The organism is uncultured Merdimonas sp. (genome assembly GCF_963929015.1).
In the GTDB taxonomy this organism is placed as follows: Bacteria; Bacillota; Clostridia; order Lachnospirales; family Lachnospiraceae; genus Merdimonas.
The window spans coordinates 260001-317671 of sequence record NZ_CAWVHE010000003.1; the positions used below are offsets into that span (position 1 = coordinate 260001).

Genomic DNA, 57671 nt, shown 5'->3' on the forward strand with positions numbered 1-57671 from the left:
CAGAGAGGGTGAAAGCCCCGTAAGCGAAAGGGAAGTTGACAAGGCGGGATCCAGAGTACCACGAGACACGTGGAACCTTGTGGGAAAGAGCGGGGACCACCCCGTAAGGCTAAATACTCCTTAGTGACCGATAGAGCATAGTACTGTGAAGGAAAGGTGAAAAGGACCCCGGGAGGGGAGTGAAAAAGAACCTGAAACCATATGTTTACAAGCTGTGGAACATCTTTATATGATGAACCGCGTACTTTTTGTAGAACGGTCCGGCGAGTTGCGCTTTCTGGCGAGGTTAAGGACTTAAGGTCCGGAGCCGAAGGGAAACCAAGTCTTAACAGGGCGAGTGAGTCAGAGGGAGCAGACCCGAAACCGGGTGACCTACCCATGTCCAGGTTGAAGTTGCCGTAAAAGGCAATGGAGGACCGAACCCACATCCGTTGAAAAGGGTGGGGATGAGGTGTGGGTAGGGGAGAAATTCCAATCGAACCCGGAGATAGCTGGTTCTCCTCGAAATAGCTTTAGGGCTAGCCTCATACAAGTCTTGCGGAGGTAGAGCACTGAATTTCCTAGGGGGCGTCAAAGCTTACCGAAGAATATCAAACTCCGAATGCCGCGTAGATGGTGTATGGGAGTCAGACTGCACGAGATAAGTTGGGCAGTCGAGAGGGAAAGAGCCCAGACCTGCAGCTAAGGCCCCAAAATGTGTGTTAAGTGGAAAAGGATGTGGGATTTCGAAGACAACTAGGATGTTGGCTTAGAAGCAGCCACACATTCAAAGAGTGCGTAATAGCTCACTAGTCGAGAGGTCCTGCGCCGAAAATGTCCGGGGCTGAAACACACTGCCGAAGCTCAGGAATGTAGCAATACATTGGTAGAGGAGCATTGTTAAAGGGACGAAGCGGTACCGATAAGGAGCCGTGGACTTTTAAGAAGAGAGAATGCCGGAATGAGTAGCGAGAGGAAGGTGGGAATCCTTCCGGCCGAATATCCAAGGTTTCCAGAGTAAAGCTGATCTGCTCTGGGTAAGTCGGGGCCTAAGGCGAGGCCGAGAGGCGTAGTCGATGGACAACAGGTGGAGATTCCTGTACCACAACATAACAGAACTGTGGGGACACGTGTGGAGAGCATGAGCCGGGAATGGGAAGACCGGTGCAAGCGAAGTAGGAGTGTGATTGGCAAATCCGTCACATGATCCAAAGGCGTGATGCGGACCGAACAAAGAGTAGGGAAGCATGTGAGCCATGCGTCAAGAAAAGCCGCTATCGTTTATGTTGTGCCCGTACCGTAAACCGACACAGGTGGATGAGGAGAGAATCCTAAGGCCGACGGGAGAAGCATTGTTAAGGAACTCGGCAAAATGACTCCGTAACTTCGGGAGAAGGAGTGCCGGTGAGAGCCGGCCGCAGAGAATTGGCCCAAGCAACTGTTTAGCAAAAACACAGGTCTGTGCAAAACCGAAAGGTGAGGTATACGGGCTGACGCCTGCCCGGTGCTGGAAGGTTAAGGGGAGAGGTTAGCTTAAGGCGAAGCTTTGAACTTAAGCCCCAGTAAACGGCGGCCGTAACTATAACGGTCCTAAGGTAGCGAAATTCCTTGTCGGGTAAGTTCCGACCCGCACGAAAGGCGTAATGATTTGGGCACTGTCTCAACAATGCACCCGGTGAAATTGAAGTACCAGTGAAGATGCTGGTTACCTGCGCCAGGACGGAAAGACCCCATGGAGCTTTACTCCAGCTTGATACTGGGATTCGGTATTGCATGTACAGGATAGGTGGGAGGCATTGAAGTGGTGACGCCAGTTGCCATGGAGCCGCTGTTGGGATACCACCCTTGCAGTACTGGGTTTCTAACCAGCAGCCGTGAACCGGCTGGGGGACAATGTCAGGTGGGGAGTTTGACTGGGGCGGTCGCCTCCGAAAGGGTATCGGAGGCGCTCAAAGGTTCCCTCAGAATGGTTGGAAACCATTCGAAGAGTGCAAAGGCAGAAGGGAGCTTGACTGCGACACCGACGGGTGGAGCAGGTACGAAAGTAGGACTTAGTGATCCGGTGGTATAAAGTGGGATTGCCATCGCTCAACGGATAAAAGCTACCCTGGGGATAACAGGCTTATCACTCCCAAGAGTTCACATCGACGGAGTGGTTTGGCACCTCGATGTCGGCTCATCGCATCCTGGGGCTGAAGTAGGTCCCAAGGGTTGGGCTGTTCGCCCATTAAAGCGGTACGCGAGCTGGGTTCAGAACGTCGTGAGACAGTTCGGTCCCTATCCGGCGCGGGCGTAGGATATTTGAGAGGAGCTGTCCTTAGTACGAGAGGACCGGGATGGACTGGCCGCTGGTGTATCTGTTGACCACCAAGGTCATGGCAGAGTAGCCAAGCCGGGAGGGGATAAACGCTGAAGGCATCTAAGCGTGAAGCCCCCCTCAAGATGAGATATCCCTAACGCAAGTTAGTAAGACCCCTTGAAGACGACGAGGTAGATAGGGCAGAGGTGGAAGTACAGTAATGTATGGAGCTGACTGCTACTAATCGGTCGAGGGCATGACCAAAGAAGGTCGGTAGGCAGGATGAACAAGTTTCTTATATGCAGTTTTGAAGGTATATGTAAGATGAGGTCAGGGACAAAAGTCCCTGATTTTTTTTATAGCAGAAAGAAGGTGAAGTGTAATGGCAAAAGTACTGGCTATCGACTTGGGTTCATCCAGCGGACGGGCGGTCAAGGGAGAATATCAGGATGGATCATTGACATATCAGGAAATTTACCGGTTTGAAAATGTACCGGTTCAGAAAGGACGATATTTATGTTGGGACTTTGATCTTCTTCTTGGGGAAGTAAAACATGCGATTGAGATGGCAGAAGATATTGACAGTATCGGGATTGATACCTGGGGAGCTGATTTTGGCATTTTAGATCAGAAGGGACAGCTTTTGATGCCGCCGGTTCATTACCGGGACCGCCGTACGGAAGGGATGACAGGGAAGGCACAGGAGAAATTTTCGACAAAAGAATTATTTCAGATGTGTGGAAATCAGACGTATGCCACTAATTCGCTGTATCAGATCCTTGCTCTTAAGGAGACTGAACCGGAATTATGGAAGCAGACGGCTAAGATTTTACATATGCCTGATCTGATCAATTATTTCCTTTGTGGAAATGCGGTCTGTGAGCGGACGATCGCCTGTACGACGCAGATGCTGGAACCGGTGAGCCGAAGCTGGAATCAGCGGGTTCTGCAGGCATATCAGATTCCGGAGACTTTGTTTGCACCTTTGACGGACAGCGGCACTGTGATTGGAGAATATACAGGTAAGGGGACAAAACCGGTCAAAGTGATCGCCGTTGCCGGTCATGATACACAGAGCGCCGGGGCAGCTATGACAGAAGATACGGACTCAACGGCGTTCCTAAATATCGGCACCTGGAGCCTTCTGGGAGTGGAGCGGAAACAGCCGATTCTGACGGATCTTGGATTTGAGCTTGGAATATCAAATGAGCAGGGCCCTTACCTGGATATTCAGTGTATTATGAATATTGTTGGAACGTGGCTTTTACAGGAGTGCAGACGGGAATGGACGGCGGAAGGTAGAATGGCTTCCTATAATGAACTGGAACGGCAGGCGGCATTGTGCGATCCATTTCAGTGCTTTATTGCTCCGAATTCGCCGGATTTTGCCCTTCCCGGGCATATGCCGGAGAAGATACAGGCTTTCTGCCGTAAGACGGGCCAGAGGGCGCCAGAAAGCGCTGGAGAGGTTGTCAGATGCATCTACGAAAGTCTGGCGCTCAAATATCGAAGAGAGCTGGAAAAACTAGAGCAGGGCATGGCAGAAGAGGAGGAGAAGAGGCTGCATGCTCAAAAGAGCGCAGGAAGGATTGAGAAGCTGCAGATCCTTGGCGGCGGCGCACAATCAGAGATGCTGTGTCAGATGACAGCCGATATTTGCAGGAAACAGGTGATCGCCGGGCCGGTAGAAGCAACAGCCCTGGGAAATCTTGTAATCCAGCTGAAAGCATTGGGAGAGATTGCGGATGAAGGGGCGGCCAGAGAGACGATCCGCCGGGCAGAAACAACGATTATCTATACTCCAAACGATGAAGTAGAAGAAAGACAGGCAATAGAAAACGCCTATCAGAAATTTAAGGAGATTGACAACTAAAAAGTGACGGGGGACGGGGGATTTCTGAAAATCCCCCGTCCCCCGTCACTTTTTTATTTCGTTGCCAGCAGCTTTTCGATGCTGACTAGTTTTACGCTTAATACAAAGATCTCGGTGGCAAGTTTCAGTTCTTCTACTGTCGGATAGGACGGCGCGATACGGATGTTGCTGTCATGGGGATCTTTTCCATACGGGAAAGTGGCCCCGGCAGGCGTCATGATCAGGCCGGCTTCTTTTGCTTTTGCCACGATGGCTTTTGCACAGCCGTCCATGGAATCAAAGGAGATGAAGTATCCGCCGCGTGGAGCGAGCCAGGAGCCGATACCCAGTCCGGCAAGCTCTTTCTCAAAGGTGTTCAGCACGATGTCGAATTTGGGACGCATGATGTCTGCGTGCTTTTTCATGTGCTCTACCATGCCGTGGATGTTTTTAAAGTATCTTGCGTGGCGGAGCTGGTTGAGTTTGTCGTGGCCGATGGTCTGGATCTTCATCATCTTCCGGATGTCTGCCAGGTTTGCATCAGATGCGGCGATCGCAGCGATGCCGGAGCCCGGGAAACTGATCTTGGAAGTAGAAGAGAACTTGTAGACCATATCCGGATTGCCTTCTTTTTTACATTCCATCAGGATTTCAATGAGATAATCCTGTTTATCTTCATATAAATGGTGGATGCCGTATGCGTTATCCCAGTAAATGCGGAAATCTTCCGCTGCTGGTTTCAGTTTTGCAAAACGGTGGACCGTTACGTCAGAATAGGTGATGCCCTGCGGGTTGGAGTATTTCGGTACGCACCAGATACCTTTGATGGCCGGGTCGGAGCTTACCAGCTCTTCTACCATATCCATATCCGGTCCTTCCGGTGTCATGGGTACATTGATCATCTCAATGCCGAAATATTCGGTGATGGCAAAATGTCTGTCATATCCCGGTACCGGGCACAGGAATTTTACTTTATCGAGTTTGCACCAGGGAGTGCTGCCCATTACGCCGTGGGTCATGCTGCGCGCAACGGTATCGAACATCACATTTAAGCTGGAGTTTCCAAAAATGACGATATTGTCCTTTGGTACTTCCATCATATCTGCAAGAAGCTGTTTTGCCTCGGCGATTCCGTCCAGGACGCCGTAGTTGCGGCAGTCTACGCCTTCGGTACATTTCAGGTCAGAATCGCTGGTCAGTACGTCCATCATGCCCATGGAGAGGTTCAGCTGTGCGGTAGACGGCTTGCCTCTGGACATATCCAGGTTCAGATTCTGTGCCTTTACTTCTTCAAATTCAGCTTCCAGTTTGCTTTTTAATTCTAATAATTCTTCTTTTGATAATTCTTCGTATGCTGTCACTTTTCCATCCTCCACTCTTTTTTGCATCCTTCAATTTCAACATTTTAACGGCAATTTGACGTTCCGTCAATAGATTCTTGCAAAAAATATGGCAAAATATACGATTAAAGGCAAAAACAGAATGGAAATTGAAATATCCGTGTTTTTAAAATGCAAAATCGTTAAAAAAGAGACGAGGAATTATCATAAAGTCAGACTACTTTGACGAAATCTGTTTTCGCCTTGCAAGGATCTCGTCCAGGAGGCAGAAGGCGGCGTCATCTTTGCTCATCCGTTCCAGTTCCCGCACGGAATCCGGGGTGATGATGGTGATCACATTGGTGGTAGCTTCAAATCCTGCGCCCGGAACTTTCAGGTTATTGGCCGCGATCATGTCCAGATGTTTCTTTTCCAGCTTCTTCTTTGAATTTTCCAGCATATGCTCTGTCTCCATAGAAAAGCCGCACAGGAACTGGCCGGGACCCTTGTGTTCTCCCAGATACCGGAGGATGTCGTCGGTCCTCTCCAGCGGAAGGGAGGCATTGTCGTCTGATTTTTTCACCTTTTCCTCGGAAACTTTTGCCGGACGGTAATCCGCTACAGCCGCGGCCTTGATGATGATATCCATATCCGGGCTGTGGCTGGTGACGGCTTCAAACATGTCTCTTGCAGAAATGACCGGGATCACATCTACAGCAATGGGAGACTTCAGAGAGGTCGGACCAGTTACCAGGGTTACGTCCGCGCCTCTTAACATACAGGCTTTTGCGATGCTGTATCCCATACGCCCGGAGGAGTGATTGGTCAGGAAACGGACCGGGTCCACGGCTTCCTGCGTGGGGCCGGCGGTAACCAGGACTTTTAGTCCCTTCATATCCTTTTTGCAGGCACAGGCCTTTAGGATGTATTCATATAAAAGCTCCGGCTCCGGCATTTTCCCTTTCCCTTCATCTCCGCAGGCCAGATGTCCGGTGGCAGGTTCGATCACTTCCATGCCGTATTTCTGCAGGAGCAAAAGATTGTCCTGGGTGACCGGATTTTCATACATGCCGGTATTCATGGCAGGTGCGATCAGCTTGGGCGCGCTGCTTGCCAGGATTGTGGTGGTCAGCATGTCGTCCGCCAGGCCGTGGGCCAGCTTGGCGATCACATTTGCGGTGGCAGGAGCCACCATGATCACATCGGCTTCTTTTGCCAGGGAAATGTGTTCCACCTGAAATTCAAAATTCCGGTCAAAGGTGTCAGTGACACATTTGTGTCCGGTCAGTGTTTCAAAAGTAATGGGATTTATAAAATTTGTGGCATGTTCTGTCATGATCACCCGTACATTTGCGCCGGATTTTACCAGCATACTGGCAAGAGAAGCGCTTTTGTAGGCGGCGATGCCTCCGGTGACGCCAAGAAGAACGGTTTTTCCTTTTAACATATAGATAACCAGCCTTTCTGAATCAATGCATCTTAGGGATCAGTGTTCCAATCAAATCGGATGATTGGATCATGGGATTATTGTACCATGGGGAAAGGAAGAGAGGCAAGGACAGGCTTTGATTTCAGGTCAGAAAACTCTTGTATGATCTTGTTCGGTGGTGCTATAATGTTTCAGGAATTGTATTGTATCCCGCACAGGACGGGAATGATAACAAGGAGGAATTGAATATGAAGACGAAGAAACACGACACCCGATGGATGGTCAGTGTTGCACTTATGGCAGCAATCGTCATTGTCCTGGCGAATACACCGCTTGGCATGATCCAGCTTCCGGTGATTAAGGCGACAACTGTACATATTCCGGTGATCATCGGCGCGATTCTGCTGGGACCGTCTGCAGGCGCGATCCTGGGCGGGGTATTTGGAATCTGTTCGCTGATCAGCAACACAATGGCCCCTACATTACTATCCTTTGCGTTTTCGCCGTTTATGAGTACAACGGGAATTCCAGGCGCATTGAAAGCAATCTGGATCTCCGTAGGCTGCAGGATCCTGATCGGTCTGATCTCAGGCTGGCTGTGGATGCTTCTTATGAAGCTTAAGATGAGTCAGCTGATCGCACTTCCGGTTGTGGGATTTGTAGGATCCATGGTAAATACAGTGACAGTCATGGGAAGTATTTACCTGATGTTTGCAAGAGAGTATGCCCAGGCAAGAGAAGTAGGAGTCAGCGCAGTATGGGGACTGATCATGGGAACCATCACAGCGTCCGGTATCCCGGAGGCGATTGCGGCGGCAGTGCTGGTGCTGGCGCTTGGAAAAGTCCTGGTAGGGGTGTTCCGGAAAATGAACCTCCGCACATCCACAGGTTCCATGCGTGTGTTTTGAGATAGATTAAGTGTTTTTGCTGCGCCATTCCTGCGGCGAGATCCCGAAGGAGGCTTTGAAACACTTGGAAAAGTAAGCCGGATTCTGAAAGCCGGTATCAGAGGCGATCTCAGAGATCCTGATCCCGGGATCTTTCAGCAGCTGCAGGGCGTGCTGTAATCGAAGATTGCTTAAATAAGCATTAAAATTAATCCCCATTTCTTTTTTAAAACTGCGGGACAGGTATTCCGGATTTACATGAAGCTCATCCGCGATACTGACCAGAGAAATGGGATCCATATACCGTTCTTCCATGATAGAAGCCGCGCGGGAGATCCGGGGAGAGAGATTGACCAGACTTCCCGCGGGGCGGCGGTATAAAAGAGACAGATCACAAAGAAGAGCATTTTTCAGGTCTTCCCATGATTTCGATTCCGAAATCCGGGAAGATATTTTTTGCATATTGCGGGAATATGCCGTCAGGTCTGAAGCATAACCGTTCAGATAAAGGGTTTCGTAAATGTTGGAACACATAAGCTTCAGGTCTTCAATGTCAGGATATAGAATGTTTTTTGCCAGATTGAGAAATTGTTCTATCTGTGCAAGCGTCGACTGGGAAGCCAATGTATATAATGTTTTGCGGATGGCCAGATAGTGCTCTTTTAGCTGCGAACGCTGGTCTTTTTGTGTGCCGGGCGCTTTCAGGGCTGTAATCCCGTAGAAATCAAGATCTCTGTAGCGGCAGAGATTTTCTGCTTCTGCAAACAGACTGACAGCAGGAGTCAGGATGTCTGTGTACAAAAGAAGGGAAAGTTCATTATATTTCTTCAGCTGTCTTAAGTACACGGACTGTAGCTGCAGCTGTGTCAGAAGGCTGGGATGACTGGCAAGACTTAGACATCCCAGGAATACGTTTTTATCCAGCGCGGCAGAAAACTGAAAAGTAGTTTCATTTACAGAAGGGTAAAAGGGCTTTTGGATCTCATCCTGGGAGTCATACTTTAACAAGACGCAGAAACAGGTGCCAGGAAGAGAAAAATCTGCATAAGAAGAAAGAAGAGTCAGGAACTCTTCGTTGCTTCCGGTTCCGGTAAGCAGCATAGACTGCAGTTTTTTCTCGTACTGTTCATTGTCCTTTGCGGCATGTTTTTTCTGGATGAAATTATCGATCGAATCCAGCAGACTTTCACTGTCAATCTCTGTTTTTAGCAGATAGTCTACGGCGTCGTATTTAAAAGTGCTTCTGACATAACTATAGTCATCGTAGCTGCTAAGTACGATGGTTCCGGTGCCCGGATAGTTTACCGATATATTTTTTAATAGTTCTACACCATCCATGTGAGGCATACGGATATCAGTTACCACCAGGTCATAAGGACTCTGACGCATTTTAGCGAGAGCTTCCTGCCCGTTTGCCGCGCTGTCCACATGGTAATCCGGACGGTTTGACCGGATCAGATATACCAGCCATTCGCGGATCGGATGCTCATCATCTACAATTAATATCTTAAAATCCATGTTATTTTCCTCCATGTTTTGGCAAAAGAATACAGATAATCGTATGAAAGTGATCGTCACAGGATACATGAAGCCCGTAAGATGAGCCGTAAAGCAGCTGGAGCCGTTCCTGGATATTGCGTAAACCGATGTGAGAGGTTCCGGAAGCGGAGGCAGCTTCTTTTTGCTGCAGGATCTGTGTCAGCTCCTGCTGGGTAAATCCGATGCCTGTGTCGCAGATTTCGATCCGCAGATCCGATCCCTGTTCCAGGAAGCGGATCTCCAGCTCAATGTTATTCTCGACGGGAGATATGGCGTGGAGAAAAACATTTTCTACCAGGGGCTGCAGAAGAAAACGGGGAATATATAACAAGGACAGATCTTCTGGCAGCAGGATCTTCAGCCGGACCTGATTGTTGTATCTTAGATTCTGCAGCCTTACATATTGCTTCAGAGACATGACTTCGTCCAGCAGGGAATTTTCCGTTTCATTGGAACTGACCGAAGATTTCAGGATGGAAATCAGGATGGTCAGCATCTCACATGCGCGGTCCGGATCATTCATCAGGATCATACACTTGATTGAAAAAAGTGTGTTGTATAAAAAATGCGGATTGATCTGTGCTTTCAAAAAGTTAAACTGCGCGTCATTTATTTTTTTCTCCGATATCCGGATATCCTCCAGTAAAATAGCAATTTTATCGGACAATTGATTATAGCTGGTCTCAATGCTTTTGATTTCCCGCAGAGAGGACCGGACCTTCAGCTTGGCAAACTGATTTTCAATGGATTCCTGCATATTCTGGCAGATCGTCCGAAGAGGCCTGGAGATGCAGGAAGAAATAAGCGTAATAATAATGAGTGAGATCAGATAGCAGACCAGGCTGATTCCCAGAGCCTTGATCACAGTCTGGTTGATGGGTGCGGTTACGACCTGGAGCGGGATCTGCTCGTAAAGGGTCCACCGTGTTGTAGTGGAATAATACTTGGCGCTGAAGTACTGATTGCCGTCTTCCATGGTATCGATGGAATAATCGTTGTCGCCGCGTACAAACAGATAGTCGTCCAGGTTGGACAGTGTTTGTCCGATCTCATTCTGGTTGCTGGAAGAGATAATGACAGAGTTCTCGTCCAGAAGGAAGAAACGACGGCTGGTATGGGGCGGATAGAGGCTGCTGTAAGAAGAACGCAGATTCTCTTCCGGAATGTATACAATGATCGATCCGGCATAGTCGCCGCTGACACTGTACAGGTTTTTCACAATGGCAAAGGAAGAGGTGACATTTTCGTTGCCGGAATGTGAGATTAAAAAATTGGGCACAGTATAGTCTGTCTCTTTCAGACTTTTTTGTTTGGTAAACCAGGCATAAGACTGCACCTGCTCAAAATCGTTTTCAGAGTGGCTGTCAGTAGAGTAGGTAAATCCGTTCGTGCTAAAACACATGATCTCAAAGGTAAGTCCTGCCTGTAGAAATGCGCTGTGATATTCTGCGTAAAGGCTGTCGATATCTGCCCTGACCTGGGCGGTGCCTCCCATATCAGAAGTACTGCTTAGGAGCGTGCCGATAATGCTTTCATCCTGATATAAAAGTTCTGCGATCGTTCCGGCGCCGGTTGCAAGAGAATCGATCTGTTGTGAGATCAGCTGCAGATTGGCGATGCGGTTATCATTCAGCTGTGAAAGCATGGCCGTACGAAAAAGATGGTAATATCCGATAGAAAAGGAAACAGTCACAAAAGTGATCAAAAGGGCCATTACTAAAAATAGAAGTTTTTTGATATTAAAATCAGATTTAAAGGTTCTAAAAGTGTTCTTTTTCATAGCGTGTCTCTCCCAAATCAGTCTTCAAATATCAGTCTAAATTGTATCATATATTTGTGCTTAATCAAAGAATAATAGTTATAATGGTCAAAATAGTAATAGAATATCAAAAAAAGAAAAGAAAAAATAAAATAAATTATATAATTGGACAAAATATCAAAAAAGGATGTCAATTATTTGATTGTTTGCAAAGTAGAAAAAAGGATAACATGAAATCAAACAAAACGAAACGCAAAGCAAAGGAGGAGATTTGTATGAGAAAAAGAAGAGCCTGTCTGGTTGCGCTGGTAATGACAGCAGTAATGGCCCTGGCCGGATGCGGCGGCGGTTCCGGCGGCGGAACAGACACTACGGACGGTCAGTCTTCCGGAAACGGAGGATCAGATGGAGAGCTTGTCACCATTCGGGTGGCGACTCTGGCCCAGCAGTTAAGTCTTCCCATGTACTACATCAGTGAGCAGGGATGGGATGAGGAGAATGGATTTAAACTGGAAATCACCACATTTTCCCAGGGAACGGGCATCAATGAAGCTCTGGGATCCGGGCTTGTAGACGTCTGCACCATTGGAGCAGCCGGGATCAATTCCTGCAGTGTTTATGATGCCGTATATCTCTTTTCCCATGAAGACAGCGCGGCAGGACAGAACTGCTATGTACGCAAGGACAGCGCGATCGCGAAGGAAACCGGATATCTGGAAGATTACCCGGACGTTCTTGGGTCTCCGGAAACGATCAAAGGCGCGACGATCCTGCTCCCCATGGGAACCGGAAATCAGGCGGAGATTGACACTTATCTGGAACTGCTTGGCCTCACAGAGGAAGATGTCAGCCTGGTGAACATGGATACGGCGCCTGCTTATCAGGCCTTTGTATCCGGTGAAGGCGATATGTGTATGACAGCCTATCCCACGGCGGATGAATTTGACCCGGACGAATATGTGCTGGCTTTCAGCATGAATTCCATAGATTTCCCATATTATGACAACATCATTGTTTCCAGGGAATTCTTCGACAATGAGGCGAATCATGACGCGCTGGTTAATCTGAGTACACAGATCTTAAGAGCCGCGCAGGCATTCCAGGACGATGAGCTCCTGATGGATGTGATGATGGAGTGGTATGAGCTGAACGGACAGAATGTGGACGAGGAATCGGTAGCGCACCAGACGCTGGAGCGGCCGTTCTTTACCTATGAAGATTTTAATTCTGTTGACACTACAGCGTCATTCAGGAATATGGCGGAATTTTACGCTTCCATCGGTAATATTTCTGATGAGGATCTGGAACGTGTATTCGCAAACATGGATGATACGATTATCCAGGAGGCGCTGCAATTATACGAGGAAACCTATCTTCAGACAACAGATGAAAGTTAAGGCAAGGTGAGATTCATGAAGAAAAAAGCAAGTGTACGGTTTCGGCTGATTTCGGTTGCTTCTGTTATCTGTTTCTTTCTCCTGTGGGAGCTGGTTACGGATGTGCTGGAGATTGTACCGTCTACGATGCTTCCTTCCCCCGCCAGGGTCGTTGAGGACCCTGGGGGAGAAGTGGACCCAAAAAAGTCCGGACGGTTCAACGCTTCCGCAGCACATCCTGTCCAGCCTGCAGGTTTCAGGAATGGGATTTTGTCTGGGCATGCTCTTTGGGATCCCGCTGGGAGTTGTCATGGCCTGGTGGAAGCGGGCAGACTATGCGCCTAAGCCCGGTGTTTGATTTCGTCAGGACAATCCCGCCGATCGCATGGATCCCGATCATGATCGTTATGCTTGGCATCGGCCTTCTGGGAAAAGCGTCGATCGTATTCCTGTCGGCCTTTATCCCCTGCGTGATCAATTCTTATACGGGGATCAAAGCGACCAAAAATGTACATATCTGGGTAGCACAGACGTTTGGAGCCTCTCATCTGCAGATTCTTTTTAAGGTGGCGCTGCCGACGGCTCTGCCCTATATTTTTACAGGACTTAAAGTATCTTTGAATTCTGCCTGGGCGTCCCTTGTGGCTGCAGAAATGCTGGGGTCGGCAAGTGGGCTTGGATACATGATCCAGATGGGACGCCTGCTTAGCCGGGCAGACCTGATCGTAGCCGGTATGGTAGTGATCGGCATTATCGGGACAATCCTCTCGGCGGTTCTGGATCTGCTGGAACGTATCATGGTAAAAGGGGAGGTGCGGTAAATGAAGGACAATAAGCTGAAGATGGTGATTTACGGCGCTTCTACATTTCTTATCCTTTTATTGCTGTGGCAGTTTCTGGCTATGCGTTCGGAGTCCCAGATCGGATTTCCCACTCCGGTGGATGTGATCCAGAGATTCCTTTATATCCTGACTCATGAAGTCGGGACATACACTGTGATCGGACATACGCTGCAGAGTCTGCGCCGGGTTGTGGTAGGATATATGCTGGCCTGTGTGATCGGTGTTGTCCTGGGGCTTACCATGGGGTGGTTCCCCTATATCCGTGCGATCTTTAAACCGGTGTTCGATCTGTTAAGACCGATCGCTCCGCTGGCGTGGATCCCGCTTGCAATCCTGTGGTTCGGGATTGATGAAGCTTACAAATATTTTCTGATCTTTATTGCGGCATTTGTACCATTTACGTTAAATGCTTACAGCGGCGCGGTCCGGGTGGACAGACAGCTGATCGGAGCGGCAAAGATGCTGGGAGCTTCCGGAAAACAGGTCTTTTTCAAGATTGTGGTGCCATCGGCGGTTCCCTCTATTTTTTCCGGGGCCCAGGTGGCTTTGTCCAATGCCTGGATGACCATGCTGGCGGCGGAAATGGTCCGGTCATCAGAAGGTGTAGGTTGGCTGATCATTGCGGGACAAAATGTCAATGATATGACGCAGATGATCGCCGGAATGCTGGCAATTGGAATTGTAGGCTTCCTTCTTGCAAAAGGAATGCGGTTTCTGGAGAGGAGGTGCCTAAGATGGAACAATCAGGGAAGGTAAAGATAGCCTGCCGCAATGTGGGGAAGGCATTTCCTACAAAAACAGGGGAGTTTCAGGTTTTGAAAAACCTAAGTTTTGATGTGAAAGAAAATGAGTTTCTGGTTCTTTTCGGGCCGGGGCAATGCGGGAAAACAACACTTCTTTATATGCTGGCCGGACTGGAGACCTGTTCGGAAGGAGAAATCTTACATAACGGAAATCCGGTAAAAGAGCCGGATCCTTCCCGGGCAGTGGTGTATCAGACCATGGCGCTTTTCCCCTGGATGAGCGTCTGGAATAATGTGGGATTTGGCCCGAAGGTGCGGAAAGTAGAGAAAGAAAAATGTGACAGAGAAATCCAGCGTTTTATTGATCTGGTAGGTCTGACCGGATTTGAAAAAAGTTATCCGGTCCAGCTGTCAGGCGGTATGAAGCAGCGGGTGGGGATAGCAAGAGCCTACTGCAGCGATCCGGATGTTCTTTTGATGGATGAGCCTTTCGGACATCTGGACGCCCAGACCCGGTATATGATGCAGGAGGCGCTGGAACAGATCTGGCAAAGCGAGAAGCGAACCGTGGTATTTGTGACGAATAATATTGAAGAAGCCCTGTACCTGGCGGACCGGATCATATTAATGTCGGACTGCCCAAGTCAGATCAAAGAGGAGTATAAGATCAGTCTTCCCAGGCCGCGCAGCCTGGTGGACGAGGAATTCCTGCGTCTTAGGAAAGAGATCACGGAGCGGATGAACAGCAAGGACGGAAAAAGGAGATGAGGCATTTGAATGAGAAAATAAAAGTACAGGTGTCAAATCTGACGAAAAGTTTTGGAGATTTACTGGTTCTTAATAATGTCTCGTTTGATGTATACGAAGGAGAGTTCTTGTGTATTGTCGGGCCGACAGGATGCGGAAAGACGACTTTTTTGAACAGCCTGACACATCTCTATGAGCCGACTGCAGGAGAGATCTTATTTGAGGGAGAACAGGTAAATTTACGCAAACATAATATTACTTATATTTTTCAGGAATATTCCGCCATGGAGTGGCTGACGGTCCGCCAGAACGTGCGGTTTGGGCTGGAAATAAAGAAAAATTACAAGGAGATCGACAAGAAAGTGTCGGACGCGCTGGAACTGGTGGGACTAAGTGATTTTGCAGACTATTATCCCAGACAGCTTTCCGCCAGTATGCTCCAGCGGGTCGTGATCGCCAGAGCATTTGCTACGCAGCCGGAGCTTCTTCTGATGGACGAGCCTTATGGACAGCTGGATATCAACCTGCGGTTCAGGCTGGAAGATGAAGTGGTAAGACTGTGCAAGCAGACCAATACGACGGTGATTTTTATCACGCATAACATTGAAGAAGCCGTATATCTGGGAGACCGGATCCTGGTACTGACCAATAAGCCCACTTCGATCAAGGAGATCGTAACTGATGATCTGCCCAGACCCAGAGATATTGCGGATCCCCGGTTTGTTGCCATGCGAAACCGGATCACAGACCTGATAAAATGGTGGTAGAAAGGGGACGAAAGAATGAAAGAATCCAAAAATGAAAGACCAAATGTATTGCTGGTTGTAACAGATCAGCAGCGTTTTGATACCCTGGGGTGTTATGGGAATCCATATGTAGACACGCCGAATCTGGACCAGTTTGCCAGAGAGGGTGTATTGTTCGAGCGGGCTTACTGCCAGTCCCCGGTCTGCACTCCCAGCAGGGCGTCTTTTCTGACAGGACGTTATCCGCGGACGACCAGGTGCCGGGCAAACGGGCAGTCTATGCCGCCGGAAGAACGGCTCATATCGAAAGTTCTGGCAGAACACGGATACTACTGCAGCCTGGCAGGAAAACTGCATCTGGCGCCCTGCGGCCCGACGGCATGTCCGATCATGGAAAAAAGGATTGATGACGGATTTGTAGAGTTTCACTGGGCCCACAATCCTTCCGGGATTGGCAATGCAGGCCTTCCGGAATCGGGAGGTACATACTGGAGTGGAAATGAATACAGTCACTGGCTGTTTAAAAGGGGTAAAAAGTATCAGTATCCGGATTTTGACGACATGGGTTACGTTAAGATCGGCATGGAGGAAGAGGATCATTTTACAAAATGGTGTATAGACCAGGCGATAGACTGGATCCGCTACGCTGCGGAAGAAAAGAAGGAGATGCCGGATTTCCAGAGTCCGCCATGGTTTTATAATATCAACATCTTTGATCCTCATCATGCTTTTGATCCGCCAAAAAGACTTCTGGATAAATATCTGGAAAGGATCGATCGACTGCCGCTGCCCAAATATATTCCGGATGAACTGGCAAAGAAGACCATTTTCCAGAAGCAGGATCACGAAAGTGCGTACAACAACCGGGAGACGCCGCATCATTTCTCTTTTGATGAGATGAGTGAATATGAGCATAAGCTGATCAAGGCGGCGTATTATGCCATGGTGGAGATGATCGATATCCAGTTCGGACGCCTGATGGATACACTTAGGGAAACCGGAGAAATTGATAATACGATCGTGATATTTACTTCTGACCACGGAGAGATGCTGGGAGATCATGGCATTTATCTGAAAGGGCCGTATTTCTATGAGGGACTCTCCCATGTGCCGCTGATCATTTCCTGGAAGGGGCATTTTATGGAAAATGTAAGATTCCGTACGCTGACTGAGCTGACGGATCTGGTCCCCACGATAGAGGAGCTGTGTCTTGGCACAGTAGAGCCCGGCGTGCAGGGAATCTCTCTTGTGGATATCCTGACCGGTAAAAAGCCGGAGTCTGAGCACAGAGACAGTGTTTACTGTGAGTATTATGAAGCGATGCCCTGGCACAGACAGCCGGAAGCATACGGAACCATGGTATATGACGGAAGGTATAAGCTTTCCAGATATCATACTTCCCGGGAAGGAGAACTGTATGATATGGAGACAGATCCGGATGAATTTGTGAATCTCTGGGACGCGCCGGAATATCAGGAGGTGAAGATCCGTATGCTGGAGCTTCTGGCCGACCGGATGGGAGGAACAGTAGATCCCCTTCCGCTTCCGACCGATAAGTGGTAGTCACGATATACAGGGCAGAAAGAAGGAATGTCGTATGCCGCCAATGAATATTTTGATAAAACCTGCGTCCGGACTGTGCAATCTACAGTGCGACTATTGCTTTTACTGCGATGAGAGCGCAAAAAGAGCACAGGCTTCCTATGGTTTTATGAGCGAAGAAACCTTGCGAAATATCATCAGAAAGACCATAGGGCACGCAGAAGGGAGTATCACCTACGCGTTCCAGGGAGGAGAGCCTACGCTTTGCGGGATCCCTTTTTTTAAAAAGGCTGTGGAACTGCAGAAACAGTACAACCGAAATCACATAGAAGTCCGCAATACTCTGCAGACCAACGGTTATCTGATAGATGAAGCGTGGTGTGAATTTCTAAAAGAAAATCATTTTCTGGTGGGGCTATCTGTGGACGGAGTAGAGGAGACACATGACTGCTTTCGGCATACAAAGGAAGGAAAGCCGACCTATCAAAGGATTGAGCAGGCGGCAGAACAGATGGATGCTTATGGGATCGACTACAATATCCTGACCGTTGTCCATAAAAAAGTGGCGCACAGGATTGAGGAGATTTACAGAGATTACCGGAGACACCGGTGGGAATATCAGCAGTATATCGCCTGTCTGGAGCCTCTTGGAGAAGGGCACGGAAAGACGGCATATGGACTGACGCCCAAGGAATACGGGGAGTTCCTGATCCGTTTGTTTGACCTTTGGTATGAAGACTGGGAAAAAGGGCGGGCGCCCCATATCCGGAGACTGGAAAACTATTTTCAGATACTTACCGGGACGGTTCCGGAATCCTGTGAGCAGATGGGGCACTGTGGATCGCAGATCGTAGCAGAGGCAGACGGCAGCGCCTATCCCTGTGACTTTTACGCATTGGATGCGTATTGTCTGGGAAATTTTAATACGGACAGACTTGGGGATCTTGAGCTGGAAAGGAAAAGAATCGGATTTCAGGAAAGATCCAGAAACATCTCTGATAAATGCAGAGAGTGTAAGTTTTACTTTATCTGCCGCAGCGGCTGTCACCGGAACCGGGAGTATCATGCGGAAGCCGGCGGGTATGAAAATTATTTCTGTGAAGGATATCGGATGTTTTTTGAAAAACGTCTGGAAATTATGGATCGCATGGTCCGGTAAACCAAAGAATTTCTTGTGTTTCAGCAATATTTGGTGTATATTGATAAGGGATCAGGCCCGCCGCTTTGGCGGGCCTGTTTTCGGGGAAATTATGCACGGAGGCAGAAAAATGAGGATTCTTAAAAATATATGGAAGAATGAAACGGTATGCTGCATCGCCTTTGTTCTGGCGGTGGCTTCTGCTTTTCTGGTGACGCCGGATAAGGAGTATTTTGCATACCCGGATTACCGGACCATTGCCCTGTTGTTCTGCCTGATGATTATTGTGGCAGGGTTTCAGTCTAAAGGCGTCTTTGCCCGGATCGGGCATTTCCTCTTGAAGCGGGCGGGGAGCATCCGGGCGTTGTCGGCGGTGATGGTGCTGCTGTGCTTTTTTTGCAGCATGGTCATTACCAATGATGTAACGCTGATCACTTTTGTGCCTTTTACCATGCTGGTGTTCCGTATGATCGGGGAGACAGACCGGCTGGTGAAGCTGGTGGTGCTGGAAACCATTGCAGCTAATCTTGGAAGCATGGCCACGCCTATCGGGAATCCTCAGAATCTGTATCTGTATTCCATCTCCGGACTTGGCATGGGGGAATTTGCTCTGGCAGTCCTGCCTTATGCCGGACTGTCCCTGGTGCTGCTTATGGCAGCAGTAGTAGCGGGAAGGGACGAACCTTTGATGGACCTGGAAATGCGGGAAAAAAAGAAAAAATCAGGAGTAGAAATTGTAAAAGAAATTTTTCCGTTTCTAATCCTGTTGATTTTATGTCTTTTGGTTGTGTTTCATGTGTTGAATTATATTCCGGTGCTGCTGTTGGTAATCGTGGTGATCGGGGTGGTCAATAAACGGCTGTATCTTGAGGTGGATTATTTTCTGCTTCTGACTTTTTTGTTTTTCTTTGTCTTTGTGGGAAATATGAAGAGAATCCCCCTAATCAGCGACCTTTTGATGGATCTGGTGGCGGGCAGGGAACTGCTGACCGGAGTACTGGCAAGCCAGGTGATCAGCAATGTGCCGGCGGCCATTTTGTTATCTGGGTTTTGCGAGGATTTTTCTGCTTTGCTTACCGGAGTGAATCTGGGCGGTCTGGGGACCTTGATCGCATCTCTTGCCAGCCTGATTTCCTATAAGATTTTTACCCGGGAGTACCCAGAGAGCAGGGGGCGCTTTCTGGCAATCTTTACATTTTGGAACTTGTTGTTTTTACTCCTGTTGCTGGGAGCGGCAGCAGGAATAAGAGGGAGGATATTCCCTGGAATAGATTTCTGATTGAAAGGAGGAGCAAAGATATGACAGATCCGAAACTTACACAGATGTACCGGGAGCTGGACCGGGACTGCGCCTGTTTTGCAAGGAGGTTAAGCGGGGAGACACAAGGGGTATTTGTGCCGGATCCGGAAAGTGAAGCACAGATGAGGACTGAGCTTGCCGGACTTCGGAGGCGGCAGCAGGAGCTAAAGGAGCCTGATCGGGTCTATGCACTGGTCAGACATCATATGGGGGATTTCCTGGATGCCCAGGGGTTTGAACTGGAGGAGGCCTGCAATCATCCGGAGAAGCCATATCTTCGCAGCTTTGAAAAGATTGAGGCGATCTCCAGACTAAGCCGGAAGCCGGATGAGGAAAGGGCAAAGGACGCAACGTCCCTGCTGAAAGAGCTGTGTGGGAAAAAAGAGATTTTCCTTAAACTGATCCTGGAACGTCATTCGGAAAAGGGACGAAAGGAAACAGCCTCGGCGCTTCATAAGACCAGGAGCCGTCTGGAAGTACTGGACCGGGAGATCACCGGTTATTTTCCGGAATTTGCAGAAGCACAGCAGGAGATGTTGCAAAATGCGCTGCGACAATTCTGTGAAGCGCTCAAAGAGATGGAAGAAGAACTGGAAAAATCGGTTGGACAAGAATCAGAATCCGAGGCAGAGGAAGACTTTAACAGGACAGTAAAAATGAAAGAGAAAGAATACCGGACCCTTCTCGAAAAACGGCTGGGCGTTTCCTTTGAGGAGCTTCTTGCCTGGCACCGGGAAGAGATCGAAAAAACCCGGGCAGAGGTGTTCGCAATTGCCGGAAGTCTGGACATCTCTGATCCCGCGCCAAAAACCATGGAAGAAGTGGTAGGAATCCTCAATCTGTATGAAGGGGCCTGCAAAAGTCCGGAAGAGATGTACCGGCGGGCAAATACTTACCTGAAACGGACCAGGGCGCTGGCTCACGAATACGTCCGGCTTCCGGAGGACGAAAGCTGTGTCTGCGTGGAAGCGCCGCTGTCCTGTATTGATTCATATCCCTGGGGCGGTTATGAAGGAGGGGATTTTTCCGTCCGCCCACTGCGGGGACAGATGTTTTTGAACCAGTGTAATTATGAAAACATCTCGGATGGCTGGATCCGCCTGAATGCGCTGCATGAGGCTTATCCGGGACATCATGTACAGTATATCCGGGCAGAGGTAGATGAGACGCCGGAAACAGTGAAGATTGGAGCCAAGCTGGTGCCCCTGTTGGAGGGAACCTGTCTTAGAACAGAAAAAGCCTTTGCATTCATTTACGGGGAAGATCCCTTCTTCCCGTTATTTGTAGCTTATCGGAGGCATCATGCATCGGTTCGGATCTATGTGGACCTGCTGCTCTTTTATTATGGCGGAACTATTGGGGATGCCGTAAAGGTATATCAGGAGGAGCTTGGTTTTGAACAGGGAACTGCCCGCAGGCAGGTGGAAGGACATCTGAACGGGCCGGGATATTTTACCTGTTATTATTACGGCATGAAAAAGATCTGCCAGTGGGAAAAGGAATATGGATACACGAAGAAGGATTTTACCGAACTGTTATTTTCGGCAGGCTATCTTAGTATAGAATGTTTCCATGAACTGGCGGCTTTGACAAAAGAGGAACAGGAACGGTATTTCCATGAATTTTCCAGTCTGAAACAGACAGCCCGGTAATTTACCGGGCTGTCTCTATCTCTTCCCAGTCAACGGGGAAGGTTACATGGTACTGCCTGGAACTTAGCTTATGATCGACCACTTCGTAGATCGTCAGGCAGTCCTCTGTTAAGAAAAAGGACTGGCCTGTTTCCGATAAAATGCCGTACAAAGTCGGAGTATCCGCGGTGCTTGCTTCGCCGTAGCTTGTCAGGTATGTTTCCATCTCCAGTTCACTCAGGAACCGGGAGACGGATTCCGGGTCCGCAAGAGGGATCTCCGCTTCCGGATGATCTGTCCCTTCCGGATAAAAGCTGGCTTCTGCAATGTCTGCACTGGTCAGCCCTGTCACTTCCGTCATCTTTCCACGGTCTGTGGAAAGATTTACATTTCCCATTAACAAACTGCTAATTATAATTGTAAGGAAAAGCAGAGGAAGGCCCAACCTCTTTTCTCTGGCAGAAACTGTGGATTTCAGCCGGTAGCAGAGTGTCTTTGCAGAAGCGGAGAGACAGGTGGTGTACCCCCTGCTGTCGCCGGCAATGGAGAGCAGAAGTTCTGCATATTTTTTCCGGGTAGAAGGGTCGGCGTCTTTTAAAACGATCTCGTCGCAGGACAGCTCCAGATCTTCTTCTGCTTTTTTCACTGCCAGCCAGACCAGCGGGTGGAACCAGCCCAGGGCATTGACAAACCCCAGGAAAAATTTGGTGTGGGTGTCGTGCCTCTGGATATGGTGGAGTTCATGGGAAAAAATAAGCTCCATTTCCTCTTCGGAATAATCCCGTTCCGGAAGGTAGGTTATCCAGTTGGAACGGTACATGCCGATGGTCAGGGGCGTGCGGATCATGGAACTGAAGCGAAGTCCCAGAGGGCGGGTCAGATCTCCGATCTCCAGATCACGCTTTACCCGGGCCCAGATAGCGAGAATTTCTAAGTCTTCCACAGGATGGGAATGTGTTTTCAGCATTCTGGAAAAGCGAAGATGGGAGAAAACCTGCCAGGCAAAGAGCAGCGCGAATCCACCAAGCCAGACCAGAAGAAGGGTATAGATAACGGCGCGAGGCACGTAAAAAACAGGTCTGACCGGCAGGGGAAGGTGATCATAGTTGTAAATAACAGTTGGCTGATAAAACAGGAAGACCGGTATCACCCAGAATGTGGCGCAGGTTCTGGCGGTGTATCGGGTCCGTAAAGCAGGCAGCAGAAATAACACCAGGACAAAATAGACGCTGATAAAGAAAAACAGATCTACGCCCAGACTGAAGATGTAGCCCCGGCTTTTCTCCCATCCGAAGAACAGAAGGCACAAGCTAATGTAAAAGACGATGCAAAACGGGAGGACCAGAGGATCCAGAAAGACAACAGTATTGTTGTCGCTTCGAACCCCCCATAGCGGTCCCTTTCGTCCGTGTTCGGCATTCCAGGTGCTTTTGAGAGATCCTGTCAGTGCAAAACCAAGAAATAAGGCCCAGAACAGGCGAAACAGGAAAAAAAGCATGAAGTCGGTCATTTAGAACACCTCCTTTTCCAGCATTTTCCGCAGTTCTTCCAGATCCTCTTTGTCAATTCCGCTGTCGCACAGAGCAGTAGCGAATCCGGTTACCGATCCGCCAAACATCCGGTCCAGGAAGGAGCGGCTTTCTGACGCCAGGTAATCTTTCTGCTCGATCAGAGGGCGGTAGAGATTGGTCCGCCCCTCTTTTTCCAGCGACAGAAATCCTTTCTCACACAGGCGGGTCAGGAGAGTCAGGATGGTCGTGGGGGCAAGAGGATGGATCTTTTCCAGCGCCTGCTCAATGGTCATCCGGGATACGGGCGCAGGTTCTGCCCAGATGATCTGCATGATCTCCAGTTCACTTTCCGGAAGATGAGTCATTTTCTTCATCAGGTGTCGCCTCCCTTCATTTCTATTTGAAAATTAGGTTTGAAAACAAATTCTACATCTGTAGAACTATTATATTCTACAGATGTAGAAAAGTCAATTCGGAAGGATAAGAATTGTTTTGATAAGTTTTAGAATTTGTGATTGACAAATCCTCTCCGGATATGGTATAAATATCTAGTGCAATAAATGCATACAGGGGATTGGTCAAGTGGTATGATAGGGGTCTCCAAAACCTTTGGCGGGAGTTCGATTCTCTCATCCCCTGCTAGAAAATCCCGGGAAGCCGATAAAAAAGGCTTTCCGGGATTTTTTGATTTTGAAAGATAAAGGACATGATTCGATATGAAAAGAGATATTGAGGCAGTTATCACCAGTTATAATCAGGGGACTATGATCCTGGAAGCGGTCCGGTCCGTATGCAGTCAGACCCTGCTTCCTGAAAGAATTATTATCGTTGATGACGGATCAACAGATAAAGAGTCACTTGCTGTGTTGGGAGAGATGAAAAACAGTCCGGATTTTCCTGTCCCGGTTATCATACAATTTCAGGAGAATCAGGGAGTATCGGCTGCAAGAAATACAGGAATCCGCTCAGCCCATTCTTCCATGGTGCTGGTTCTTGATGGAGATGACCGGATTGAAAAAGAATATATAGAAAAGGTGTATCATTTACTTTTGGAACATCCTTCTATGGTAATTGCCTCCTCCTGGATGCATACATTCGGAACGCTGGATGCGATCGTGCGTCCTTCGGGCGGCAATATCGTACCTTTTTTATCCCACAATTGCTGTCCGGCAACCCATATCCTTCGCAAGAAAGCGTTTGAACGGTGCGGAGGGTATGATGAATCCATGCGGTCAGGATTTGAAGACTGGGATTTTTTCCTGAGTATGCTGGAAACCGCACCGGATGCTCATGCGGGGATTGTTGAAAAACCGCTGATCCAATACCGGACGTCACCAGTGTCTGCAAATATAAAAAGCATGGAAAAGCGGCGTGAACTGATGCACTATCTTGTACAAAAGCATTTTGAGAGTTACCGCAGTAATCTTGCGGATGTGCTTCTGGATATGGAGGCAATATCCGGCTTCAGATTGTCCGGCTGGGAAAACGAGATGGTGTATTCAATAGAAAAGGATCAGGAACTAAGCGAATCTGCGAAGGATTTCATGAGGAATCCGTCGTATGGGGACGGGGGAATGGCTGCGGCTGTCCGGATCGCATCTGCCTGGGAACCTATCAGCTTACGGAAAGGGAATCATGAAAAAATGCAGCTTCGGGAATATATTCCGTCTGATGTTGATCAGCTGGCAGAATTGTTCTACCAGACGGTTCACAGTGTCAATGGAAAAGACTACTCCACAGAGCAATTGCATGCATGGGCAAACGGGGAAGTGGACCTGCAGGAGTGGAACCGCTCGTTTCTGGAACATTACACGGTTGTGGCGGTTGAAAATGACAGGATCGTAGGATTTGGGGATATCGACGAATCCGGCTATTTAGACCGGCTGTATGTTCATAAGGACCACCAGAGAGAGGGGATTGCCTCGGCGATCTGTGACAAACTGGAGCGTCAGGCCGGAAAGCAGACCATTACAACCCATGCGTCTATTACGGCCAGACCCTTTTTTGAACACCGGGGCTACCGGGTGATCAGACAGCAAAAAGTTGTAAGAAGCGGGATAGAGTTGACAAATTATGTGATGGAGAAATAAACGGTCCTGGTTGCTATATTCTTCCTGAATGCGAGATCATGTTCTACAAAAATCATGGTTGGAGAGAATTCTTCTATCAGTTTCTCGATCTGCATGCGGGAGTAAATGTCGATATAGTTCAGCGGTTCATCCCAGACATACAGGTGCGCCTGCTCGCAAAGGCTTCTGGCGATCAGCACTTTTTTCTTCTGACCCGCTGAAAAATCCTCCATTTTCTTTTCAAACTGTATGCGTGAAAAATCCATTTTCCGCAAGATCGCCTTAAATAAACTTTCGTCTATCTGGCTGGTTTTTGCAAACTCTGACAGAGAACCGTTCAGCATGGAAGTATCCTGCGGAACATAGGACAGGATCACACCGGAACCGATTGCAACCGTGCCGCGATGTTCGGTATGCTGACCGGTCAGAAGTTTTAGAAGGCTTGTTTTTCCGGAACCATTTTTCCCGTCCAGAGCAATGCGTTCTCCTTGTTTCACGGAAAAGGAAATGGGCAGGCAGACATCTTTGCCGTCAAAAACCGGCACAACATCCGAGAAAGTCACTAAGGTATCTGCATGGTAGAGCAGCGGGACGATCTTCAGATCTTCTGCAGTCTCCAGATTTTTGAGAAGGTGGGATTTTTCCTCAATTGCACGTTGCTGCCGTATCTGGACAGACTTTGAGCGCTTCATCATTTTGGCGGACTTGTGGCCGATATAGCCACGGTCAACCGGGCCGTTTCCATATTTGGAAGCCTCCATCCGGTCTGACCAGGCGGACGTTCTTTGAGCGGATTTTTGCATAGTAGCAATGCTTTTCTTTAGTTTTTTATTTTGAGCGAGTTCAAATCCCTGCTGGCGCTGGAAGTTGGTGAACCAGGTGGAAAAGTTCCCTTTTTGCACTTCTATGTCTGACCGGTTGATGGACAGGATATGGTCAACACAGCCATCTAAAAAACAGCGGTCATGGGAGACCAGGATGAATCCTTTTTTTCGTTTCAAGTATGCGGAAACGGTTTCCCTGGCTTTCATATCCAGATGGTTTGTCGGCTCATCGATCAGTAAAAAGTGGCCACTATTCAGAAACAGTGCGGCAAGCAGCACTTTGGTCTGCTCTCCGTTGGACAGTGTAAAAAATGGCCGCCAAAGTGCATCTTCACGGACTTCCAGATAGGACAGTTCTCTCAAAAGTTCCCATTCTTCTGCTAGCGGGCACACTTCCGAGAGAATGTCTGTGGTGAGTCTGCCCTTGTTGCTGACAGGATATGGAAAATAGTCAAATTGTACAGAAGCCTGTACTTTCCCCTGGTATTCGTATTTTCCAAGCAGGAGATTCAGGAAAGTGGTTTTCCCTCTGCCGTTTCTTCCAATAAACCCAAGTTTCCAATCGGTATCTATCTGAAAACTGACATTTTCAAAAATATTGTCATAGCTGGATGGATAGGCAAAGGTAAGGTTTTCCACCCGGATCATCGACATATTGCATTCCTCCTTCGCTGTATGGATAAAGAAATTAAAAAAGAGTTGCAAGAAAGTCATTTCCTGCAACTCGTCATAGCATAACAGTATCACCTGTATCGAGAGTGATAGAATTACAATATATCGAGAAAATAGATGGTTCACTTTCTTGCAAATGGACGCAATAGCACTGTAAAACACAGCATCCATGTATCATTCAATTATCTGCAAGAAAAGTTAATCATCTTTTCACCCCTATCTTACTGTTTATGTGTGTCAGTGTAGCACAAAGATGGTGGCAAGTCAAGAATGACGGGTTGTACAGAATGACGGGTTGTACAGAATGACGGGTTGTATCGCGAACTATTTACAGAAATGATTCGGCTATATATATGGTGTGGCATCCCTTATCCCAGAAAGAAAATGCAAGAATGGCATCGGAATGGTATAATAGACGAAATAGTTTACCATGCTGTGCTAAACTGCAGGTAAACTACCAGTCGGGGAAAGGAAACCGGCAGTCGGTTGCGTTCCATAAGCAGAGAATGTTAACATGCAGTCATCAAAGCAAAGGAGGAGTGAACACATATGAGACAACAGACATTTGGAACGATGATCACAGCGCTTCGAAAGGAACAGGGAATGACCCAGCTTGAGCTTGCAGAGAAAATGGGAGTTACAGACAAGGCCGTGTCAAAATGGGAGCGGGATCTGTCCTTCCCTGATATAAACAGCCTTCCCAAGCTGGCGGAGATCTTTCATGTCTCGGTAGATGAACTGATGCAGGTGAAAACGGATACAAAGGGAAATGGAGAAGAGAAGCATAAAACCGTTGAGATCGTGGATCTTGCGTTAAAGGGCGTCGCCCTTGCGATGGGAGTTGCGGTTGTGGTTCTTTCTATCCTTAATGAGATTGAAAGTGACAGCGCCGTCCGCATGCTTGGAATTGGGCTGGCCTGTCTGGCGGTCGCGCAGCTGGCGCAGAAGAAAGATGGCAGGGAATAGATTTGTCTATTCTGCCATCTTGTTTTTTAAGAGCTTATCTACTATAATGAACAAACAATCAATGGGAGGGTTCTTCTTCCCGCAAAGGCCGGATTTTCGGCTGTCCATTTTATATTCGGCGGTTTCCGCCATTTTATTCCAGACTTTTTTTGAGCTCACTTAAAGGTTGCAACGGTTTGTTTTGTTTTTTATAATGAAAGGAGAAAATCAATGATGCAACAATTTCATACTCAGGAATATCCTGCTGCGAACCGTAACTACAAGGATCGCCTGTTTCGCTTTGTGTTTAATAACAAGAAGGATCTTCTGGATCTTTATAATGCGATCAACGAGACGAACTATGACAATCCTGAAGAACTGGAAGTCAACACCCTCGAAAATGTTCTGTACCTTTCTATGAAGAACGATTTGTCCTTCCTGATTGATGCAGAGCTGAACCTGTATGAGCACCAGAGTACTTACAATCCCAACATGCCTATGAGGGGGCTTCTGTATTTTGCAGGCGTTTACAACAGACATATTTCCAGCCGTGAGATCAATATTTACAGCAGTTCACCTAAAGTATTTCCTTTTCCCCAGCACATCGTGTTCTACAACGGGACCCAGGAGGAACCGGACCGGAAGATTTTAAAACTGTCAGATCTCTTCCAGCGGCCAACCGGGGAGAAAGAGCCCTGCCTGGAATGTCAGACACTGATGTTGAATATCAATTATGGGCATAACCGGGAATTGATGAAAAAATGCAGACGTCTGGAGGAATACGCCATCTTCGTGGATACCATCCGGAAGAATCAGGCGAAAGGGCAAGATCTGCAGGAAGCAGTGGAAGGGGCGGTGGAAAGCTGTATTGCCGGCGGGGGTCCTGGCGGATATCCTGAGATTGCAGAAAGCAGAGGTGGTACAGATGGTACTGGAAGGATTTGACCAGGAAGCATACGAAAAAGCCATGAAAAAAGAGGGTTATGAGGATGGATATCAAGATGGTAAAAAGGAAGAGCAGGAGCGGGGAATCGGTGGCTTGATCCGTTCTTTGAAGGAATTCGATATTCCGAAGGGGCAGATTTTGCAAAAACTTCAGGACACCTATCAGCTTACGGAAGAGGAAGCAATGGGTTATATAGAGAAAAATTGGTAGATGAGATGTGATGGAGAAACAGACAGATGGATACAGCTACACTTTTGTTTTTTGAACAGCAGCCGGAAGCGCTTCCACTGTATGAAGCATTTGCAGGCGCAGTTATGGATCAATATCCGGACACGAGGATCAAGGTGCAGAAATCACAGATATCCTTTTCAAACCGGTATCTCTTTGCCTGCGTATCTTTTGCCCGGGTAAAAAAGAAGAAAGAGCTGCCAGATCCCTACCTTGTGATCACGCTTGGCATGCCTTATCCGCTGGAATCTCCCCGGGTGGCCGTGAAGACAGAACCTTATCCGGGGCGGTGGACGACGCATATCGTGATCGGATCAGCAGATGAGGTGGATGAAGAACTGCTGGGCTGGGTAGCAGAGGCGTATACCTTTGCGAATGTGAAATAAAAGTTTCCACAGAAAAAGACGGAGTGAGATTTTTGGAAAGCAGCAGAAGAGAAAAAGGAAACAGAACTTTTTACATAGTGGTAGGAATTATTATACTGGTTTTGCTGTCATTATATACGCTATTTATGATGTGGGTAGGCGGCGGGTATCTTGAAGAAGGGATGGCAGGCTATATCACACATATAGTGAAAAGAGTAATTCTTATCATAGTAGCGGGAGGATTGCTGGTTTATTCTTACCGGAGGATAGAAAGCCGGAAAGGTGCTTTGCTGTGGCTTCTTTTTCTCTGTATTTCGCTTTTTTTCTGTTTTATTTTTTTAAGAAATATAATCCTTGACATTCCATATATTTCAAAGCCAGAGTGTACGCGATTGCGGGTTATCTCATGGGATGTTGATACGGAAATGGACTATTATATCCCCTATAAGATAGAAGGGCTGGATGAAGATGGAAAAAAGCGGCGGTTCACAGTGAACAAGAGCACATACAAACGATACAGCGGGGAGGATAGTATAAACACAGCGGGGAGGATAGTATAAACACAGCGGATGTAATGTATCTGCCTCGTACGAGAGTTGTAATGGAACTTGATATGGGGGATGCTGAGACAGAAGAATAAGGTTTCTTTGCTTTTATGGGGATTGACGGCAGAAAGCTGGAAATGCTGTTTCTTGCGCCTGAAGAGCGGGACAGGGGATTAGGAAGAATGTTGCTGGAATATGGCATTACAGAATATGGCGTCAAAGAACTGACTGTCAATGAGCAGAATCCACAGGCAAAAGGATTTTATGAGCATATGGGATTCCGGGTTCGGGAAAGGTCAGAGATTGACGAGCAGGGGAATCCGTACCCCATCTTGTTTATGGAATTACAATAGCCTGGAATTGGCAGTCGCAGATAAAGGATCTGATGGAACATTTTATCACTTCGCAACTATGGGTTGACGCATTTCCAGGCTTAGATGGGGGCTTTGCAACGGGTCTTATTGTTACAATGATACCAAACGAGGAAACATATATGATTGAAGTATTATTTGGAGAAAGCGAAGCAGCCTCCATGAAAGCTGCAAAAACTAAGGTAATATTGGGGCATATAAGTGGACCAACATCGGTATGGAAGTCAGGGGAAAAAACACCGCCAGAGAGACCTTTTACTGGTTGGGTAGAGGGGACGGCGGAAGAAGTGATCTGCCTTGGTTTTATGCTGGACATTGGTAATATCAAAGAGGCTGTAGACAGTCAGTACCGGAAACATCTGATTTATTCCATGTACGCACAAAATCAATATGGTAAGAATCCGGAAATAGATGAAGAACTGAAATTGACAGGGGAAGTTTACGCGAATGAATTATTGCGTTTGAGAAAGTATCTCGAAGATGGAGAGATAATCCGGATATGGTACAGCGATGCGCCCTATTCCAGATGTGGTTTTTATAGTCTGTGTCAGATGCTGAAAAACTATAAGAATGAGATTCATGTTGTAAAACTTCCGGAATACGTAGTAAGAAAAACGAGTGTTATTTCATACAGAAACTGGGGCGAAGTCTCGGCAGAGGAATTTGCGTGGTTCCTTTCCTATGAAAGGATACTGACCAAAGAAGAAGTGGGGATATATGCGCTGTTATGGGCAGAATTAACAGAGGATAACAGCCCGCTCAGAGCTGTGATAAATGGAAGAATTACCGGTGTTCAAGAAGATTTTTATGATTTTTTGATATGGAAAAAACTTACATATAAACCGGTCAAAGAGGCAAGATTGATAGGCGATATTCTTGGGTGTTTTCAGATAGGTATGAGCGACTGGTGGTTTGCAAAGCGAATCGAATATTTTATTTGGCAGGATAAAATTAAGGTATTGGAGGATTCCGAAAATAAATATGCAAGAGTGATTTGTAGAGCAGATGGCAGAGGATAGATTTGTCTATTCTGCCATCTTGTTTTTTGTGAATCTTTCCACTATAATGAACAAATAATCAACGGGAGAATTCTTTCTCCACAAAGGGCCGGATCTTCCGGCTGTCAATTTCTTATCCGGCGTTTTCCGCCATTTTATTCCAGACCTTTCTTGAGCTCACTTAAAGGTTGCAACGGTTTGTTTTGTTTTCTATAATGAAAGGAGAAAATCAATGATGCAACAATTTCATACTCAGGAATATCCTGCCGCGAACCGTAACTACAAGGATCGCCTGTTTCGCTTTGTGTTTAATAACAAGAAGGATCTTCTGGATCTTTATAATGCGATCAACGGGACGGACTATGACAATCCGGAAGAACTGGAGGTCAACACCCTGGAAAATGTTCTGTACCTTTCTATGAAGAACGATTTGTCCTTCCTGATCGATGCAGAGCTGAACCTGTATGAGCACCAGAGCACTTATAATCCCAATATGCCTATGCGGGGGCTTCTGTATTTCGCAGGTGTTTATACCAGACACATTTCCAGTCGTGAGATTAATATCTACAGTAGTTCGCCCAAGGAATTTCCCTTTCCTCAGCACATTGTATTCTACAATGGAACCCAGGAGGAACCGGACCGAAAAATTTTGAAGTTATCAGATCTCTTCCGGCGGCCAAACGGGGAGAAAGAACCCTGCCTGGAATGTCAGACTCTGATGTTAAACATCAATTACGGGCATAACAGGGAATTGATGAAGAAATGCAGGCGTCTGGAGGAATACGCCATATTCGTGGATACCATCCGGAAGAATCAGGCGAAAGGGCAAGATTTGCAGGAAGCAGTGGAAACGGCGGTGGAAAGCTGTATTGCCGGCGGGGTTCTGGCGGATATTCTGAGAGCGCAGAAAGCAGAGGTGGTACAGATGGTACTGGAAGGATTTGATCAGGAAGCATATGAGAAAGCCATGAAAAAAGAGGGTTATGAAGATGGCTATCAGGAGGGAAAAGAAGACGGCTATCAGGAGGGAATCGAACAAGGAATCGAGCGGGGAATCTGTGGATTGATTCGTTCCCTGAAGGAATTCGACATTCCGAAGGAGCAGATTTTGCAAAAACTTCAGGACACCTATGAGCTTACAGAAGAAGAAGCCAGGGGTTGTATAGAGAAATATTGGTAGACTGATAACCTGGAAGCTGAGGAGGAACTTTATGAAACGGGAATTAGGAATTGCCAGATGTGGCCTTGCATGCTGTTTATGCACAGAGAATCCGGAGTGCAATGGATGTGGATCAAACGGCTGCCCGGATAATGATTCTTGTGAGAATAAAAAATGTTCAATTGCAAAAGGGCTGACACATTGTTATGAGTGTGAAGAAGATTGCAGAAAAGGATTATTGAGCAAAATTAAGCCATATACATTTAGTCTGTTTGCCAAAAAGTATGGAGAGGAAAAGCTTCTGGATTGTTTGGAGAGAAATGAGAAAAATGGTGTTGTGTATCATCGAGAGGGTATAAACGGGGATTACGATGACTTTGATGATGTAGAACAGTTAATGAATTTTATCTTAACAGGAGCGCAATAGCCTGATGTTGAAGCTTTTATGAAAAAAACGGATGTGAAAAGAGTTTACATACGATTGATTTAAGGGGGAAGCAAAAATGGCGGTTTCAAATATAAAAGCGCTGATTCCCGTCGAACTTCACACAGTGTGGGATTTTGTTTTGGACATTGAGAATTACGCTGCCTGGAGAAGTGACTTGAGTAAAACAGTAGTTATCAGTGACAGGCAATTTATCGAATATACTAAAGACGGATATCCTACGACCTTTACCGTGACGCTTGTTGAGCCATACAGACGATGGGAATTTGATATGGAAAACAGCAATATGACAGGCCATTGGACTGGCGTTTTTACTGCCAAAGGAAGTGAAACAGAGATAGATTTTACGGAGCAAGTGGAAGCGAAGAAATTATTAATGAAACCCTTTGTAAAGTCTTATTTGAGAAAGCAGCAGACACAGTTTGTTGCGGACATAAGAAAAGCATTGGGCGGCTTATATCCACTATCTCCGGATTTACAGAAAATTTGAAGAAATAGAACAATTAGAGAAGTTGATATGAAAAAAATCAGTTTGTTTATAGCGATGAGCCTTGACGGGTATATCGCAGACAGTAAAGGGAGTGTTGACTGGTTGCCCGGTCAAGGCGATGATGACGATAATGTTGATGCATATTCGAAATTCGTAAAAAACATTGATACTGTGGTAATGGGATGGAATACCTATCATCAAATCGTCACAGAACTTTCACCGGACGAATGGGTTTATCAAGATTTTATAACCTATGTTGTGACACATAATCCAAAGGAATCGTCTGATAAAATTCATTTTGTTAATGAAAGCCCTGTTAATCTGATAAAAAGATTGCGGGAAGAAAATGGAAAAGGTATTTGGATCTGTGGTGGAGCAAACCTGATTCAACAACTGGCCAGAGAAGATATGATTGACTGTTACTATATTACTATTATCCCAATAATCCTGGGTTCAGGCATTCGACTTTTTGGAAACGCTAACCAAGCAATTAAGTTGAGACTGCTCAAAACACAATCGTATAATGGTATGACGGATTTGATCTATATTAGAAGATAAATTGGAATTTGAAACCTCAAATTATGTAGGTGGTTATACCGCCTCATAGGGATTTAATAAAGACCTCCGAAACCGTTGAAAATAAAGGATTTTTCGCACTCTGCTCGCCTTATCCCTTTATACGATTTCACACCGTTTTACCCTTGCTCCGAGAAGTTATAAGGGCAAAAGCAAGGGCAGGAAAAACTGATAACACGATATAACAAGGTGTGGCAATCGGGAAACTGTGATGTATGTGCGAATATATGATTTTGGAGGATTACAAAATGGAACAGTACATCTATAACGAGCAAAACGGTCTTTGGTATGAGCTGCGGGGCGATTATTATATCCCCTGCTTGGAATTACCAGCCGAAAAAGAAGAACGGTCTATCGGCGTATGGGGACAGCGGCATTTGCGGTATATCCGTGAACATAAAAAGGCGCTTTATACCAGCCTTTTGACAAGCGGCAAGCTGCAATCCTATCTTGCCGATGTTGAGGAACAGGCGCAGGAGCTGTTTGACCGTCTTATGAAGCAGCGTGCGGAGCGTGAGGGCATTACCGAAACACTGAAAGCCGACAATCAAATGGAGTGGGTGCAGAGAATGAATGCCCTGCGGTCGGCGGTTATAGAAACCGTCAATGCCGAGGTGATCTTCGTATGAGGAAGAAGAAATACCACCTTTATTTGACGGCAGAAGAAAGGCGGTATGCTTTTAACGCTCTGCTTGTTTACCGCAATAAGCTGCTGGCGCAGGGCAGATACACAGACCTTGTGGACGAGGTAATGATAAAGCTGCAAAAATGAGCCTGTAACGCTTTCAGACGCAAAAACGAGGGGGCAAGGTACAAACACCTTGCCCCTCAAAGTTCAGGCTCAAAAAACGGCTTAAAATCAGGCTTTTTTGGCCTCTAAATGTCCACGCGGCGGAATAGAAGGTTTAACTGGAATTGTTGATAGCGCACCCATTTTTCTGGAGAAAAAGTATTGAAAATCAGCCGGTTTTATGCTATAATAAATATGTATATATAGGGATAAAGAGAGGTCTTGACAATGAATGCAAAAAGGCGGACAATGCTAACAGCCAGCCAGCTAAGCATAACTCTGCCCTTTTTCCTGTCAAGCTCAAACTGCAAATTTTCAAGGCGTATTCTGCCCGTTTAACAATGGGTGGAATGCGCCTTTTTCTATTTTGCGGTAAAAATCTGTAAAAGGAACGGAGCGGAGCAAAGCGATGAAAGCAAAGAAACGATTTTTAAGCCTGTTACTGGTAATGTGCCTTATGATTGGAATACTGCCGGTAGGAGTGCTTGCGGCGGAAAACAGAAAAGCGCTGCAAGCGGGAGCAGGAGCGATCGAGAAGAATGATACCGTATATTACGGCACGGAGCAAAGAGCGTGGCAGGTGCTGTCTGCAAACGGAAATGGCGGCACATATTCAGACGGTGCAAACGCCGTACAGGCAGATTCCGCACTGTTTCTGTTTTTGAGAAGCGGGCTGCGGCAGCTTTGGTTTGATGACGAGAACTCAAACAACTACAAGGCCAGTATACTGCGGGCTTATCTGAATAATGAAAATGTCAATGCAACTCCGTGGGATATGTCCGGCTATGTTTCCGGCTATTTCAGCGAAGCCGAGTGGGCGAATGTACTGGAGACAACAAAAACAGGCGCTGATACCAGCTTGGTCGGTGTATATTATTCCGGCCCCGGACTTGACGGCGACAGGCTGTTTGCGCTTTCTGCAAATGAATTAATGGATTACTTAGGCTATTCCGATAATCCTGCATCGTGTACGGCGGGATTGGGCGGAAAGAACGTCTACTGGCTGCGGTCGGCTGCTGCCTTTGATTCGTCTGCGGCTGGCGCTGTCTACAGCGACGGGCTTCCTAGCTTTCACAATGTAGACCTCCCCGATGTGTGGGTGCGTCCCGCTTTTAATTTAAATCTGAACTCTGTACTCTTCACATCTGCCGCGGTCGGCGGCAAATCTTCCGGCGCCGCAGGCGCCGACGCTTTGACGCCAATTTCGGAGTATACCGGCAGTGAGTGGAAGCTGACGCTGAAAGACAGCAGCCGCAGCAGTTTTTCCATCGGTACGACAGCGGTAAACGGCAATACGCTTACCGTGGCGTATTCGGGAGCAAAGACCGGTACAAACGAGTATATCTCCGCAGTTATCAAAGATGAAAACGGAGAGATAAGCTATTACGGCAGAATCAAGCAGGCTGCCGATTCCGGCGCTGCAAGCGGCACGGTGGAGGTCACGCTCCCTGCGGATTTTGACAGCAGCACGGATACGCTGTATCTTTTCTCCGAGCAGTATAACGGCGACAAAATGACCGATTATGCGGGAGCGCTTCAGGAAGTTTCACTTGCAAAGAACGCTTATACAGTTACATATAACCTGACAAATGTTGCGGCGGATACCTTACCGGCATTTATTACGGGAGACAGTGATTTTACCGCTGCTTTAAGTACATCCGGCGATTACGCCCTGCCGGGGAGCATTGCGGTAACGGTAGGCGGAACGGCTTTGACGGCGGACAGTTCCTATACCTATAACGCCTCTACAGGAAGCCTGACGATTTATTCCTCTGCCATAACCGGCGATATTGTGATTACAGCAGGGGCAGAAGCGGCGCAAATCTCCGCTCCTGATGTTGATGTGCAGTCGGGCGGAAGCGACTATGCTTCCGGCGTTTGGACGGATTCGGATGTTACATTTACCATCTCCGGCTCGTCTGCGCCCAGCGGGATCGCAAAATATCAATATTCCGCAAATAGCGGAGCTTCGTGGAGCGATCTGACGATTAGCGGGGGGAGCGCTTCCCTCACGGTATCGGACAACTCTACAACGGCAGATGGTACATCCTATATCTTCCGGGCAGTATCAAACTCCGGAACAGAAGGAGCTGCCAGCGCACCGATCACAGTCAAAATTGACAAGACCGAGCCGACGATAACCGCTTCCGGCAATACAGGCAACTATCTGCAAAACGATACCGTGACTGTTTCTGTAAATACAGGGTTTTCCGGCGTTGCAAAAGTTGAAGTTTCCGAGGACGGCGGCGAAGCGCAGGATATTACCCAAAGCTATGCCGACGGATACGCTGTGACCGAAAACGGCACATATACCTTTACCGTGACAAACGGCGCAGGCGTTACGGCAACAAGCAGTATCACTTATGATAAATTGGATCAGACAAAGCCTGTGGTATCGCTGGATACCCACGGCTATACCTCTGATGAGTGGACAAACGGCGATGTAACGCTCTCCGTTTCCGATACCTCTGCCGCACTTGGCGATACAAAATTTGTGTACAAGGCCGGCGACGGCGAATGGCAGGAATATACGGATACCATTACCGTTTCCAATGAGACAGACGGCACGGTTTATTCCTTCCGTGCAATCAGCGCCAGCGGCGTGGAGAGTGAAACCGTCTCTGTTACCGTGAAAATCGACAAAACTGCGCCGGACGGAGAAATTGTGCTTGGCACTAACCATTGGAACAGCTTTTTGAATACGATTACTTTTGGTTTGTTCTTTAAGGATACACAGAGCGTAGAGGTTGCTGTTGCAGATGACAGCGTGGTAAAAATTGAGTATCTTGTCCACGAGGGCGATGGGCTGTCAAAGGACAAGCTGGAGACGCAGACCTTTACCGCATATACCGGAAAGTTCAGTATCGAACCGGATAAGAAATTTGTGATCTATGTCCGCCTGACCGACCATGCGGATAATGTGACCTATCTAAGCTCTAACGGTATCGTACTGGACGGCACAGCCGCCACCGCACCCACCGTTACCACAAACGGATATACTTCCGGAAACTGGACGGATGAGGATGTGACGATTACCGTCTCCGGCTCATCGGCGCTAAGCGGCATTGACAAATATCAGGTTTCCACCGATAACGGCACAAGCTGGACGGATATGACAATGACAAACGGCACGGCTTCGCTGACCGTTTCCGACAGTTCAGCGAGTGCAGACGGAACAACCTATATTTTCCGTGCGGTATCCAATTCCGGCGTGAACGGCAATACCAGCGCACCGATAACAGTCAAGATTGATAAGACTGCGCCGACACTTACTCTTTCCGGTAATACGGACGACTATCTGCAAAACGATACCGTGACTGTTTCTGTAAATACAGGGTTTTCCGGCGTTGCAAAAGTTGAAGTTTCCGAGGACGGCGGCGAAGCGCAGGATATTACCCAAAGCTATGCCGACGGATACGCTGTGACCGAAAACGGCACATATACCTTTACCGTGACCAGCGGCGCAGGCGTTACGGCAACAAGCAGTATCACTTATGATAAATTGGATCAGACAAAGCCTGTGGTATCGCTGGATACCCACGGCTATACCTCTGATGAATGGACAAACGGCGATGTAACGCTCTCCGTTTCCGATACCTCTGCCGCACTTGGCGATACAAAACTTGAGTACAAAGTCGGCAACGGCGAATGGCAGGCGTACACGGACGCAGTTACCGTTTCCGAAGATACGAACGGCACGGTTTATTCCTTCCGTGCAATCAGCGCCAGCGGCGTAGAGAGCGAAACCGTCTCCGTTACTGTGAAAATCGACAAAACTGCGCCGGACGGAGATATTACAATAGAAGAAAACTCTGTCAAGAAATTCATCCACGATGTGACCTTCGGGCTGTTCTTCAAGGAGAATGTGGATGTTGCCATAACGGGTACGGACAACGGCAGCGGCGTTCAGACGATTGAATATAACCGCAGCGCAAAAGTCCTTACTGAAGAACAAGTGGCGGCGCTGACCGACTGGACGGCATACGCTGGAGCAATCAGCGAAACAGCGCAGGACGCAGAACAGTTCGTCTACTATGTTCGTATCACAGATAATGCAGGCAATACCATCTGCTTTGCTTCCAACGGCGCAACCTTTGATTTGACCAAGCCCGTGATTACCGGCGTAACGGACGGTGCGGATTACTATACCACACAGAGCGTACAGGCAACGGATACGAACCTTGCTTCCGTCACGCTGAACGGCAAGGAAGTCGGTACGGAATTTACCATTGCAGGGAATACGGAAACGGAATATGTTATCGTCGCCGCCGATAAAGCGGGCAACGAAACGACTGTTACCGTTACTATGCACAAGACCGAAGCCCTGAGAGAAAATCTCGGCGATATTACGAAAGACAATGCCACTTCTGCCGACCGTGAAACCGTGCAGGATTATCTGGACGATCTGAAGGAACGGCTGGAGGACGAGGAGCTGACCGATGAGGAAAAGACAATCCTTGAAGGGCTTGCGGACGAAGCGCAGGATATTCTTGACCGTATAGACGAAGCAGAACGGGCTGGCTCTACCGAAGCCGTCGATCAGACGCAGGATATTACTTCCGACAATGTAACGCCGGAGGATAAGGAAGCGCTGGAACAGGCGAAAGAGGATATAGAGCAGGCGCTTGACGAGTTCGGCGGCAACTACACCGACGAGGAAAAAGCCGAGTTGGAGGAAGAGCTTTCCCGTATTGAAGAAGCGCTTGATGTAATCGAGCGCATTGAAGATACTGAGGCTGCGATTGAAGCCCTGCCGGACACGGTAAATCCGGACGATACCAAAGCTGAGGAACAGATCAATGCGGCGAAAGACCTTTATGACGCTTTAAGCGACTATGAGAAATCCCTGATTTCAGCAGACGCAAAGGATAAGCTGGAAGGTCTGCTGGCAGCTCTGCGGGATTACCGCATTACCGAAGGCAGCGGCAGCACCTTTACAAAAGGCAGCTCCGCCGGTCTTACCTTTACGGCAAACGGCGCATACAGCAAATTTACAGGGATTGAGGTTGACGGCAAGGCGGTGGACACAGACTGCTACACGGCAGAAAACGGCAGCACCATTATCACGCTGAAAGCCGAATATCTGGAAACGCTGGCGGCGGGTGAACACACCCTCACAGTCCTTTACACGGACGGAAAAGCGACCGGAACATTTACCGTTACCGAAAAACCTGATGAGGTCGTGGACGATAACGGCAACACGCCTCAAACCGGAAATGATGGCGACGAGACAGGAAAGGATGACGCAGCTTCTTCGGAAACCGGAGATGACAGCAAGTCCCCTGAGACAGGCGACGACAGCAATATCGCCCTTTGGATTGCGGTTATGTTAGCTGCGGGCGCTGCCCTGACCGGCACAGCCGTTTACAGCCGCAGGAGAAAATACAGCAGATAAATCCATATATGACCATGCGCCCCGTGACTTTCTTCCACGGGGCGCATTCTTTATGTATGCACCGCAGGAAGCCTGCGGTGTTGTTTTCGATGTGAAAGCTATCGTTCCATGTCGTGGGTTTTGCGCTTTGGCTTTTGACTTTTGCCCTCCGCCTGAAGCTGGCGCAGGCGTTTCAGTACGCTCTCCCGCCCGGGCGGCGCTGCCTGTTCTTTTTCGGCGGGTTTTCCTTTTTCCCTGACCTTGCGTTCCCACTCGGCAAGCTCCCGGTTGTAGTTCTCTACCACGGCTTCCGCCTTGCGGTAAGTCGCCATGAACGCCCGTACATCGGGATAGCCGTCCTCTTTTAAGATTTCGGGCAGTGCTTCCAGCATGGCGGAGATTTTTTCTTCCGTCCGCCGGATTTTTGTTTCCAGCTCTTTTCGCTCCCTGCCTTTGAAAATGCCCTTTGTTTCGGCAAGCTGCGTTTTCAGCTTGGGGACTTCCTCCTGCAAACTGCGGATTTCCCTTGCCCTGTCCTGCACCCGTATCATCAGCTTCTGCATGGTGTGAAACTCCGCCATATCCAGATTGAGCACCGGCTTGGGCGGCAGCTCTGTCTGACGTATCAGGTTCTGCAAAAACTCCTTCGCTTTGTTTACGATACTGCGGAACAGGTTGGGCAGCCAACCATGTGCCTTAATGGACTGGCTTGCTTTTTGATGGATTTCCTCTTTCTTGACTTCCAGTATCTTTGCCTCCTCTATCCCTGACACAAGCGCCATGTCCGCCGTCCTGTTCCATTCCTGCCTTGCGGCGTTGTCGGCTTCAATCTCGGCGGCTTTGGGATTGTTCTTACCGATCTTTTTGGTCGGCAAGTAGATACTGTCGGGATTAAAAACCCGTAAATGCTGCTCAGGATCGGCGATATGCCGGTTGATAAGGGCGGTGTAATTTCTCTTGACTTCCTCTAAAAACGGCTCGCTTTTGAAACGCCCGTCTTTTACCGTGAAAAGGTGCTGTTCGTAAATACCGCCTTTCGGGATAACGGTGCAGCCCTTTCGTATCTGCCCGTCCTCACCCGTGATCTCTTTTTTGGTGCGTACCCTTTTGCCCGTTTCATCAAAGAATACGCTGCGGGTTGCAATCTTAACCTCCGGCTCGGCAAGCAGCCGCCGTTCGCTGAAGATGAGGTGAATGTGGTAATTGGTCTTTCGCTTGTTGTGATGGAGCGCCGACACGCATTCCACATCATACCGCCTGCGGAATTCCTCCGTGAAATCTTCCAGCACCTGCTGCGGCTCGTATTGCGTGTAGGATTCAGGCAGGGCGATAATCAGCTCCCTTGCTTCAATACACTTCCCCTCTGCGCCGCTTCTCTGAAACTCCTGCTGGCTTTCCCTTGCGAGGTTGCTCCAAAAGGAATGGTCTGCGGTGCGGTAGGTGGCATAGAGGTTTTCCTGTTTGGCGTGGCTTGTGATATATGATATTCTTCCCCTGACATTGGACAGCTTTGACATCTGGATAAAGCTGTGGCGTGTCATAAATCATCTCCGTTTCTGTTTGGTAAAATGCCTGCCTCATTTTGCAACCGGCTTGCCGGTTGCGGCTGTTCCGATGGCATTTGACGGAGGAGCAGCCAGAGAAAATTGCATCGCAATTTTCTCTGTATCACAGCGGCGACAGCCCTGCAAGCTGTGATACAGGCTCCCCGCAGGGGCGAAATACCCGGAGTACAAACCGCAGGTTTGTGCGAGGGGTGTATTTCGCTCTCAAACGCCGAGGGCTTAGGGTTACTTTCCGAAAAGAGAATGGATGGTCATTCCACTCTGCGGACATCATCGGGCTTCAGAAGATTTCTTCCCTGATTGACCGTCAGAAACCGTTCCAGCGTGTCCCTGCGGATAATGGTCTTGCGCCCCACTTTGAGGACGGGCAGCTTTCCCCATTCCACCAGCTTCCGCATGGTGTTCCTGCCGATACCCGTACATTCTGCGGCTTCCTCTATGGTAAGTCCCATTTTGACTGCGCTCATTCTATCAACCTCCTTTTAGAATACTCATTTTGCAACTACTGTTTTATCATTATACTTATTCTGCCATCTCTTGTCAACCTATTTTGCAACCATTCATAGTTTATTTACAACTTTCATTGAGATAAAGGTTGCAAAATAAGTATCGGCGTGTTATACTGATACCAGTCAGGAGGTGAACACCTTGAAAAAAGAAACCACATTCACCGCAAAACAGGTCGGTAGGAGGATTAAGGAACGCCGCACAGAGTTAAACATTACCATGCCGGAACTTGGCAGGCGTGTAGGCGTGAACAAATCCACCATTCAGCGGTATGAAGCGGACGGAGTTGATCCGAAGCGCACAATGGTTATCAACGGTCTTGCGGAAGCGTTGCTCACAACTCCCGAATGGCTGACAGGTCTTTCCGATGATAAGGAATATGACACCTATACTCTTTGCCAGCGGGATATTGAGGAACACATCAGGAAATATCTGGACACAGTTTCCTATACAGTAAAGGGCGAGCCGCACCAGCAGCTTCTCACGACATTTCTCGGCAAGATGGTTGACCTGTATACGGTTATGACCTGCTACTTTGCTGATGCTATGGAGGAAGTTGACCGTGTGGCGGAGGACAAAGGGCTGAAAGAGTCTCTTGGACGGTACGCCATAGAGTCCGGGGCAATCATGGAACAGGTATACCGCAAGAAGATGGAAGTACCGATTGAGGATATGAAACGGTTTTTAGACGGGATTTTACATATCCACGATGAGGGGCGCACAAGAATGTCGATGGGCGCACTTTTCGGGATAGTGGAGGAAGCCGAAGAAAGGCTTTCCGAAAAAGAAAATTCCGTGGCACCTTGACAAGTAAAGACGCCAGTTGACTTTCACTGGCGGAAGTGACACAATTACTTTACGCACACCATATGTCACAGTCCCGATTGCCACGGATAGAAAGGAGTTTTTTATCTATGGCAAAAGGTTCTGTAAGAAAGAAAGGCAAAAAGTGGTACGGACGCTTTTATATTGAAGATGAAAGCGGCAGAAAAGTGCAGAAAGAGTTTGCAGGCACAGAGAGCAAGGCGGAAACAGAAGCCATGCTCCGCAAAGCGATAGCGGACTATGAGGAAAAGCAGTTTGTCGGGAAAGCGGAAAACATCACGGTAGGCGATATGCTGGATATGTGGGTAGAGGAAGAACTGAAACCCGGCAACTTAAGCAACGGGACGGTCATGTCCTATCAGGGAACGGTCAACCGTATCAAGCAATATCCCATTGGCAAACGCAAGCTGAAAACCGTGACCGCCGACCATTTGCAGGCGTTCATTGATTTTCTGAGCTACGGTGGGACAAACCCGGACGGGACAACTTCAAAGCCCATGAGCAAAGGATATATGCTCCTGTTCTCGGCGGTGTTGCAAAATTCCTTCCGCTTTGCGGTTTTCCCGAAAAAACTGATTACCTTTAACCCTATGCAGTATGTGAAGCTGAGGGGCAGGAAGCAGGAAACGGATATTTTCTCGGACAGTGAGGAAGATACTTCCAGTATTCCTACTATCACCCATGAACAGTTCCAAAAGCTGGAGGAATTTCTCAAGGCAAAAGATAATCCCGCCTTGCTGCCTGTGCAGATAGCGTACTACACGGGGCTTCGTATCGGGGAAGTATGCGGCTTGACTTGGCAGGATATTAACCTTGAGGAACAATATCTCACGGTACGCCGAAGCATGCGCTATAACGGAACAAGGCACACAACCGAAGTGGGAACGACAAAACGGAGCAAAGTCCGCACCGTTGATTTCTGCGACACGCTGGCGGCAATCCTGCGGGCGGCGAGAACAGAACAGCGCAAAAACCGTTTCCGCTACGGGGAGTTTTATCACCTGAACTACTACAAAGAAGTAAAGGAAAAAGGGCGCACCTATTATGAGGTTTACAGCCTGCAAAGGACAGAGGAAGTCCCGGAGGATTACAAGGAAATCTCCTTTGTCTGCCTGAGAGCAGACGGGGCGTATGAAGCGCCGAGTACGGTAGGGATTATGTGCAGGGCGGCAAAGAAGAAAGTGAAAGGGCTTGAAGATTTCCATTTCCACACGCTCCGTCACACCTACACAAGCAATCTGCTTTCCGGCGGCGCAAAGCCGAAAGATGTGCAGGAACTTCTCGGACACTCCGATGTCAGTACCACAATGAACATCTACGCTCACTCTACAAGGGAAGCGAAGCGCACTTCCGCAAGGCTGCTGGATAAGGTGGTCGGCGGGGAATAAAAAGTTGCCCTTGTTTCGGCTCGTAAGGGCAAAAACAAGGGCAAACAGATAAGGTTTGAATGAAAAACAGGCGTGAAGCCTTGAAAAATCAATGGTTTTTGAGGATTAGATAGTTAAATTGGAATTTGCAGGACTGAAGGCTATAAACTAATAAAAATTTCCTTGTCAAAAAATCTTTGCGTTTATAATAGCGGACTGTAAAAGATGGATTGCTTTTCTTTTTGTTACATTCCACTGATAATATCCTTAGGAGGTAAAACGATGAGTATTGGAAAAACAATATTAAATGTTCGAAAGGAAAAAGGAATGTCACAGGAGGAATTCGGCGAATTATTTCATGTTACCAGACAGACGGTATCAAATTGGGAGAATGAAAAAAACTATCCAGATTTGAATACGTTAGTAACTATGAGTGATATGTTTGAAATTTCTCTGGATAAATTATTGAAGGAGGACAAACAAATGGTAAAAACAATAGATAAGGAAAGATTATACGGGAAGTATTATAAACATAAGCAATCTATTATTGATTTTTTTACAGGTGCTGGTACAGGACTAGTGATTTCGTGTTGTATTTCTCCAGATTCAATTAGAAGAACGGTTATACTTTGCATTGGGATTGCGATGTTTTTAATTGGTGGAGTTAAGAAACTTAGATGGGACAAAGAGGTTGTTAAGTATCTGGAAAAGCAAGAAAAGGAGCAATAAAGATACAAACAAATCCTAATTTGTAGAGATGATAGGAGTATTTATGAATAAAAAGTTAGTGAAAGAATTTTTAATAATAACATTTGTTATAATGCTAATATTTTGGGGTGGTTGTGCTTTAATTAGTCAAATATTTAACTTGACAATAAATAATATATTTTTAAGGATTATGCACATTATCGGGGGATTCTCTCCAACTATTGCCTCTTATATATCACTAAAGAGAAATAACAAAGTTAAGAATTTAAAAGAATGGTTAAAAAAGATATTTGATATAAAACATAATATTTGGACTTATATTTTAGTAATTTTATTTGTATTGATTTATTATGTTTTGGGGTGTGCAATAAATGGATTTAAATTTGGTGCTCCTATATTTATGCTTATAGTAATTTTACCAATGATGTTATTTGGTGGTGGAAATGAAGAAGTTGGATGGAGAATGATTTTACAACCTGAATTGGAAAAGAAATTTGGATTTCATATAGCAACAATCTTTACTTCTATTATTTGGTGGTTATGGCATTTACCAATATTTTTTATAATAGGAACAGCAAATGCAAATATGAACTATTTTCTTTTTGGAATAATGTGTTTAACCTTATGCTATGCTTTGGCAACAATAAGAAAGGTATCGAAAGGTGTATTTCCTTGTATATTAACTCATTGTTTAATAAATGGGTTATCTGCAATATTTGTATTTAATTATAGTTTGTTAAGTTGTTGTATAACTTTAATTGTAACAATAATAGTATCAATACTAATTTTAAATATAAATAAAAGATATATAAGATAATAGCAAATCAGTGTTTGTGATGGTAGATAATATGGAATGGTTTAATGTTTTTGGGCTGATTTTTTTTGCAGTCATTATGATACCCAATGTTGTATTTGCGATTAAGTGCAAAGATGGATTTGATAATAAGTGGAACAATAAATATGTTGAGGTCACAGAACAAGTAGGGAGATTGGGTTGTTTCGGATTCATGATAATCAATATTCCGGGAACTTGGTTCGGGTGGTGGTCTGACGAAGCATTTGCACTATATCTGATTGTAGATACCATATTGGTAATGCTTTATTGTGCTATTTGGATTATATGTTTTAAGAAAAACAGCGTTTTCAGAGCATTAGCACTTTCTATTATTCCTTCAATGTTGTTCTTATTTAGTGGGATTATGAGTAGGTCAGTGCTATTGATTATTGCATCAGTATTATTTGCACCAAGTCATATTGTGATTTCATATAAAAATGTAAAATGATATTTACAAATCCTAGTTTGTGTGGGAGCGATAAATTTAAGAATGATAAGAAACAAGCAAGATATGAGCTACTCTATAAGAGAAATGCGAAAAGAAGAATATAGTCTGCTCAGTGACTTTTTGTACGAAGCAATTTATATTCCGGCTGGTACGGCTGCGCCGCCTAAATCTGTAATAACTTGTCCCGAATTGCAAGTATACATTGCAGATTTTGGAAACAGCAAACACGATAAGGCTTTGATTGCAGAAGTTGACGGAAATATTGTAGGAGCAATATGGGCAAGAATTATGAACGACTACGGACATATTGATGATAATACGCCTTCCCTTGCAATGTCCGTTCTTAAAGCGCACAGGAGTATGGGAATCGGAACTTCATTACTCACACAAATGCTGTCAACAGAAAAAGCTGCTGGTTATGCAAAGCTTTCTTTATCTGTTCAAAAGGATAATTATGCAGTGAATTTATATCGAAAAGCGGGATTTACGACAATTTGCGAGACGGATGAAGAATACATTATGATTGTTGACCTAAATTCTATTTGCAAAATGGAGGAAGAAAATGGCTTTTGATTACAAGAAAGAATACAAGGTATTTTATATGCCGAAGAACAAGCCCGGAATTATAGAGATTCCTCAAATGAACTATATCGCAGTCCGGGGGAAAGGCAATCCCAATGAGGAAAGCGGAGAATACAAAAATTCAATCAGTTTGCTGTACGGTATTGCTTTTACTATAAAAATGAGTTACAAGGGGACACATAAAATCGAGGGATTTTTCGAGTATGTGGTGCCGCCCCTTGAAGGGCTTTGGTGGCAGGAAAACACACAGGGACTTGATTATGCCAGAAAAGAAGATCTGCACTTTATTTCTATGATCCGGCTGCCGGATTTCGTAACGAAGGAAGATTTTGAGTGGGCAGTTCAGGAAGCAACGAAAAAGAAAAAGCAGGATTTTTCGAAAGTTGAGTTTTTTCCTTATGACGAAGGATTATGTGTTCAGTGTATGCACATCGGTTCTTACGATGATGAGCCTGCCACCGTTGATCTCATGCACGACTATATGAAAGCAAACGGGTATGAGCTGGATATTACGGACACGAGATACCATCACGAAATCTATCTGAGCGATCCGAGAAAATGCGATGTGAGCCGGCTGAAAACGGTTGTGCGCCACCCGATCCGGAAAGCGGAGTAAGCGGAGGTTCGTATGCCAAAAGAAATTGATCCCAAAGATACGACAAGGGCTGCGGCTTATGAACTCTGGATGAAAGCGCCCAATCCAATGGTAACTTTTTTCAAAACCTTTGATGTGACCAACCTGATCAGGGTCAGCAGGAAAAGAAGTCTGAAGTTTAATATGCTACTGGATTACTGTATCGGCAGAGCCGCCGTAAATGTAAAGGAATTTTACATCCTTCCGGTGGGCGATAAGCTCATACAGTATGACACCATAGCGGTCAATACCATCGTGAAAAACAAAGAGGGCGAAGTCAGTTCCTGCGACCTTTCCTATAAAGCCGAGTTAAATCAGTTCAACGAGGAGTATCTGAAGTATACGACGCAGGTTGCCGCAAGCTGTCAGGACAGGGACTTGTCTGAAAACAGTATGGTCATCGGCACGTCCGCTGTCATAGATACAGAACTTGACGGAGCTGTTGGTATGAACAGCGGTATTTTTAATAATCCCTTTCTTATCTGGGGCAGATACAAAAAGAAATGGTTCCGGTATTACCTGCCGCTCTCGTTCCAGTTCCATCACACACAGATGGACGGGGCACATGCGGGTAGATTTTTGGAAAGATTGCAGGATGAGATCAATAGGCTGAAATAACGGCAGATGTTATTGTTTTAGGGAGATGTTTGAATGAGTGATATGTTTTTTGCTGTAATTACTGGAATTATTGCTGTTATTCTATTCATATATGTATTTTTTGCAGCTAGATGTAAAGGCCCTATTTTATCCAATACATATCTATTTGCCTCTGAAAAAGAACGTAGCAAAATAGATAAAAAGGCAGAATATCATATGGTTTCTGTTGTCTTCGGGATTTTGGCAACTATTTTTGCATGTCTGACAGTGTATATCATTACATCGTGGAATATATGTCTCTATACAGTATTTGTTTTGATTATCTGCGTCATAGTATATGCTGTTAAAGAGAGTATTAAATCTGAAAAGGATATAAGTAGACATTGAAGAAGAAAAGGAGTACCTATGAAAAAATATATCGCAGAAATTGTAATCTTTTGTATGCAGCTTTTTATGTTTTACATTTCGCCGCTGTTTGCGGGACCTACCGATGGTATGGGGATGGTCGTTTTAATTCTGTTCGCGACCCTGATCCTGTCCATTTTGCTTGGCAGTATTTCCAAAAACAGAATAAAATATTTGTATCCGGCGGCAGCGGCAGCAGCCTTTTTGCCCTCTGTATTTCTTCACTATAATGGGACGGCAGTTATACATGCAGTCTGGTACTTTGTCGTAGCAGTAGTTGGCATGTTGATCGGGACGATCATTTTTAAGGCGCTGCACCGGAAATCATAAGTTGTGAGGGAAATGATGTATGAAAACTTTAATTATATATGGCAGTCAGTACGGCACAACAAAGCGATACGCAGAACGATTTGCAGAGATGACTGGTTTTCCGGTTATCAGCTATGAGGATATGAATGCCCTAACCGACTATGAGCGGGTCATTTATTTCGGCGGTTTATATGCAGGCGGCGTGAAAGGTTTAAAGAATGCAGTTAAGAGATTTTCTCTGAATACAAAACTGATCATCGTGACAGTTGGTTTGGCAGATGTATGCGATAAAGAAAATGTAAGTAATATCAGAAATTCCATAAGCAAGCAGGTGCCAGAGGATTTGTTAAAATCCGCATTTGTCTTTCATTTGCGAGGCGGGATTGATTATCAGAAATTGTCTTTTAAGCATAAAACGATGATGACGCTTTTATACAACAAGATAAAAAACTTGCCGGAAGATAAAAAAACTGCTGAGGATAAAGCTTTGATAGAAACCTTTAACTCAAAAGTTGACTTTGTTGATTTCGATTCTTTAAATCCTATAGCAGAAGTCCTTTGATGTAAAAGAATTCTTGCTGTTCTTTTCCCGGCAGATCAGCTATTGTTAAGGCGGAGGTGGTCCTACATTTTCAGGACTATGATTATCAGGATATCCGGCCGGAGTTGGTCCGGAGCGTGCAGGGAGAGTTCCGGGACGGGACAAGCGATGACCCTGTATGGATGGCGGATAACCTGACGTATGAGCAGGAGGGCAGTGATGTAAAGGTGGCCCTTGATTCTGGCAAATTCTTTCAGGATAGGGATGACGGGGATATTTATGGGACATGTGTCATTACTATTGCATACAGGTATCAGGGAAATGACTATATTAGTGTAACGGCAGTTCAAGTAGGGAGGTAATTATGAAAATAGGAATTCTGGCCTGCGGGCCGATGGCGGAGACATTCGCCAGAACATTGATCCAGATGGAGGAGGCCGAGTGTTATGCAGTGGCTTCACGGAGTCTTTCCCGGGCGGAAGCATTTGCCCGGGAATACGGATTTACAAAGGCGTACGGAAGTTATGAAGCGCTGTGCGAAGACCCGGAAGTGGAGCTGGTCTATATTGCCACGCCTCATTCCTGCCATTATGAAAATATGGAGCTGTGTATCCGGCATAAAAAACCGGTTCTCTGTGAAAAGGCATTTACCATGAATGCAGGGGAAGCCCGGAAGATCATGGAACTGGCAGAGCAGGAGCAGGTTTTTGCGGCGGAGGCTATCTGGACCCGGTATATGCCCTCCAGGCAGATGATCCGGGAAGTAGTTGACAGCGGGATTATCGGAAAGGTTTCGGTGCTGACGGCAAATCTCTCTTATCCCATCAGTGGGAAGGAGCGGATCATGCGGCCGGAACTGGCTGGAGGAGCGCTTTTGGACATTGGTGTGTACGGACTGAATTTTGCGCTGATGCATTTTGGAACGGACATTGAGCGGATGGAGTCTTCGGTCCGCATGACGGATACCGGCGTGGACGCCATGGAATCCATCACCCTCTTTTTCAAAGATGGAAGGATGGCAGTGCTGACCCATGACATTTACAGCAGATCCGACCGGAAGGGGATTTTCTATGGAGAGAAAGGCTATATTGTAGTGGAAAATATCAACAATCCACGGAGTATCGCGGTCTACGACGCAGAAGACCGGCTCCTGAAGCAGATGGATGTGCCGGAGCAGATCAGCGGATATGAATATGAGGTGCGGGAATGTATCGAGGCGATCCGGGCGGGAGCAAAGGAGAGTTCTTCCATGCCCCTTTCAGACAGTGTCCTGGTCATGGAGATCATGGACCGGCTGCGAAAACAGTGGGGAATGGTTTATCCCCGGGAGGAGGAATAACAGACGTATGGAACATTTTTTATTTGATCTGGATGGAACGCTGCTTCCGATGAAGCAGGAAGAGTTTGTAAAGTTTTATCTGCCGCTCCTGGCGGCCAGATTTCAGGGCCGGGGGATTGCGCCGGACAAGCTGATCGGCGCGGTCTGGAACGGTTTTGGAGCAATGGTGATGAACGATGGACGCGCATCCAATGAGGAGGTGTTCTGGAACTGTTTTTCCGGGGAACTTGGCATCCGGCGCTCCGAGGTGGAAGAGGATGTGCTGGATTTTTATGGAAATGATTTTAATCAGGCGATCCGTACCACAAGCCCGGATCCTGTGGCAAATGAGATTGTAAAATATCTGAAGAGCCGGGGGAAGAAGGTGTATCTTGCTACCAATCCGGTATTTCCCCGCTGCGCCACCATGAACCGGATCCGCTGGGCAGGGCTGGACGCAGAGGATTTTGAACTAATCACCACCTATGAGACCTGCCGCTACAGTAAACCGAATGTAGAGTATTATAGAGGGATTTTGTCGGAGTGTGGACTGGACCCGGAGGAATGTCTGATGATAGGAAATGACAGAAAGGAAGATCTGGCAGCCGGGGAACTGGGAATCCATACCTATCTTGTGACCGGGTGCCTGGAGCATGGAGATGCGCCGGCCAGAGGAGAGTATGAGGGAGAAAGCCTAAGTCAGCTGTATGAAGATTTGAAAGGTCTGGTATAACGTGTACATTGGAGATTTACATATTCATTCTCATTATTCCATGGCGACCAGCAGGGACTGTACGCCGGAATCCCTGGAACTGTGGGCGAGAAGGAAAGGGATCCATATCGTGGGGACCGGGGATTTTACCCATCCTGCGTGGAGAGAGGAACTGGAAGAGAAACTGGAGCCGGCAGGAGACGGGCTGTACCGGTTAAAAGAAACGTACCGGATCCGGGATGATTCAGTAAGAAACGGGGTTGAGCCCAGGTTTGTGGTAACCGGGGAGATCAGTTGCATTTATAAAAAGAAAGATAAGACCAGAAAGGTACACAGCCTGATCCTTCTGCCTTCCCTGGAAGCGGCGCAGAGGATATCGGTAAAACTGGAGCGGATCGGAAATATCCATTCTGACGGGAGGCCGATCCTGGGGCTGGACTGTCATGATCTTCTGGAACTTGTGCTGGAGAACTGCCCGGAATCGGTCTATGTGCCTGCTCATATCTGGACGCCCCACTTTTCTGTGTTTGGAGAGTTTTCCAGGTTCGATAGTATGGAGGAATGCTTTGGGGATCTGACGCCCTATATCCATGCCGTGGAGACCGGATTATCTTCTGATCCGCCTATGAACTGGCGGGTCTCCATGCTGGATCCGTACCAGATGATCTCCAATTCTGACGCCCATTCTCCGGCAAAGCTTGGAAGGGAAGCCAATCTTTTTGACATCGCTCTTTCCTATGAGGGGCTTGCCCGGGCGATCCAGTCAGGGGACGGGCTTTTGGGAACCATCGAGTTTTTCCCGGAAGAGGGAAAGTATCACATGGACGGACACCGGAAATGTAATCTTTGCCTGACGCCGGCACAGACCAGGGAGTGTCAGGGAATCTGCCCGGTCTGCGGGCGAAAGATCACCGTGGGTGTTGCCCACCGGGTGGAAGAACTTTCCGACCGGCCGGAGGGATACGTAAGAGCAGACGCGAAGGCTTTTGAAAGCCTGGTTCCTCTTCCGGAAGTGATCGGAGCGTCTGCGGGACGTTCTCCGGTAAGTGTGAGAGTGCAGAGGGAATATTTGCGGATGCTGAAAGAACTGGGACCGGAATTTTCGATTCTAAGAGAAATTCCTCTGGAAGAGATTGAACATGTGTCCGGCAGCCGCGTGGCAGAAGGCATCCGGCGGCTGCGGAGCGGACAGGTGGAACGGATCCCGGGATTTGACGGGGAGTATGGGAAGATCCGTCTGTTCGATGATGAGAAATGATAAAGTTTACAAAGAAACTAAAATGCCGGAATAGGGCGGGAGAGTCAACAGAAGACTTTCCTGCTCTTTTTTCCAGATCACAGCAGTTTCCGGTGTGGAACCTCCAAAGGATTCCCAGTCTGTGTGCAGCAGGAGTTCTGGCTCTGCCGGACATACCGGATCGGCAAAGCCTGTCTCCAGCCGATAGTCCCCCTGCGTCTGATCGCTTAAGTTCAGGATCACCGCCAGACATTCATCTTTTGACCTTCGAAGAAATGCGTAGATGCATCGCTCTTCCTGATGACAGTCCAGCCAGGTGAATCCATTTTCGTCATAATCCATCTCAAAACATGCCGGGTGGGTCAGATACAGATGATTCAGCCGGCACATATAGTGGTAAAAAGCATCGTGGATGGGGTAGGAGCGCAGGCACCAGTCCTGCTCTCTTTTTTCATCCCATTCCCGCAGCTGCCCGAATTCATTTCCCATAAAATTCAGTTTTTTGCCGGGGTGAAGCATCAGATAGAGATACAGCGCCCGGGCCTGTGGAAATTTTCCATCGTAATCGCCGTTCATTTTCTGGAGGATGGTGGCCTTCCCATGGACATTTTCATCATGAGAGAAAGGCAGCAGATAGCGCTCGTTTCGAAAATACATCATGGAAAAGGTCAGTTTGTGGTAGTTGGCGGGACGGTATTTGGGTCCGGTCCGGAAAAAATCCAGGGTATCGTGCATCCATCCCAGATCCCATTTATAGTCAAACCCCAGCCCTCCATGAGATACAGGAGAGGTGACGCCGGGATAGCTGGTAGAATCCTCTGCGATCAGGATACATCCGGGATGGCGGCGTTTCAGTTCCACGTTCATACTTTTCAGAAAATCAACGGCATTTCCATTCACGCCCCGTGCTTCATCGCCCTGCCAGTAGATGATCCGGCTGATGGCATCCATGCGAAGTCCGTCAAAATGATATTCGCTAAGCCAGTAATCGGCGCAGGAAGCAAGGAAACTACGCACCTCGCCTCTGGAATGCATGAAGTTATGACTGCCCCACTCGCTGACGCCTACGTCGGAATGGGGATATTCGTAGAGAGCTGTGCCGTCATACCGGGCAAGGCCGTAGTCATCCACGGCAAAATGCACAGGGATAAAGTCCAGGATCACGCCGATGTGTGCTTCGTGAAAACGCTGGATCATCTTTTTTAGATCAAGAGCCGTGCCGTACCGGCTGGTGGGGGCGAAAAATCCGGTTGGCTGATAGCCCCAGCTTTCGTCGCAGGGATATTCAAAAAGAGGCAGGATCTCAAGATAATTGTATCCGCATTCTTCCAGATAGGGGATGAGAAGATCCGGAAGTTCATCATAGCGGTACCAGCCGGTTTCTTCCGGACCTTTCTTTTTCCAGGAGCCCAGATGCAGTTCATAGATATTCAAAGGCTCGCTTTCCCGGCTGGTGCGCGCCTGCATCCAGGAATGGTCCTGAAAAGAAAAGGAAGACAGATCCCGTACAATGGATCTGTGGGCAGGGCGAAGCTCCATGCCAAAGCCATAAGGATCGCAGTGGTCCCTGACCTGGCCGTCTGCCTGATAAATGCGATATTCATAAGATTTGCCTGGTCTCATGTCCGTCAGCGTCTGTTCATAAAAATTTCCGTCGTGAACGGGATACATGGGGTATTCGCCGGTATCTGTTACAACAGATACGCCTGCAGCGGCAGGGGCAAAGGTGCGGAAAACGGTTTCCTGTCCATCGGTATGTGCTCCCATCCACTTCCAGGCGTTCTGTTCCCGGCCGGTATAAAAGTTGTAAAAATCCATAAAGCAGTCACTCCGAAACTTAATTGACATGTGTAAATTATTTTACTAAGATATATTATAAATGAGGTGGAGAAGAGTGACAATTTACAATTATTTGAGAGGGTAAAATAACAGACATTTTGAAAGAAAGGACTATTATCCATGGATCTAAGACAGAAAAAGACGTTGGCGGCGATCCGGACCGCCTTTTTGGAACTGCTTGGAAAGAAGCCGCTGGAAAAGATCACAGTAAAAGAATTAGCTGAGAAAGCCCAGATCAGCAAGGCTACATTTTATCTGCATTATCAGGACATTTATGATCTGGCGGAGCGTTTGCAGGCGGAGGTGATCGGGGAGATTTATCAGAGTATCGCCCATCCGGATCTGGTGCTGACAGATCAGCCGGGATTTACCCGGGAATTATTTCTGGCGTTCCGTTCCCACAATGAATTGAGCCGGATCCTGTTTTCCGGCTCCCGGGCGGCTCTGATCCCGGATTATGTGGAGCGGGAGTTGAAAAAGCATATTTTCCGGAACCATCCGGAACTAAAAGAAGACATCCACTTCCAGGCGCTTCTTACCTATCAGGTCTATGGCGGATATTATACCTACCGCCTGCAGGGAGAGCGGGTCGGAGAGGAAGAGATTGCAGAAGAGATCGTGGAGATCGCCAGAATCCTGTCAGGAGCGGAGCGAACGCATCACACGCCGGTTTAAGATGGTGGTAATGACTACGGTGCAGACATCTGAGACGGCCTGCGCCGACTGGATGCCGAGAAGTCCGAAAAACTGCGGCAGGATCAGAAGAGCCGGGATGAAGAACAGACCCTGTCTGGACGCAGCAAGAATGGAGGCAGGAAGGGTTTTTCCCATGGTCTGCATCATCATGTTGTTCATTACGATCCATCCGCCCAGAGTGAAGGTAATGCACTGCAGTCTGAGAGCAGTGGTGCCGATGCGGATGACGTCCGGGTCATTACGGAAGAGGCCGATCAGATGACCGGACAGGAGCATGCCGGAAACGGACAGCAGGAAGAGTACAACGGTAGATACTTTGACGCAGAACCAGAAGGCTTCCCGGACTCTGTCGTATTTGCGGGCGCCGTAATTGAACCCGCAGACCGGCTGAAAGCCCTGGCCAAAGCCGATCAGGGCTGAGTTGGCAAACATCATGATCCGGCTTACCACAGACATGGCGGCAATCGCGGCGTCCCCGTATGGATTGGCTGCAATGTTAAGCGTCATGGTGGCAACGCTTCCCAGTCCCTGGCGGAACAAAGAAGGAAGTCCGCCGCCTGTGATCTCCAGAAGCCGATGCCTGGAGAGGCGGATGTTCCGCGGGTGGATGGGAATACATCCGGAGAAACGCACTCCTGCAAGGAGAAGGCAGAAGCTGACAAACTGACTGAGAATGGTGGCAAGTGCCGCGCCGGAGATCCCCATGTCAAAGACAAAGATAAATAAGGGGTCCAGGCCGATGTTTAAGACGGCTCCGGCGGTAATGCCGATCATGGAGTAGAAGGCATTTCCCTGGAAACGGATCTGATTATTGAGCACCAGCTGGGCGGTCATATAGGGCGCGCCCAGAAGGATAATGCCAAGGTAGTCTTTGGTGTAGGGAAGGATGGTTTCGGTGGAGCCAAGGAGATGAGACAAAGGCTCCAGAAACAGAAGGCCAAGCGCCATCAGGAGAAGCCCCAGGGCGAAGGCCAGGAAAAACCCGGTGGAAGCAAGCTCTTTTGCGGCCTGTGTGTCCTTAGAGCCAAGTTTTCTGGAAATGGAGTTGCCGGAACCGTGGCCGCAAAAAAAGCCCAGTGCCTGAATGACCGCCATGACGGGAAATACGACGCCAACGGCAGCGGTGGCACTGGTGCTGATGCGGCCCACGAAAAAGGTGTCCGCCATATTATAGAAGGATGTGATCATCATGCTGATGATGGTAGGCACCGCCAGACGGCCGATCAGACCGGGGATCGGGGTCTCCGTCATCATCTGATATTTTTCATCCTGCGTTTTTCTGTGTGACATGCAATCGCTTCCTAACTAATATGTACTATCCCTATTGTATCACAAAACGCATGTCTGTGTGACTAAAAATCGGTATAAGTTTCTCCGTTTAAAAGAGTCTTGCCTTTGGAGGCGGCAAGTTCAGATACGGTTACCAGCTGGTAGCCTTCCGCCTGAAGCTTGGGGATCAGCTGCAGCGCGGCATCGATGGTCTCTGAGTGGATGTCGTGCATCAGGATAATGTCGCCGTCTTTGACGTCCTTCATGACCGCATCAATGGTGCTCTGGGCGTTGCGGGTCTTCCAGTCCAGGGTGTCAATGTTCCACAGGATCATGGGCATGCCTGCATTGGAGGACAGGGTGCTGCTGATGGCTCCGTAGGGCGGGCGAAGGACAGTTGCGCCGTTTCCGGCGATTCCCCGGATCCCTTCATTGGTCTGGGAGATCTGGGACTGGATGCCGGCGGCGTCCAGCTTGGACAGATCCGGATGGTCATAGGAATGATTTCCCAGTTCGCAGCCGATTTCCTGCATTTTACGGATGGCATCCGGATAAGAAGAAACTTTCTGCCCCAGCATAAAAAAGGTGGCGTGGGCATTGTATTTCTCCAGCTGGGCCAGAAGCTCCATGGTCCTGGGGCCGGGCCCGTCGTCAAAGGTCAGAGCGATGGCCGGCTTGTTCGGATCGATCTGGCTTTTTGTTTTTGAGATCAGTTTTCCGTTTTCGTCAAAAGAACAGCGGGTCAGTCCCAGATAAATGTCGCCGGTAGCCATTTTTCCGTTGGCGTCAAAATAGTAGGTGGATCCGTCCAGATCCTGCCAGCCGGTAAGCGCGGCTCCGTTCTCGCCCAGGTAATAGCGGGCGTTGTCGCCATCTGCCCAGGTGCTGGTTTCCATGGCGCCTTCCTCGTTGAAATGGTAGGTGGCATTGTTGATGGTCTGCCAGCCCGTGACCATGGCCCCGTCCTGATTGAAATAATAGGTCTGGTTTTTAGAAACCACGAAATCATTGGTTACATAGGTGCCATCGTATTTCCGGAACCGGTTGTCCTCCCATTCGCCAATGGGGTTTTTGACTGTAAAGACGCCTTCCTTTACAGACAGATTCAGCCGCTTTTTAAAGTCTCTGCTCTGCAACTTGTCCTTAAGGCTATCGGAAAGTGTGATCTGGATCGGATATTCACCTTCAGTATTGGGGTCTGCCTGGCAGGAGACGGTATAATCCTTTCCGGACTTGAGTTCCTTTAGGAGATCTCCAGCAGTATAAAATCCTTTCCAGCGCAGCAGGGCGCGTTCATTTCCGGAAAGCTTTACGCTGGCGCTAAGGCTGGCAGGAAGAGTTTCTCCCTGAATGATATTTGCATTCTCTGCACGAAGTTCTATGGTGGCAGGTCTTGTCAGTGTATAGGCAAGGTAGAGAGCGCCTGCTGCCAGAAGGCAGAAGCAGGCGCTAAACAGAAAAAGGAGCCGTTGCCTTGCGCGCTTTCTGCGTCTTCGGATCCAACGTGATTTTTTTGAATTCATAAATACTCCCTCTCAAACAGTCATGTTTTTCATTCTATATCGAGGGTAGTATAACTTTTTTCGACATTTTTCGCAAAGGGCTATAAGGATATTTAAGAATTATTAACATTTCGTTTAAAACCCTTAAGAAATGCTTCACAAATAAAAAACGGAGACTGTAGTCTCCGCCAGTTTATCGGATATGCTTTTTAATGGCTTCAAAACTCTCCGGGCTGATCACATGTTCAATCTTGCAGGCGTCTTCAGAGGCGATCTCTTCCGGGACTCCAAGGCGCACCAGCCATTGCGATAATAAAAGATGCCGTTCGTAGATCATTT

Annotated in this window: 54 protein-coding genes, 1 tRNA gene, 1 rRNA gene and 2 pseudogenes (2 of these 58 cut by a window edge); 45 read left to right on the forward strand and 13 right to left on the reverse strand. The window is 47.5% G+C overall.

Annotated elements, in window-relative coordinates; translation table 11 throughout:
* Both ABGT54_RS02050 and ABGT54_RS02055 read left to right on the forward strand, forming a co-directional pair.
* Positions 1-2542: ribosomal RNA gene (locus tag ABGT54_RS02050) — 23S ribosomal RNA — on the forward strand (it extends 350 nt beyond the left edge of the window).
* Positions 2543-2660: 118 nt separating this feature from the next.
* Positions 2661-4151 carry a rhamnulokinase family protein gene (locus ABGT54_RS02055; RefSeq protein WP_346662623.1) on the forward strand — a complete coding sequence of 497 codons (1491 nt, stop codon included), beginning with the start codon at positions 2661-2663 and terminating at the stop codon, positions 4149-4151.
* A gap of 53 nt (positions 4152-4204) precedes the next feature.
* On the opposite strand, the gene ABGT54_RS02060 is transcribed toward ABGT54_RS02055, so the two are convergent.
* Positions 4205-5491 (reverse strand): aminotransferase class I/II-fold pyridoxal phosphate-dependent enzyme, encoded by a 1287-nt coding sequence (locus tag ABGT54_RS02060; protein WP_346662910.1) that lies wholly within the window; start codon positions 5489-5491, stop codon positions 4205-4207.
* 196 nt (positions 5492-5687) lie between these two features.
* Entirely contained in the window at positions 5688-6896 is a 1209-nt protein-coding gene (gene coaBC / locus ABGT54_RS02065; RefSeq protein WP_346662624.1) for a bifunctional phosphopantothenoylcysteine decarboxylase/phosphopantothenate--cysteine ligase CoaBC, read from the reverse strand.
* A 230-nt stretch (positions 6897-7126) separates the two neighbouring features.
* On the opposite strand from coaBC, the gene ABGT54_RS02070 reads away from it, so the two are divergent.
* Positions 7127-7786, forward strand: a complete 660-nt coding sequence (locus ABGT54_RS02070) for an ECF transporter S component (RefSeq protein WP_346662625.1) — start codon at positions 7127-7129, stop codon at positions 7784-7786.
* Positions 7787-7792: 6 nt separating this feature from the next.
* On the opposite strand, the gene ABGT54_RS02075 is transcribed toward ABGT54_RS02070, so the two are convergent.
* Complete coding sequence (locus ABGT54_RS02075) at positions 7793-9283, reverse strand: response regulator (RefSeq protein WP_346662626.1); 1491 nt, start codon at positions 9281-9283, stop codon at positions 7793-7795.
* Between the two features lies 1 nt (position 9284).
* Positions 9285-11084 (reverse strand): histidine kinase, encoded by a 1800-nt coding sequence (locus tag ABGT54_RS02080; protein WP_346662627.1) that lies wholly within the window; start codon positions 11082-11084, stop codon positions 9285-9287.
* Positions 11085-11338: 254 nt separating this feature from the next.
* Between ABGT54_RS02080 and ABGT54_RS02085 the strand changes: the two genes are divergently transcribed.
* The 9 genes from ABGT54_RS02085 (at position 11339) to ABGT54_RS02125 (ending at position 21149) form a co-directional block, all read left to right on the forward strand.
* The gene (locus ABGT54_RS02085) at positions 11339-12460 is read left to right on the forward strand and encodes an ABC transporter substrate-binding protein (protein ID WP_346662628.1); all 1122 of its coding nucleotides are present in this window, start codon (positions 11339-11341) and stop codon (positions 12458-12460) included.
* 314 nt (positions 12461-12774) lie between these two features.
* Positions 12775-13260, forward strand: a complete 486-nt coding sequence (locus ABGT54_RS02090; protein ID WP_346662629.1) for an ABC transporter permease subunit — start codon at positions 12775-12777, stop codon at positions 13258-13260.
* Positions 13261-14037, forward strand: coding sequence for an ABC transporter permease (locus ABGT54_RS02095; protein WP_346662630.1), 777 nt, complete (start codon positions 13261-13263; stop codon positions 14035-14037).
* On the forward strand, positions 14016-14792 hold the full coding sequence (locus tag ABGT54_RS02100) for an ABC transporter ATP-binding protein (protein ID WP_346662631.1): 777 nt from the start codon (positions 14016-14018) through the stop codon (positions 14790-14792). Before ABGT54_RS02095 ends, ABGT54_RS02100 begins: the two co-directional genes overlap by 22 nt.
* Entirely contained in the window at positions 14789-15538 is a 750-nt protein-coding gene (locus tag ABGT54_RS02105) for an ABC transporter ATP-binding protein (protein WP_346662632.1), read from the forward strand. Before ABGT54_RS02100 ends, ABGT54_RS02105 begins: the two co-directional genes overlap by 4 nt.
* A 15-nt stretch (positions 15539-15553) precedes the next feature.
* Positions 15554-17080: a sulfatase-like hydrolase/transferase gene (locus ABGT54_RS02110; protein ID WP_346662633.1), complete on the forward strand. Its 1527-nt coding sequence runs from the start codon at positions 15554-15556 to the stop codon at positions 17078-17080.
* A 34-nt stretch (positions 17081-17114) separates the two neighbouring features.
* Positions 17115-18218: an anaerobic sulfatase maturase gene (locus ABGT54_RS02115; protein ID WP_346662634.1), complete on the forward strand. Its 1104-nt coding sequence runs from the start codon at positions 17115-17117 to the stop codon at positions 18216-18218.
* A 109-nt stretch (positions 18219-18327) separates the two neighbouring features.
* Positions 18328-19476 (forward strand): SLC13 family permease, encoded by a 1149-nt coding sequence (locus ABGT54_RS02120; protein WP_346662635.1) that lies wholly within the window; start codon positions 18328-18330, stop codon positions 19474-19476.
* Between the two features lie 20 nt (positions 19477-19496).
* Positions 19497-21149, forward strand: a complete 1653-nt coding sequence (locus ABGT54_RS02125; RefSeq protein WP_346662636.1) for a DUF885 family protein — start codon at positions 19497-19499, stop codon at positions 21147-21149.
* A 1-nt stretch (position 21150) separates the two neighbouring features.
* Here the strand turns inward: ABGT54_RS02125 and ABGT54_RS02130 are convergent, their stop codons facing one another.
* Positions 21151-22638 carry a M56 family metallopeptidase gene (locus ABGT54_RS02130; protein ID WP_346662637.1) on the reverse strand — a complete coding sequence of 496 codons (1488 nt, stop codon included), beginning with the start codon at positions 22636-22638 and terminating at the stop codon, positions 21151-21153.
* Entirely contained in the window at positions 22639-23013 is a 375-nt protein-coding gene (locus ABGT54_RS02135; RefSeq protein ID WP_346662638.1) for a BlaI/MecI/CopY family transcriptional regulator, read from the reverse strand.
* A gap of 194 nt (positions 23014-23207) precedes the next feature.
* Here ABGT54_RS02135 and ABGT54_RS02140 point away from each other — a divergent pair.
* The 3 genes and pseudogenes from ABGT54_RS02140 (at position 23208) to ABGT54_RS02150 (ending at position 24729) form a co-directional block, all read left to right on the forward strand.
* Positions 23208-23278, forward strand: a tRNA-Trp gene (locus ABGT54_RS02140).
* A gap of 77 nt (positions 23279-23355) precedes the next feature.
* Positions 23356-23910 (forward strand): annotated as a pseudogene (locus ABGT54_RS02145) (glycosyltransferase family A protein); the annotation flags it as partial.
* A gap of 372 nt (positions 23911-24282) precedes the next feature.
* Positions 24283-24729 carry a GNAT family N-acetyltransferase gene (locus tag ABGT54_RS02150; RefSeq protein ID WP_346662911.1) on the forward strand — a complete coding sequence of 149 codons (447 nt, stop codon included), beginning with the start codon at positions 24283-24285 and terminating at the stop codon, positions 24727-24729.
* On the opposite strand, the gene abc-f is transcribed toward ABGT54_RS02150, so the two are convergent.
* Positions 24711-26186 carry a ribosomal protection-like ABC-F family protein gene (gene abc-f / locus ABGT54_RS02155; protein WP_346662639.1) on the reverse strand — a complete coding sequence of 492 codons (1476 nt, stop codon included), beginning with the start codon at positions 26184-26186 and terminating at the stop codon, positions 24711-24713. The genes ABGT54_RS02150 and abc-f overlap by 19 nt on opposite strands.
* A 567-nt stretch (positions 26187-26753) precedes the next feature.
* On the opposite strand from abc-f, the gene ABGT54_RS02160 reads away from it, so the two are divergent.
* The 14 genes from ABGT54_RS02160 to ABGT54_RS02225 all read left to right on the forward strand — a co-directional run bounded on the left by ABGT54_RS02160 (position 26754) and on the right by ABGT54_RS02225 (position 39457).
* Entirely contained in the window at positions 26754-27170 is a 417-nt protein-coding gene (locus tag ABGT54_RS02160) for a helix-turn-helix transcriptional regulator (RefSeq protein ID WP_346662640.1), read from the forward strand.
* 210 nt (positions 27171-27380) lie between these two features.
* Complete coding sequence (locus tag ABGT54_RS02165; RefSeq protein ID WP_346662641.1) at positions 27381-28094, forward strand: hypothetical protein; 714 nt, start codon at positions 27381-27383, stop codon at positions 28092-28094.
* Complete coding sequence (locus ABGT54_RS02170) at positions 28075-28305, forward strand: hypothetical protein (protein ID WP_346662642.1); 231 nt, start codon at positions 28075-28077, stop codon at positions 28303-28305. Before ABGT54_RS02165 ends, ABGT54_RS02170 begins: the two co-directional genes overlap by 20 nt.
* A 26-nt stretch (positions 28306-28331) precedes the next feature.
* Positions 28332-28709, forward strand: coding sequence for a DUF5655 domain-containing protein (locus ABGT54_RS02175; protein ID WP_346662643.1), 378 nt, complete (start codon positions 28332-28334; stop codon positions 28707-28709).
* Positions 28710-28741: 32 nt separating this feature from the next.
* Entirely contained in the window at positions 28742-29248 is a 507-nt protein-coding gene (locus ABGT54_RS02180) for a hypothetical protein (RefSeq protein ID WP_346662644.1), read from the forward strand.
* Positions 29249-29343: 95 nt separating this feature from the next.
* Positions 29344-29586, forward strand: coding sequence for a GNAT family N-acetyltransferase (locus ABGT54_RS02185; RefSeq protein ID WP_346662645.1), 243 nt, complete (start codon positions 29344-29346; stop codon positions 29584-29586).
* A gap of 140 nt (positions 29587-29726) precedes the next feature.
* Positions 29727-30623, forward strand: coding sequence for a DUF3658 domain-containing protein (locus ABGT54_RS02190; RefSeq protein ID WP_346662646.1), 897 nt, complete (start codon positions 29727-29729; stop codon positions 30621-30623).
* A 211-nt stretch (positions 30624-30834) separates the two neighbouring features.
* The gene (locus tag ABGT54_RS02195) at positions 30835-31782 is read left to right on the forward strand and encodes a hypothetical protein (protein WP_346662647.1); all 948 of its coding nucleotides are present in this window, start codon (positions 30835-30837) and stop codon (positions 31780-31782) included.
* A 31-nt stretch (positions 31783-31813) separates the two neighbouring features.
* On the forward strand, positions 31814-32188 hold the full coding sequence (locus ABGT54_RS02200) for a DUF3795 domain-containing protein (protein WP_346662648.1): 375 nt from the start codon (positions 31814-31816) through the stop codon (positions 32186-32188).
* A 76-nt stretch (positions 32189-32264) separates the two neighbouring features.
* On the forward strand, positions 32265-32696 hold the full coding sequence (locus ABGT54_RS02205) for an SRPBCC family protein (protein WP_346662649.1): 432 nt from the start codon (positions 32265-32267) through the stop codon (positions 32694-32696).
* A gap of 27 nt (positions 32697-32723) precedes the next feature.
* Positions 32724-33254 carry a dihydrofolate reductase family protein gene (locus tag ABGT54_RS02210; protein WP_204932369.1) on the forward strand — a complete coding sequence of 177 codons (531 nt, stop codon included), beginning with the start codon at positions 32724-32726 and terminating at the stop codon, positions 33252-33254.
* A gap of 266 nt (positions 33255-33520) precedes the next feature.
* Positions 33521-33901, forward strand: a complete 381-nt coding sequence (locus ABGT54_RS02215) for a TnpV protein (protein WP_346662650.1) — start codon at positions 33521-33523, stop codon at positions 33899-33901.
* Complete coding sequence (locus ABGT54_RS02220; protein ID WP_346662651.1) at positions 33898-34044, forward strand: hypothetical protein; 147 nt, start codon at positions 33898-33900, stop codon at positions 34042-34044. The genes ABGT54_RS02215 and ABGT54_RS02220 overlap by 4 nt, the downstream gene beginning before the upstream one ends.
* A gap of 427 nt (positions 34045-34471) precedes the next feature.
* The gene (locus ABGT54_RS02225) at positions 34472-39457 is read left to right on the forward strand and encodes a DUF6273 domain-containing protein (protein WP_346662652.1); all 4986 of its coding nucleotides are present in this window, start codon (positions 34472-34474) and stop codon (positions 39455-39457) included.
* Positions 39458-39555: 98 nt separating this feature from the next.
* Here the strand turns inward: ABGT54_RS02225 and ABGT54_RS02230 are convergent, their stop codons facing one another.
* Entirely contained in the window at positions 39556-40977 is a 1422-nt protein-coding gene (locus ABGT54_RS02230) for a MobA/MobL family protein (RefSeq protein ID WP_346662653.1), read from the reverse strand.
* Positions 40978-41252: 275 nt separating this feature from the next.
* Complete coding sequence (locus ABGT54_RS02235) at positions 41253-41468, reverse strand: helix-turn-helix domain-containing protein (protein ID WP_002586623.1); 216 nt, start codon at positions 41466-41468, stop codon at positions 41253-41255.
* 172 nt (positions 41469-41640) lie between these two features.
* Between ABGT54_RS02235 and ABGT54_RS02240 the strand changes: the two genes are divergently transcribed.
* The 15 genes and pseudogenes from ABGT54_RS02240 to ABGT54_RS02310 form a co-directional block, all read left to right on the forward strand.
* Complete coding sequence (locus ABGT54_RS02240) at positions 41641-42315, forward strand: helix-turn-helix transcriptional regulator (protein WP_225363674.1); 675 nt, start codon at positions 41641-41643, stop codon at positions 42313-42315.
* 107 nt (positions 42316-42422) lie between these two features.
* Entirely contained in the window at positions 42423-43721 is a 1299-nt protein-coding gene (locus ABGT54_RS02245; RefSeq protein WP_002586625.1) for a tyrosine-type recombinase/integrase, read from the forward strand.
* A 261-nt stretch (positions 43722-43982) separates the two neighbouring features.
* Positions 43983-44429: a helix-turn-helix transcriptional regulator gene (locus ABGT54_RS02250; protein ID WP_106788251.1), complete on the forward strand. Its 447-nt coding sequence runs from the start codon at positions 43983-43985 to the stop codon at positions 44427-44429.
* A gap of 43 nt (positions 44430-44472) precedes the next feature.
* Positions 44473-45225, forward strand: a complete 753-nt coding sequence (locus tag ABGT54_RS02255; protein WP_158095866.1) for a type II CAAX endopeptidase family protein — start codon at positions 44473-44475, stop codon at positions 45223-45225.
* A 19-nt stretch (positions 45226-45244) separates the two neighbouring features.
* The gene (locus tag ABGT54_RS02260; protein WP_346662912.1) at positions 45245-45691 is read left to right on the forward strand and encodes a hypothetical protein; all 447 of its coding nucleotides are present in this window, start codon (positions 45245-45247) and stop codon (positions 45689-45691) included.
* Positions 45692-45754: 63 nt separating this feature from the next.
* The gene (locus ABGT54_RS02265; protein ID WP_346662913.1) at positions 45755-46264 is read left to right on the forward strand and encodes a GNAT family N-acetyltransferase; all 510 of its coding nucleotides are present in this window, start codon (positions 45755-45757) and stop codon (positions 46262-46264) included.
* Positions 46254-46889 (forward strand): GyrI-like domain-containing protein, encoded by a 636-nt coding sequence (locus ABGT54_RS02270; RefSeq protein ID WP_346662654.1) that lies wholly within the window; start codon positions 46254-46256, stop codon positions 46887-46889. Before ABGT54_RS02265 ends, ABGT54_RS02270 begins: the two co-directional genes overlap by 11 nt.
* A gap of 12 nt (positions 46890-46901) precedes the next feature.
* A complete protein-coding gene (locus tag ABGT54_RS02275; RefSeq protein WP_346662655.1) occupies positions 46902-47525 on the forward strand; it encodes a CatA-like O-acetyltransferase, family 2 in 624 nt (207 codons plus the stop codon).
* Between the two features lie 33 nt (positions 47526-47558).
* The gene (locus ABGT54_RS02280) at positions 47559-47891 is read left to right on the forward strand and encodes a DUF3784 domain-containing protein (RefSeq protein ID WP_106788225.1); all 333 of its coding nucleotides are present in this window, start codon (positions 47559-47561) and stop codon (positions 47889-47891) included.
* Positions 47892-47909: 18 nt separating this feature from the next.
* Positions 47910-48239: a hypothetical protein gene (locus ABGT54_RS02285; protein ID WP_346662656.1), complete on the forward strand. Its 330-nt coding sequence runs from the start codon at positions 47910-47912 to the stop codon at positions 48237-48239.
* 19 nt (positions 48240-48258) lie between these two features.
* Positions 48259-48780 (forward strand): flavodoxin domain-containing protein, encoded by a 522-nt coding sequence (locus ABGT54_RS02290; protein WP_346662657.1) that lies wholly within the window; start codon positions 48259-48261, stop codon positions 48778-48780.
* 56 nt (positions 48781-48836) lie between these two features.
* Positions 48837-49121, forward strand: coding sequence for a hypothetical protein (locus ABGT54_RS02295; RefSeq protein WP_346662658.1), 285 nt, complete (start codon positions 48837-48839; stop codon positions 49119-49121).
* A gap of 2 nt (positions 49122-49123) precedes the next feature.
* A complete protein-coding gene (locus tag ABGT54_RS02300; RefSeq protein ID WP_346662659.1) occupies positions 49124-50098 on the forward strand; it encodes a Gfo/Idh/MocA family oxidoreductase in 975 nt (324 codons plus the stop codon).
* Between the two features lie 7 nt (positions 50099-50105).
* Positions 50106-50810, forward strand: coding sequence for an HAD family hydrolase (locus tag ABGT54_RS02305; protein ID WP_204909622.1), 705 nt, complete (start codon positions 50106-50108; stop codon positions 50808-50810).
* Between the two features lies 1 nt (position 50811).
* A pseudogene (locus ABGT54_RS02310) lies at positions 50812-52035 on the forward strand (endonuclease Q family protein); the annotation flags it as partial.
* 18 nt (positions 52036-52053) lie between these two features.
* Here the strand turns inward: ABGT54_RS02310 and glgB are convergent.
* The gene (gene glgB / locus ABGT54_RS02315) at positions 52054-53844 is read right to left on the reverse strand and encodes a 1,4-alpha-glucan branching protein GlgB (RefSeq protein WP_346662660.1); all 1791 of its coding nucleotides are present in this window, start codon (positions 53842-53844) and stop codon (positions 52054-52056) included.
* 141 nt (positions 53845-53985) lie between these two features.
* Between glgB and ABGT54_RS02320 the strand changes: the two genes are divergently transcribed.
* The gene (locus ABGT54_RS02320) at positions 53986-54540 is read left to right on the forward strand and encodes a TetR/AcrR family transcriptional regulator (RefSeq protein WP_204932649.1); all 555 of its coding nucleotides are present in this window, start codon (positions 53986-53988) and stop codon (positions 54538-54540) included.
* Here the strand turns inward: ABGT54_RS02320 and ABGT54_RS02325 are convergent.
* From ABGT54_RS02325 to ABGT54_RS02335, 3 genes are all read right to left on the reverse strand, one after another.
* On the reverse strand, positions 54505-55851 hold the full coding sequence (locus ABGT54_RS02325) for an MATE family efflux transporter (RefSeq protein ID WP_346662661.1): 1347 nt from the start codon (positions 55849-55851) through the stop codon (positions 54505-54507). The genes ABGT54_RS02320 and ABGT54_RS02325 overlap by 36 nt on opposite strands.
* 62 nt (positions 55852-55913) lie before the next feature.
* Positions 55914-57353 (reverse strand): polysaccharide deacetylase family protein, encoded by a 1440-nt coding sequence (locus ABGT54_RS02330; RefSeq protein ID WP_346662662.1) that lies wholly within the window; start codon positions 57351-57353, stop codon positions 55914-55916.
* 172 nt (positions 57354-57525) lie between these two features.
* Positions 57526-57671: the 3' end of a metal-dependent transcriptional regulator gene (locus ABGT54_RS02335; protein ID WP_204909616.1), read on the reverse strand. Its footprint extends 220 nt past the window's final position; 146 of the gene's 366 nt are visible here — the last part of the coding sequence; its start codon lies beyond the right edge, outside the window; the stop codon is at positions 57526-57528.

What these genes read in the sequence shown, in the direction of transcription:
- ABGT54_RS02055 (WP_346662623.1), top strand. Translation starts at nt 2,661, where the DNA reads ATGGCAAAAGTACTGGCTATCGACTTGGGTTCATCCAGCGGACGGGCG.
- coaBC (WP_346662624.1), bottom strand. Translation starts at nt 6,896, where the DNA reads ATGTTAAAAGGAAAAACCGTTCTTCTTGGCGTCACCGGAGGCATCGCC.
- ABGT54_RS02070 (WP_346662625.1), top strand. Translation starts at nt 7,127, where the DNA reads ATGAAGACGAAGAAACACGACACCCGATGGATGGTCAGTGTTGCACTT.
- ABGT54_RS02075 (WP_346662626.1), bottom strand. Translation starts at nt 9,283, where the DNA reads ATGGATTTTAAGATATTAATTGTAGATGATGAGCATCCGATCCGCGAA.
- ABGT54_RS02080 (WP_346662627.1), bottom strand. Translation starts at nt 11,084, where the DNA reads ATGAAAAAGAACACTTTTAGAACCTTTAAATCTGATTTTAATATCAAA.
- ABGT54_RS02085 (WP_346662628.1), top strand. Translation starts at nt 11,339, where the DNA reads ATGAGAAAAAGAAGAGCCTGTCTGGTTGCGCTGGTAATGACAGCAGTA.
- ABGT54_RS02090 (WP_346662629.1), top strand. Translation starts at nt 12,775, where the DNA reads ATGCGCCTAAGCCCGGTGTTTGATTTCGTCAGGACAATCCCGCCGATC.
- ABGT54_RS02095 (WP_346662630.1), top strand. Translation starts at nt 13,261, where the DNA reads ATGAAGGACAATAAGCTGAAGATGGTGATTTACGGCGCTTCTACATTT.
- ABGT54_RS02100 (WP_346662631.1), top strand. Translation starts at nt 14,016, where the DNA reads ATGGAACAATCAGGGAAGGTAAAGATAGCCTGCCGCAATGTGGGGAAG.
- ABGT54_RS02105 (WP_346662632.1), top strand. Translation starts at nt 14,789, where the DNA reads ATGAGGCATTTGAATGAGAAAATAAAAGTACAGGTGTCAAATCTGACG.
- ABGT54_RS02110 (WP_346662633.1), top strand. Translation starts at nt 15,554, where the DNA reads ATGAAAGAATCCAAAAATGAAAGACCAAATGTATTGCTGGTTGTAACA.
- ABGT54_RS02115 (WP_346662634.1), top strand. Translation starts at nt 17,115, where the DNA reads ATGCCGCCAATGAATATTTTGATAAAACCTGCGTCCGGACTGTGCAAT.
- ABGT54_RS02120 (WP_346662635.1), top strand. Translation starts at nt 18,328, where the DNA reads ATGAGGATTCTTAAAAATATATGGAAGAATGAAACGGTATGCTGCATC.
- ABGT54_RS02125 (WP_346662636.1), top strand. Translation starts at nt 19,497, where the DNA reads ATGACAGATCCGAAACTTACACAGATGTACCGGGAGCTGGACCGGGAC.
- ABGT54_RS02130 (WP_346662637.1), bottom strand. Translation starts at nt 22,638, where the DNA reads ATGACCGACTTCATGCTTTTTTTCCTGTTTCGCCTGTTCTGGGCCTTA.
- ABGT54_RS02135 (WP_346662638.1), bottom strand. Translation starts at nt 23,013, where the DNA reads ATGAAGAAAATGACTCATCTTCCGGAAAGTGAACTGGAGATCATGCAG.
- ABGT54_RS02150 (WP_346662911.1), top strand. Translation starts at nt 24,283, where the DNA reads ATGCAGCTTCGGGAATATATTCCGTCTGATGTTGATCAGCTGGCAGAA.
- abc-f (WP_346662639.1), bottom strand. Translation starts at nt 26,186, where the DNA reads ATGTCGATGATCCGGGTGGAAAACCTTACCTTTGCCTATCCATCCAGC.
- ABGT54_RS02160 (WP_346662640.1), top strand. Translation starts at nt 26,754, where the DNA reads ATGAGACAACAGACATTTGGAACGATGATCACAGCGCTTCGAAAGGAA.
- ABGT54_RS02165 (WP_346662641.1), top strand. Translation starts at nt 27,381, where the DNA reads ATGATGCAACAATTTCATACTCAGGAATATCCTGCTGCGAACCGTAAC.
- ABGT54_RS02170 (WP_346662642.1), top strand. Translation starts at nt 28,075, where the DNA reads ATGGTACTGGAAGGATTTGACCAGGAAGCATACGAAAAAGCCATGAAA.
- ABGT54_RS02175 (WP_346662643.1), top strand. Translation starts at nt 28,332, where the DNA reads ATGGATACAGCTACACTTTTGTTTTTTGAACAGCAGCCGGAAGCGCTT.
- ABGT54_RS02185 (WP_346662645.1), top strand. Translation starts at nt 29,344, where the DNA reads ATGGGGATTGACGGCAGAAAGCTGGAAATGCTGTTTCTTGCGCCTGAA.
- ABGT54_RS02190 (WP_346662646.1), top strand. Translation starts at nt 29,727, where the DNA reads ATGATTGAAGTATTATTTGGAGAAAGCGAAGCAGCCTCCATGAAAGCT.
- ABGT54_RS02195 (WP_346662647.1), top strand. Translation starts at nt 30,835, where the DNA reads ATGATGCAACAATTTCATACTCAGGAATATCCTGCCGCGAACCGTAAC.
- ABGT54_RS02200 (WP_346662648.1), top strand. Translation starts at nt 31,814, where the DNA reads ATGAAACGGGAATTAGGAATTGCCAGATGTGGCCTTGCATGCTGTTTA.
- ABGT54_RS02205 (WP_346662649.1), top strand. Translation starts at nt 32,265, where the DNA reads ATGGCGGTTTCAAATATAAAAGCGCTGATTCCCGTCGAACTTCACACA.
- ABGT54_RS02210 (WP_204932369.1), top strand. Translation starts at nt 32,724, where the DNA reads ATGAAAAAAATCAGTTTGTTTATAGCGATGAGCCTTGACGGGTATATC.
- ABGT54_RS02215 (WP_346662650.1), top strand. Translation starts at nt 33,521, where the DNA reads ATGGAACAGTACATCTATAACGAGCAAAACGGTCTTTGGTATGAGCTG.
- ABGT54_RS02220 (WP_346662651.1), top strand. Translation starts at nt 33,898, where the DNA reads ATGAGGAAGAAGAAATACCACCTTTATTTGACGGCAGAAGAAAGGCGG.
- ABGT54_RS02225 (WP_346662652.1), top strand. Translation starts at nt 34,472, where the DNA reads ATGAAAGCAAAGAAACGATTTTTAAGCCTGTTACTGGTAATGTGCCTT.
- ABGT54_RS02230 (WP_346662653.1), bottom strand. Translation starts at nt 40,977, where the DNA reads ATGACACGCCACAGCTTTATCCAGATGTCAAAGCTGTCCAATGTCAGG.
- ABGT54_RS02235 (WP_002586623.1), bottom strand. Translation starts at nt 41,468, where the DNA reads ATGAGCGCAGTCAAAATGGGACTTACCATAGAGGAAGCCGCAGAATGT.
- ABGT54_RS02245 (WP_002586625.1), top strand. Translation starts at nt 42,423, where the DNA reads ATGGCAAAAGGTTCTGTAAGAAAGAAAGGCAAAAAGTGGTACGGACGC.
- ABGT54_RS02250 (WP_106788251.1), top strand. Translation starts at nt 43,983, where the DNA reads ATGAGTATTGGAAAAACAATATTAAATGTTCGAAAGGAAAAAGGAATG.
- ABGT54_RS02255 (WP_158095866.1), top strand. Translation starts at nt 44,473, where the DNA reads ATGAATAAAAAGTTAGTGAAAGAATTTTTAATAATAACATTTGTTATA.
- ABGT54_RS02260 (WP_346662912.1), top strand. Translation starts at nt 45,245, where the DNA reads ATGGTAGATAATATGGAATGGTTTAATGTTTTTGGGCTGATTTTTTTT.
- ABGT54_RS02265 (WP_346662913.1), top strand. Translation starts at nt 45,755, where the DNA reads ATGAGCTACTCTATAAGAGAAATGCGAAAAGAAGAATATAGTCTGCTC.
- ABGT54_RS02270 (WP_346662654.1), top strand. Translation starts at nt 46,254, where the DNA reads ATGGCTTTTGATTACAAGAAAGAATACAAGGTATTTTATATGCCGAAG.
- ABGT54_RS02275 (WP_346662655.1), top strand. Translation starts at nt 46,902, where the DNA reads ATGCCAAAAGAAATTGATCCCAAAGATACGACAAGGGCTGCGGCTTAT.
- ABGT54_RS02280 (WP_106788225.1), top strand. Translation starts at nt 47,559, where the DNA reads ATGAGTGATATGTTTTTTGCTGTAATTACTGGAATTATTGCTGTTATT.
- ABGT54_RS02285 (WP_346662656.1), top strand. Translation starts at nt 47,910, where the DNA reads ATGAAAAAATATATCGCAGAAATTGTAATCTTTTGTATGCAGCTTTTT.
- ABGT54_RS02290 (WP_346662657.1), top strand. Translation starts at nt 48,259, where the DNA reads ATGAAAACTTTAATTATATATGGCAGTCAGTACGGCACAACAAAGCGA.
- ABGT54_RS02300 (WP_346662659.1), top strand. Translation starts at nt 49,124, where the DNA reads ATGAAAATAGGAATTCTGGCCTGCGGGCCGATGGCGGAGACATTCGCC.
- ABGT54_RS02305 (WP_204909622.1), top strand. Translation starts at nt 50,106, where the DNA reads ATGGAACATTTTTTATTTGATCTGGATGGAACGCTGCTTCCGATGAAG.
- glgB (WP_346662660.1), bottom strand. Translation starts at nt 53,844, where the DNA reads ATGGATTTTTACAACTTTTATACCGGCCGGGAACAGAACGCCTGGAAG.
- ABGT54_RS02320 (WP_204932649.1), top strand. Translation starts at nt 53,986, where the DNA reads ATGGATCTAAGACAGAAAAAGACGTTGGCGGCGATCCGGACCGCCTTT.
- ABGT54_RS02325 (WP_346662661.1), bottom strand. Translation starts at nt 55,851, where the DNA reads ATGTCACACAGAAAAACGCAGGATGAAAAATATCAGATGATGACGGAG.
- ABGT54_RS02330 (WP_346662662.1), bottom strand. Translation starts at nt 57,353, where the DNA reads ATGAATTCAAAAAAATCACGTTGGATCCGAAGACGCAGAAAGCGCGCA.